52 protein-coding genes and 4 pseudogenes are annotated in these 55,737 nt (G+C 40.9%); all 56 read left to right on the forward strand.

Translation table 11 applies throughout. The features are described 5' to 3' along the window. The first annotated feature begins 216 nt into the window (after positions 1-216). The 56 genes and pseudogenes from PGW42_RS11865 to PGW42_RS12135 all read left to right on the forward strand — a co-directional run bounded on the left by PGW42_RS11865 (position 217) and on the right by PGW42_RS12135 (position 55,427). Positions 217-954: a peptidylprolyl isomerase gene (locus tag PGW42_RS11865; RefSeq protein WP_118198569.1), complete on the forward strand. Its 738-nt coding sequence runs from the start codon at positions 217-219 to the stop codon at positions 952-954. Positions 955-1,180: 226 nt separating this feature from the next. Then, on the forward strand, positions 1,181-2,020 hold the full coding sequence (locus PGW42_RS11870; RefSeq protein WP_270203660.1) for a C39 family peptidase: 840 nt from the start codon (positions 1,181-1,183) through the stop codon (positions 2,018-2,020). A gap of 232 nt (positions 2,021-2,252) precedes the next feature. Continuing rightward, positions 2,253-3,161 (forward strand): trans-4-hydroxy-L-proline dehydratase activase, encoded by a 909-nt coding sequence (locus tag PGW42_RS11875; protein ID WP_195250478.1) that lies wholly within the window; start codon positions 2,253-2,255, stop codon positions 3,159-3,161. Between the two features lie 4 nt (positions 3,162-3,165). After that, positions 3,166-5,538, forward strand: a complete 2,373-nt coding sequence (hypD, locus tag PGW42_RS11880; protein WP_117556981.1) for a trans-4-hydroxy-L-proline dehydratase — start codon at positions 3,166-3,168, stop codon at positions 5,536-5,538. A gap of 188 nt (positions 5,539-5,726) precedes the next feature. Continuing rightward, complete coding sequence (locus PGW42_RS11885) at positions 5,727-6,143, forward strand: Fur family transcriptional regulator (protein WP_117824300.1); 417 nt, start codon at positions 5,727-5,729, stop codon at positions 6,141-6,143. Positions 6,144-6,185: 42 nt separating this feature from the next. Next, positions 6,186-6,485, forward strand: coding sequence for a hypothetical protein (locus PGW42_RS11890; protein WP_117556986.1), 300 nt, complete (start codon positions 6,186-6,188; stop codon positions 6,483-6,485). A gap of 95 nt (positions 6,486-6,580) precedes the next feature. Continuing rightward, entirely contained in the window at positions 6,581-7,573 is a 993-nt protein-coding gene (locus PGW42_RS11895; protein ID WP_270203659.1) for a metal ABC transporter substrate-binding protein, read from the forward strand. Positions 7,574-7,581: 8 nt separating this feature from the next. After that, positions 7,582-8,292, forward strand: coding sequence for a metal ABC transporter ATP-binding protein (locus tag PGW42_RS11900; protein WP_270203658.1), 711 nt, complete (start codon positions 7,582-7,584; stop codon positions 8,290-8,292). Further along, a complete protein-coding gene (locus tag PGW42_RS11905) occupies positions 8,289-9,128 on the forward strand; it encodes a metal ABC transporter permease (RefSeq protein ID WP_117556992.1) in 840 nt (279 codons plus the stop codon). The genes PGW42_RS11900 and PGW42_RS11905 overlap by 4 nt, the downstream gene beginning before the upstream one ends. Before the next feature lies 1 nt (position 9,129). Then, entirely contained in the window at positions 9,130-9,705 is a 576-nt protein-coding gene (locus tag PGW42_RS11910) for a hypothetical protein (protein ID WP_117556994.1), read from the forward strand. A 54-nt stretch (positions 9,706-9,759) separates the two neighbouring features. Continuing rightward, positions 9,760-10,842 (forward strand): YibE/F family protein, encoded by a 1,083-nt coding sequence (locus tag PGW42_RS11915; protein ID WP_270203657.1) that lies wholly within the window; start codon positions 9,760-9,762, stop codon positions 10,840-10,842. After that, positions 10,836-11,606, forward strand: a complete 771-nt coding sequence (locus PGW42_RS11920; protein WP_270203655.1) for a YibE/F family protein — start codon at positions 10,836-10,838, stop codon at positions 11,604-11,606. Before PGW42_RS11915 ends, PGW42_RS11920 begins: the two co-directional genes overlap by 7 nt. 125 nt (positions 11,607-11,731) lie before the next feature. Then, on the forward strand, positions 11,732-12,199 hold the full coding sequence (locus PGW42_RS11925; protein ID WP_022220303.1) for a MarR family winged helix-turn-helix transcriptional regulator: 468 nt from the start codon (positions 11,732-11,734) through the stop codon (positions 12,197-12,199). Further along, complete coding sequence (locus PGW42_RS11930; RefSeq protein WP_008374548.1) at positions 12,196-13,947, forward strand: ABC transporter ATP-binding protein; 1,752 nt, start codon at positions 12,196-12,198, stop codon at positions 13,945-13,947. The genes PGW42_RS11925 and PGW42_RS11930 overlap by 4 nt, the downstream gene beginning before the upstream one ends. Next, positions 13,947-15,842 carry an ABC transporter ATP-binding protein gene (locus tag PGW42_RS11935; protein ID WP_173687632.1) on the forward strand — a complete coding sequence of 632 codons (1,896 nt, stop codon included), beginning with the start codon at positions 13,947-13,949 and terminating at the stop codon, positions 15,840-15,842. The genes PGW42_RS11930 and PGW42_RS11935 overlap by 1 nt, the downstream gene beginning before the upstream one ends. Before the next feature lie 310 nt (positions 15,843-16,152). Beyond that, complete coding sequence (locus PGW42_RS11940; RefSeq protein ID WP_270203654.1) at positions 16,153-17,028, forward strand: YitT family protein; 876 nt, start codon at positions 16,153-16,155, stop codon at positions 17,026-17,028. Positions 17,029-17,064: 36 nt separating this feature from the next. Next, complete coding sequence (locus tag PGW42_RS11945; RefSeq protein ID WP_270203664.1) at positions 17,065-17,283, forward strand: type II toxin-antitoxin system prevent-host-death family antitoxin; 219 nt, start codon at positions 17,065-17,067, stop codon at positions 17,281-17,283. A 13-nt stretch (positions 17,284-17,296) separates the two neighbouring features. Further along, on the forward strand, positions 17,297-17,578 hold the full coding sequence (locus PGW42_RS11950; protein WP_270203652.1) for a type II toxin-antitoxin system RelE/ParE family toxin: 282 nt from the start codon (positions 17,297-17,299) through the stop codon (positions 17,576-17,578). Between the two features lie 557 nt (positions 17,579-18,135). Further along, positions 18,136-18,423: a class B sortase gene (locus tag PGW42_RS11955; RefSeq protein WP_243014346.1), complete on the forward strand. Its 288-nt coding sequence runs from the start codon at positions 18,136-18,138 to the stop codon at positions 18,421-18,423. Positions 18,424-18,612: 189 nt separating this feature from the next. Further along, a complete protein-coding gene (locus tag PGW42_RS11960; protein WP_118198581.1) occupies positions 18,613-19,056 on the forward strand; it encodes a hypothetical protein in 444 nt (147 codons plus the stop codon). Positions 19,057-19,094: 38 nt separating this feature from the next. Beyond that, positions 19,095-19,913 (forward strand): metal-dependent transcriptional regulator, encoded by an 819-nt coding sequence (locus PGW42_RS11965; protein WP_270203650.1) that lies wholly within the window; start codon positions 19,095-19,097, stop codon positions 19,911-19,913. 19 nt (positions 19,914-19,932) lie between these two features. Next, the gene (locus tag PGW42_RS11970) at positions 19,933-20,769 is read left to right on the forward strand and encodes a hypothetical protein (RefSeq protein ID WP_270203648.1); all 837 of its coding nucleotides are present in this window, start codon (positions 19,933-19,935) and stop codon (positions 20,767-20,769) included. A gap of 328 nt (positions 20,770-21,097) precedes the next feature. Continuing rightward, positions 21,098-21,265, forward strand: a pseudogene (locus PGW42_RS16160) (NEAT domain-containing protein); the annotation flags it as partial. A 102-nt stretch (positions 21,266-21,367) separates the two neighbouring features. Next, positions 21,368-21,502: pseudogene (locus PGW42_RS16165) on the forward strand (iron chelate uptake ABC transporter family permease subunit); the annotation flags it as partial. After that, positions 21,492-21,983: pseudogene (locus PGW42_RS11985) on the forward strand (ABC transporter ATP-binding protein); the annotation flags it as partial. The pseudogenes PGW42_RS16165 and PGW42_RS11985, both read left to right, overlap by 11 nt. A gap of 38 nt (positions 21,984-22,021) precedes the next feature. Then, entirely contained in the window at positions 22,022-22,426 is a 405-nt protein-coding gene (locus PGW42_RS11990) for a YbaN family protein (RefSeq protein ID WP_118218183.1), read from the forward strand. A 1-nt stretch (position 22,427) separates the two neighbouring features. Then, entirely contained in the window at positions 22,428-22,766 is a 339-nt protein-coding gene (locus PGW42_RS11995) for a nitrous oxide-stimulated promoter family protein (RefSeq protein ID WP_117527746.1), read from the forward strand. A 10-nt stretch (positions 22,767-22,776) separates the two neighbouring features. Beyond that, complete coding sequence (locus PGW42_RS12000) at positions 22,777-24,516, forward strand: ABC transporter ATP-binding protein/permease (protein WP_270203645.1); 1,740 nt, start codon at positions 22,777-22,779, stop codon at positions 24,514-24,516. Continuing rightward, positions 24,516-26,342 carry an amino acid ABC transporter ATP-binding/permease protein gene (locus tag PGW42_RS12005; RefSeq protein ID WP_270203643.1) on the forward strand — a complete coding sequence of 609 codons (1,827 nt, stop codon included), beginning with the start codon at positions 24,516-24,518 and terminating at the stop codon, positions 26,340-26,342. The genes PGW42_RS12000 and PGW42_RS12005 overlap by 1 nt, the downstream gene beginning before the upstream one ends. Positions 26,343-26,350: 8 nt before the next feature. Then, complete coding sequence (locus PGW42_RS12010; RefSeq protein ID WP_270203642.1) at positions 26,351-26,698, forward strand: metal-dependent transcriptional regulator; 348 nt, start codon at positions 26,351-26,353, stop codon at positions 26,696-26,698. 136 nt (positions 26,699-26,834) lie between these two features. Then, positions 26,835-27,152: pseudogene (locus PGW42_RS12015) on the forward strand (LPXTG cell wall anchor domain-containing protein); the annotation flags it as partial. Next, the gene (locus tag PGW42_RS12020; RefSeq protein WP_270203640.1) at positions 27,124-27,705 is read left to right on the forward strand and encodes a JAB domain-containing protein; all 582 of its coding nucleotides are present in this window, start codon (positions 27,124-27,126) and stop codon (positions 27,703-27,705) included. The pseudogene PGW42_RS12015 and the gene PGW42_RS12020, both read left to right, overlap by 29 nt. Positions 27,706-27,937: 232 nt before the next feature. Beyond that, a complete protein-coding gene (locus PGW42_RS12025) occupies positions 27,938-29,374 on the forward strand; it encodes an AAA family ATPase (protein WP_270203639.1) in 1,437 nt (478 codons plus the stop codon). 2 nt (positions 29,375-29,376) lie between these two features. After that, positions 29,377-29,628 (forward strand): hypothetical protein, encoded by a 252-nt coding sequence (locus PGW42_RS12030; protein ID WP_270203638.1) that lies wholly within the window; start codon positions 29,377-29,379, stop codon positions 29,626-29,628. A 42-nt stretch (positions 29,629-29,670) separates the two neighbouring features. After that, positions 29,671-30,078 carry an RloB domain-containing protein gene (locus tag PGW42_RS12035; protein ID WP_442872434.1) on the forward strand — a complete coding sequence of 136 codons (408 nt, stop codon included), beginning with the start codon at positions 29,671-29,673 and terminating at the stop codon, positions 30,076-30,078. Between the two features lie 27 nt (positions 30,079-30,105). Next, positions 30,106-30,948 (forward strand): hypothetical protein, encoded by an 843-nt coding sequence (locus PGW42_RS12040; RefSeq protein WP_270203637.1) that lies wholly within the window; start codon positions 30,106-30,108, stop codon positions 30,946-30,948. Between the two features lie 168 nt (positions 30,949-31,116). Continuing rightward, positions 31,117-33,102, forward strand: coding sequence for an excinuclease ABC subunit UvrB (gene uvrB / locus PGW42_RS12045; RefSeq protein WP_270203636.1), 1,986 nt, complete (start codon positions 31,117-31,119; stop codon positions 33,100-33,102). 27 nt (positions 33,103-33,129) lie between these two features. Then, entirely contained in the window at positions 33,130-35,970 is a 2,841-nt protein-coding gene (gene uvrA, locus PGW42_RS12050) for an excinuclease ABC subunit UvrA (protein ID WP_270203635.1), read from the forward strand. Positions 35,971-36,066: 96 nt separating this feature from the next. After that, positions 36,067-37,056 (forward strand): rod shape-determining protein, encoded by a 990-nt coding sequence (locus PGW42_RS12055; protein WP_055157310.1) that lies wholly within the window; start codon positions 36,067-36,069, stop codon positions 37,054-37,056. 61 nt (positions 37,057-37,117) lie between these two features. Next, positions 37,118-39,340: an SF1B family DNA helicase RecD2 gene (recD2, locus tag PGW42_RS12060; protein WP_270203633.1), complete on the forward strand. Its 2,223-nt coding sequence runs from the start codon at positions 37,118-37,120 to the stop codon at positions 39,338-39,340. A 38-nt stretch (positions 39,341-39,378) separates the two neighbouring features. Further along, positions 39,379-40,119 carry a ComF family protein gene (locus PGW42_RS12065; protein WP_117556394.1) on the forward strand — a complete coding sequence of 247 codons (741 nt, stop codon included), beginning with the start codon at positions 39,379-39,381 and terminating at the stop codon, positions 40,117-40,119. A gap of 54 nt (positions 40,120-40,173) precedes the next feature. Continuing rightward, positions 40,174-40,569: a hypothetical protein gene (locus PGW42_RS12070; RefSeq protein ID WP_055157315.1), complete on the forward strand. Its 396-nt coding sequence runs from the start codon at positions 40,174-40,176 to the stop codon at positions 40,567-40,569. Continuing rightward, positions 40,569-41,735 carry a hypothetical protein gene (locus tag PGW42_RS12075; protein WP_270203631.1) on the forward strand — a complete coding sequence of 389 codons (1,167 nt, stop codon included), beginning with the start codon at positions 40,569-40,571 and terminating at the stop codon, positions 41,733-41,735. The genes PGW42_RS12070 and PGW42_RS12075 overlap by 1 nt, the downstream gene beginning before the upstream one ends. 56 nt (positions 41,736-41,791) lie before the next feature. Beyond that, on the forward strand, positions 41,792-42,679 hold the full coding sequence (cdaA, locus tag PGW42_RS12080) for a diadenylate cyclase CdaA (protein ID WP_270203629.1): 888 nt from the start codon (positions 41,792-41,794) through the stop codon (positions 42,677-42,679). 58 nt (positions 42,680-42,737) lie between these two features. After that, on the forward strand, positions 42,738-43,937 hold the full coding sequence (locus tag PGW42_RS12085) for a CdaR family protein (RefSeq protein ID WP_270203628.1): 1,200 nt from the start codon (positions 42,738-42,740) through the stop codon (positions 43,935-43,937). Beyond that, positions 43,927-44,190 carry an HPr family phosphocarrier protein gene (locus tag PGW42_RS12090; RefSeq protein ID WP_008374578.1) on the forward strand — a complete coding sequence of 88 codons (264 nt, stop codon included), beginning with the start codon at positions 43,927-43,929 and terminating at the stop codon, positions 44,188-44,190. The genes PGW42_RS12085 and PGW42_RS12090 overlap by 11 nt, the downstream gene beginning before the upstream one ends. Before the next feature lie 31 nt (positions 44,191-44,221). Then, complete coding sequence (locus tag PGW42_RS12095; RefSeq protein ID WP_270203626.1) at positions 44,222-45,133, forward strand: nucleotidyltransferase family protein; 912 nt, start codon at positions 44,222-44,224, stop codon at positions 45,131-45,133. Positions 45,134-45,358: 225 nt separating this feature from the next. Then, positions 45,359-45,964 carry a hypothetical protein gene (locus PGW42_RS12100; protein ID WP_118199102.1) on the forward strand — a complete coding sequence of 202 codons (606 nt, stop codon included), beginning with the start codon at positions 45,359-45,361 and terminating at the stop codon, positions 45,962-45,964. A 17-nt stretch (positions 45,965-45,981) separates the two neighbouring features. Beyond that, positions 45,982-49,803, forward strand: coding sequence for an N-acetylmuramoyl-L-alanine amidase (locus tag PGW42_RS12105; protein ID WP_270235148.1), 3,822 nt, complete (start codon positions 45,982-45,984; stop codon positions 49,801-49,803). Positions 49,804-50,000: 197 nt separating this feature from the next. After that, positions 50,001-50,963 (forward strand): glycosyltransferase family 2 protein, encoded by a 963-nt coding sequence (locus PGW42_RS12110; protein WP_270203661.1) that lies wholly within the window; start codon positions 50,001-50,003, stop codon positions 50,961-50,963. 79 nt (positions 50,964-51,042) lie between these two features. Continuing rightward, positions 51,043-51,300, forward strand: a complete 258-nt coding sequence (locus PGW42_RS12115) for a hypothetical protein (protein ID WP_270203624.1) — start codon at positions 51,043-51,045, stop codon at positions 51,298-51,300. Between the two features lie 826 nt (positions 51,301-52,126). Continuing rightward, the gene (locus tag PGW42_RS12120; protein WP_330677042.1) at positions 52,127-52,684 is read left to right on the forward strand and encodes a phage integrase N-terminal SAM-like domain-containing protein; all 558 of its coding nucleotides are present in this window, start codon (positions 52,127-52,129) and stop codon (positions 52,682-52,684) included. A 43-nt stretch (positions 52,685-52,727) separates the two neighbouring features. Then, positions 52,728-52,976, forward strand: coding sequence for a tyrosine-type recombinase/integrase (locus tag PGW42_RS16275; protein ID WP_330677044.1), 249 nt, complete (start codon positions 52,728-52,730; stop codon positions 52,974-52,976). Then, the gene (locus tag PGW42_RS12125; RefSeq protein WP_270235149.1) at positions 52,973-54,148 is read left to right on the forward strand and encodes an IS91 family transposase; all 1,176 of its coding nucleotides are present in this window, start codon (positions 52,973-52,975) and stop codon (positions 54,146-54,148) included. Before PGW42_RS16275 ends, PGW42_RS12125 begins: the two co-directional genes overlap by 4 nt. A 353-nt stretch (positions 54,149-54,501) precedes the next feature. Then, positions 54,502-54,999 carry a hypothetical protein gene (locus tag PGW42_RS12130; RefSeq protein ID WP_270203978.1) on the forward strand — a complete coding sequence of 166 codons (498 nt, stop codon included), beginning with the start codon at positions 54,502-54,504 and terminating at the stop codon, positions 54,997-54,999. Between the two features lie 26 nt (positions 55,000-55,025). Then, on the forward strand, positions 55,026-55,427 hold the full coding sequence (locus PGW42_RS12135; protein WP_270203977.1) for a hypothetical protein: 402 nt from the start codon (positions 55,026-55,028) through the stop codon (positions 55,425-55,427). The last annotated feature ends 310 nt before the right edge of the window (positions 55,428-55,737 follow it).

Raw genomic sequence — 55,737 nt, forward strand, 5'->3', positions numbered from 1 at the left:
CTTTATGGGAGCTAACTGCCAAGTTCTACTTTTGGATCAATGTGTTTTGCTCATCTCTAAAAACTAAAAAAACATACCTAAACGAAGTATAACATGAAGTTGGAAGAAAAGATATCAGATGAAGAGAAGTTTCATAGAAATAAAACCAACTTTGACTAACACCGTATGAAATGGTACAATTGAAACACTACGAGAAAAAAGGAGTACAAAGAAATTATGGAAAAAACAGTTGAAGCAGTAATCTGCGGACATGAAATTACATCAGCAGAGGTAGATGCATTTATCGCAAGCCTTCCGAGAGAACAGCAGGTATACGCATCCCATCCGGATTTCCGCAAACAGTGTGTTGATCAGCTGATCGCAGTTTATGCACTTGCAAAATATGGTGAAGAAGAAAAGTTAGACGAGACAGAAAAGTTTAAAGCAATTCTGGAAAATGCAAGAAAAGATATCCTTGCACAGATGGCGATCGGCAAGATCTTTGAGGGAATCACAATTTCAGATGAAGAGGTCAGAGAATATTTTGAAGCAAACAAAGCAAGATTTGCAAAAGGAGCATCTGTTCATGCAAAACATATTCTGGTTGATTCCGAAGACAAATGTAACGAACTACTTGAATCCATCGTAAGTGGTGGGAAAGCATTTGAGGATGTTGCAAAAGAATCTTCTACCTGCCCGTCAGGAGCAAACGGTGGAGATCTTGGCGAATTCGGAAAAGGACAGATGGTCAAAGAATTCGAAGATGCCGCATTTGCAGCAGAAATCGGACATGTGGTTGGACCGGTCAAGACACAGTTTGGATACCATCTGATCAAAGTGGAAGATAAGAAAAAAGCCGAAGATGCGAAGCTTGATGATGTAAAAGAGCAGATTAAGAGTGAGATCATGCAGAAAAAGCAGCAGGAGGCTTATACCGCGAAGGTGGAAGAACTGAAGAAGAAATATATGGCATAGTATTTGCCAGGATTTCATTCGATTGATAAAAAACAGCAGGACAGATTAATTTTTATCGGATCTGCACCCATTGCGCAGGCAATCCTTCTATTTGGAATCACTTGTGCTGCCAACTCTCATTTATGAAATATTTGTGAAAACTCCCCCGCAGATTTGACGAAACACGAAAAAAGTTGTAGTATATATGACGGAATTGTTACAGAAGTGTTAAGAAACGGAGATACGAATGCAGATTCGCAGTGCAGCAAAATGGATTGCAGCGGCAGCAGGGATACTGGTTGGCGCCGTTATCGTAGGATTTACATTAAAAGATACTACATATATAGAAGCAAAATTAGAACAGATCAAAGGAGCAAGACAGTCTGTTACAGCAGTGGAGAAAACGACAGCAAAGACGCAGAAGATAAAAAAAGCGGAAATGGTGAAAAAGACACCCCTTCCGGAGAGTAGCAGTATTTCTGATTTTGCATTTACAGGACAGATGCCGGAGCTTCCTACCGGATGTGAGATCACATCTCTTACAATGGCTTTGAATTATTATGGATATTCTGCAGATAAGATGGCAATGGCACTCAAATATTTACCGACAGTTGGATGGACCAACACTTATTACGGAGACAATGAAACTTTATATGGAAATGATATTTACAATTATTTTATAGGAAATCCACAGTCAGAGACGGATGGATTAAGCTGCGGAGCGGGAGCAATCGTGACGGCAGCAGATGGCTATCTTGCAGATAATGGAAATGCAATGAAAGCAGAGGACGAGACAGGATCAGAGCCGGAACAGCTGTATCGTTTTGTAAGTGAAGGAACCCCCGTGGTTGTATGGGGAACAATTGGTATGGAAGAACGTCAGATAATGGAAAGCTGGAATACGGAAGATGGAAGAGAAGCCAGCTGGGCGATGAACGATCATTGTGTTGTACTGATCGGATACAGTGCAGACAGTGTGACTGTTGCAGACCCGATCGAAGGGATTGTGAGCTATGACAGAGCACAGTTTGAATCGGCTTTTCGTTCCAGAGGTAATCAGTGTGTGATTTTGAAGAATGTACAATAGAGAAGTGAGAGGTACTTTGCAGATAAAAACAGTCTGTGAAGTATCTCTTCTTTTTTATATATGTGATGAGCTGAGTGCAGAGTTTCGTCTACTTAAGGAAAGAAGATCAGGATTGTAAAAATATTTGAGAAGAAGTTTGCCAAAGGATTGACAATTTTTTGTTTTTTTGGTATCTTTAGACTATGGTACAAACGTTAGTCTAAAAAGAAAAATGACAAGAAGGAGAGCTACCATGAATTTAGTAACGAATATTCAGAAGTATTCGATCCATGACGGAGATGGAATCCGTACTACTGTATTTTTTAAAGGATGTCCATTAAAGTGCGAGTGGTGTCACAACCCTGAGACACAGCGTTTTGAGAGAGAGCTTCAGTGTGATAAAGAAAAGTGCGTCGGATGTGGAACCTGTGCGAAGGTCTGTCCGAACGGTGCCATCACTATGGTAGATGGAAAGCCGGAGCTTGACAAAGAGAAATGCCAGCTTTGCGGAAAATGTGATAATTTCTGTCCGCAAGGCATTCGGGAGATTGTCGGGCAGGAGTATCCGGTAAAGGAACTGGTAAAAGAGCTGATGAAAGACCGGATGTTTTATGAACAGTCCGGCGGTGGAGTCACACTTTCCGGCGGGGAAGTGATGGTGATGTCAACGGATTATATTTTACAGATCGCGAAAGCGCTTAAAAAAGAAGAAATTTCGCTTACCATTGACACCTGCGGATATGTTTCGTATGATAAATTTGAAGCAATTTTACCGTATGTAGATACGTTTTTATATGACGTAAAAGTGATGGATCCGGAATTGCATAAAAAGTATATCGGAGTTGACAATAAGCTGATCCTGGATAACCTGGTGAAGCTTTCAGATGCAGGAGCAAGGATTTACATCCGAATCCCGACGATCAAAGAAGTGAACGGCAATGTGCAGAACATGGAAGATACCATTCATTTTCTGAAGAAACACGGCATTCACCCGGCACAGGTTAATCTGCTGCCTTACCATAATACAGGAAGCAGTAAATATCCGAAGCTGGGTATGGAATACAAGGGAACTGATTTACATGCACCGGAAAAAGAAGAGATGGAAAGTTTTGTAAAGCTTTTTCAGGATGCAGGGTATACCAACACAAAAATAGGAGGATAAGAAAATGGCAAGAGGCATGAATGAAAGAATTCAGAAGCTGAGAGAACTGAGTGTTACAACACCGGTTCACATTGATCTCGAAAGAGCAAGAATCGAGACAGATTTTTACAGAAAAAATGATGGAAAATATTCGATTCCGGTTATGAGAGCCATGGTATTAAAAGAATATTTTTCAAAGAAGACACTTTATCTGGGAGACGGTGAGCTGATCGTTGGTGAAAAAGGAAAAGATCCACAGGCTTCTCCTACATTCCCGGAACTTTGCTGCCACAGCAAAGAAGATATGGTAGTTATGAGTGAACGTGACCTCGTATCTTTCCATACAACAGAAGAAGATCGTGAGATCCAGGAGAAGGAAATCATTCCTTACTGGTCAGGACGAAGCATGAGAGAGAAGATCCTTGCAGCTATGACTCCGGAATGGAATGACTGCTATTCAGCAGGTATGTTCACAGAGTTTATGGAGCAGAGAGGACCTGGACATACATGCGGTGGTGAACAGAATTTTAAAGTTGGATATCTGGAATACAAAGAAAAGATCAAAAAGACTATGGATGCGCTGGATTTCATGAATGATCCGGAAGCTACCGATAAAATGGAAGAACTCAAAGCGATGGATATTGCATGTGATGCGGTTATCATTCTTGGAGAAAGATATCACAAGCTTGCCCTTGAAATGGCAGAAAAAGAAGCAGATCCTACACGTAAGAAAGAATTAGAGCAGATCGCAGCCAACCTGGAAGTTGTTCCGGCTCACAAACCGCAGACCTTCTGGCAGGCAATCCAGTTATACTGGTTTACACATCTTGCGGTTACAACAGAACTGAACCCATGGGATGCATTCAGTCCGGGACGTCTGGATCAGCATCTGATTTCTTATTATGAAGCAGATACAGAAGCAGGAATCCTTGATGACGAGAAAGCAAAAGAACTGCTTGAATGCTTATGGATCAAATTCTACAACCAGCCGGCACCGGTTAAGGTTGGTATTACCTTAAAAGAAAGTGCTACTTATGTAGACTTTGCGAATATCAATACAGGTGGAGTTACACCAGATGGTAAAGACGGTGTAAACGCAGTCAGCTACCTGATTCTTGACTGTATGGATGAGATGAAGCTTGTACAGCCGAACTCCAATGTAACCATCAGCAAGAAGACACCGGCACGTTTCCTCAAGAGAGCATGCGATATTTCAAGAAAAGGATGGGGACAGCCGGCATTCTACAATACAGAAGCACAGATCATGGAGCTTGTTAATGCAGGAAAGACTCTGGAAGATGCCCGTCGTGGTGGATCTTCAGGTTGTGTAGAGACAGGTGCATGGGGAAGTGAAGCATATATCCTGACCGGTTATATGAATATTCCGAAGATTTTCCAGCTGACTCTTTACAACGGTTATGATGCAATGTCAGGCAAACAGCTCGGACTGAAGCTTGGTTATGCAAAAGACTTTAAGACATTTGATGAACTGTGGGATGCATTCAAGAAACAGATGAAGCATTTTATCGATATTAAGATCCGTGGAAACAATGTAATCGAGAGATTATATGCAGAAAATATGCCGGCACCGTGTCTTTCCGTTGTAACAAACGACTGCATCAGTAATGCAAAAGATTACAATGCAGGTGGAGCAAGATACAACACGAACTACATTCAGGGTGTTGGTATTGGAACCGTTACAGACTGTATTGCAGCTGTTAAATACAATGTATTTGACAAGAAGAACTTCACAATGGAAGAACTGATCGAAGCAATGGATCACAACTTTGAAGGATACGATGCAATCTACCGTATGGTTCATGACAAGACACCAAAATATGGTAACGATGATGACTACGCAGATGATCTGATGCAGGACGTATTTTATCTGTATCATGACCTGATCACAGGACGTCCGACTATGAGAGGCGGAAAGTACGGAGTCGATATGCTTCCTACAACCTGCCATGTTTACTTCGGAGATGTGATCGGAGCAACAGCTAACGGACGTAAAGCACACATCCCGGTTTCAGAAGGTATTTCACCGGAAAAATCCGCAGATGTGAACGGACCGACAGCAGTTATCAAATCATGTGCTAAGATGGATCATCTTGCTACAGCAGGAACACTTCTGAATCAGAAGTTCACACCGGACGTCGTAGCAGGAGAGAAAGGTCTTGACAATATGGCAAGTCTGATCCGCAGCTACTTTGCAATGGATGGACATCATGTACAGTTCAATGTTATCGACAGAAAGACTCTGCAGGAAGCGCAGAAGCATCCGGAAGATTACAGAGATCTGATCGTGCGTGTTGCAGGATACAGTGATTTCTTCCGTAACTTAAGCAAACCGCTTCAGGATGAGATCATCAACCGTACAGAGCAGTCATTCGAATAGAAAATAACCAGAGAAATTGAAAAAGGTTAAATAAAGAAAGAGGCAGGAGCACCGCAATGCAGAGAGTAATCTGTGTGTGGTGCTTCTGTTATTTTTTGAACAATGAAAAACATTTTCAAATTTCATTGACATATAAAAATAATGTGATAAAATGAAAACGATTTCCAAATTGAAGGGAGGAGGTCAGTATGGCAAAAGCACCATATAAAACAAAACAAATGACTGAGATTCTTACCTTTCTGAAATCGGTACAGGGAAGACATGTTACTGTGAATGAAATCTGTGATTTTTTCAGGGAAAAAGGGATTTCCATCGGAACTACGACCATTTACCGCCAGCTTGAGAAGATGGTGAAAGAGGGACTGGTTGCAAAATATGTGATAGACGGTTCGAGCAGTGCCTGTTTTGAATATATCGGAGATCATGGGGAAGAACATGAAAACTGCTATCATTGTAAATGTGAGAAATGTGGAAAGCTGATCCATTTACAGTGCAATGAGGTAGAAATCTTAAAACAGCATATGCAGCAGCATCATGATTTTCAGATGGATCCGCATCGTACCGTGTTTTACGGAATCTGCGGTGAATGCAGTAAGAAAGAATAGATAAAATTTATTAACAGATGAAATCTGGGAAAGGAGAAGGAGATGGATACAGGAAAGAAAAAAAGTATGGCAGCGGTTATATGTATTTTTCTTATATTTGTAACCTTTGCTTCTCTTTTTTATGTTGCCAGAGAGGAAAATCATAACTGTACGGGAAAGGACTGCCCAATCTGTGCCTGCGTTCATCAGGCAAAGCAGGTCCTTCGGAATCTGGGAACAACACCTGCAGTAGGATTTTTCGCCAGTCCGGTGATCTTTATCGCAGAAACTGTTGCTTTACCGGGGCTCTGGATCATTTTGTCCATTTCGTTAGTTCATCAAAAGGTAAGATTAAATGATTGAATAAAACTTTTTATAAAGCAGAAAGGGTATGAAAAGTCATACCTTTCCTTTGGTGTACCATTTTTTAATAAGTGTAGATAATGGAGGTTTTATTCATGAAAAAGTATATAGCAATTCTACTGGTCGCTGTGATGGCGACTCTGGGCATTTCTGCCTGCCGGAAGGAAAATTCCAATAAAGAAACAAAAGTTCAGAAAGATTCCGATATTAAAGTTGTGACAACCATTTTCCCGGAATATGACTGGGTACGTCAGATTGCGGGAGAAGAAGCGGATCAGATGGATATCACCATGCTTCTTGACAATGGTGTGGATCTGCACAGTTATCAGCCGACTGCAGAGGACATCATGAAAGTATCGGATTGTGACCTGTTTGTATATGTTGGCGGCGAATCGGATGCATGGGTGGATGATGCGTTAAAACAGGCGAAGAATAAAGATATGCAGGTGGTCAATCTGCTCGATGTACTTGGAAACAGTGTGAAAGAGGAAGAAGTGATCGAAGGAATGGAGCCTGAAGAAGAGGAAGAAGGTGGAGAGGAAGAAGAACCGGAATATGATGAGCATGTATGGCTGTCTGTAAAAAATGCAGAAGTGCTGAGTAAGGCAATTGCAGACGCGCTGGAAAAAGCAGACCCGGATCATAAGGATATTTATCAGGAGAATGCATCTGCATACAGTGAAAAGCTGAAAGACCTGGATGCTAAGTATCAGGAAGTTGTTGATGGCGCGTCACAGAAAACACTGCTGTTTGGCGATCGTTTTCCATTCCGTTATCTGGTAGATGATTATGGATTAAGCTATTATGCTGCATTTGTCGGATGCTCGGCAGAAAGTGAAGCAAGCTTTGATACAATTTCATTCCTGGCGAATAAAGTAGATGAGTTGGGACTAAAGGATATCATGGCGATTGAAAATTCCAATCAGAAAATTGCAAAGACGATCATTGAGAACACCAAAGAGAAAAATCAGAAGATCCTGACACTGGATACTATGCAGTCTACAACATCGGATGATGTGAAGAATGGCACAACCTACCTGTCAGTGATGAAAAAGAATCTTGAAGTATTAAAAGAAGCTTTGCAGTAGGAGGGAATATGGCACAAATTATATGTCGGGATCTGGCAATCGGATATGAAGGAAAAACAGTCGTGCAGAATATAAACCTTTCGGTAAAGAAAGGGGACTATCTGTGTGTGATCGGGGAAAATGGGGCTGGGAAATCTACTTTTATGAAGACTTTACTGGGACTTTTATCACCGGTGAGCGGGAAAATAGAATTCCATGATGGACTGAAGAAGAATGAAATCGGATATTTGCCACAGCAGACAGAGGTGCAAAAAGATTTTCCGGCATCCGTGAGAGAAATTGTTCTCTCCGGATGTCAGAATCATCTTGGCTTCTGGCCGTTTTACCGTACAAAAGAAAAAAAATACGCAGAAGATATGATGAAAAAACTGCAGATCACTCATCTGTCAAAACGTTGCTACAGAGAATTGTCCGGAGGGCAGCAGCAGAGAGTTCTGCTTGCAAGAGCACTTTGTGCGACCAGGAAAATCCTGCTTCTGGATGAACCGGTTTCCGGGCTGGATCCACAAATGACAGAAGAAATGTATCGGTTAATTGAGAAAATCAACCGGGAAGACAAGATAACGATCATTATGATCTCGCATGATATCCGTGGGGCAATGGAATATGCAAGTCATATCCTGCAGATTGGTCAGGAAATTATTTTTGAATCGAAAGAAAATTATCTGCGGGCGCATACAAAGAGAAGAACTCTGGAAAATACAGGAGGGAAAAAATGATAGAAAAACTGATATTTTATATGGGATATCCTTTTGTGCGGTATGCACTGATCGTTGGCGTACTGATTGCACTTTGTTCCTCCTTGCTTGGAGTGACACTGGTATTGAAAAGATTTTCGTTTATCGGAGACGGCTTATCCCATGTTGCATTTGGAGCGATGGCGGTGGCATCGGTTTTAAATATTACAAACAATATGCTGTTTATCCTTCCGGTAACGGTCGTATGTGCGATTTTATTATTACGGACAGGACAAAATACAAAAATAAAAGGAGATGCGGCGATTGCAATGATCTCAGTTGGAGCACTTGCAATCGGTTATCTGCTTATGAATGTATTTGCGACAGGTCCTAATCTTTCAGGAGATGTATGTACTACATTATTTGGATCTACTTCTATTTTGACATTGAAGATTGAACAGGTGTGGCTGTGTGTGGTATTGTCGGTTGTGGTTGTTGTGTTATTTATCGTATTTTATCATAAAATTTTCTGCGTGACCTTTGATGAAACGTTCGCAAAGGCAACAGGTATCCGGGCAGACCGTTATAATTTGCTGATCGCCGTGATCACAGCGCTGATCATCGTACTTGCAATGAACCTGGTAGGCTCGTTACTGATCTCGGCACTGGTCATCTTTCCGGCACTATCCGCGATGCGTATCTTTAAAACATTTTTCAGTGTAACGGTATGTTCGGTTGTATTATCTGTGTGCTGTGCGATCAGTGGGATGCTTTTGTCAATCCTGGCAGGAACACCGGTTGGTTCAACGATCGTGGCAGCCGATATTGTGGCCTTTTTGATCTGCTGCATGATCGAAAAAATCGCGGGAGGGAAATAAAGTGAAAAAATTACAGAAATGGCTGATATTGTTTGTGGGAATTCTTTTGATAACCGGATGCAGAGATAATGCAAGCAGCAACAAGAAAGTGAATAACGGGAAATCTGTTAATGATGTATTAGAGAAACAGACAAAAGCGGAAGAACAGAAGGAACAGACAGAGGAAAAGGACAAGAAAAAAGAAAGTACAGACACTTCAGAAAATACGGAGACAGAAGATGTAGATTATGATCTTACAGAAATGAACAGTGATATGGTTTACGCGACAGTTTACCAGATGATGATGGAACCGGAGCAGTATGAAGGAAAAACAATCCGGATCGACGGGAATTATTATATAAGTAAGGATGAAGCGACAGGGAATACCTATCATTTTTGCGTGATCAAAGATGCGCTGGCGTGCTGCGCGCAGGGACTGGAATTTGTCCGGAAAAATGAGGAAGAATTGTCGGATGAAGATTATCCGGAACAGGAAACAGAAATTATCGTTCAGGGAACGTTCGAGACATATAAAGAACCAAATGATGAGACTTTGTATTGCAGGATCACAGATGCGGATATGCAGATAAAAAAATAAGAAGAGAAAAGATGGATCATGAAGGAATACGGGAAAAAGATTAGCAGATATTTGATGAAAAACAAAAAAGGAAGATTTTATTGTGTGGCAGGTGTGTTGTATCTGCTGGCAATTTTGTTTGTTATGAATGATGCCTGGCTGTATCAGACACCGATCGTGAAAGTGACAAAAGTAGTGACAATTGTAGAAGGGAAAAGCAAAAGTACACGTGGAACAGAAGAAATGAAATATAAGCAGAGTCTTTATGGTAAGATCCTAAACGGAAAAGACAAAGGAAAAGAAGTCCGGATTGCCAATGAATACACAACAACAGAAATGGCTGACCAAAAATACCATAAAGGTGACCGGGTGTTTTATAAGGGATCATCGATCATTGGAGTAAAGCGGGATACGATGCTGGTTGTTATGCTTGGCTTCCTTGCACTTCTGCTCCTTGGGATTGCCGGACGGCAGGGCGGTTTGACGATCATAACAGCAATGTTGAATATCCTGATTTTTGTGATCGGTTTCTGGACGGCGGATGACACATCGGAAATTCTGAGTGTATGTAGCAGACTGATCCTTTTTTTCGCAGTGGTAACGCTTGTTGGATTAAATGGAATCCACAGGAAAACTTTTGCCGCACTATTGACAACACTATGTGTCCTGCTTATGATCATGGGGATATTTGATCTTGTTATGCAGCATATGGAAGAACTGGATTATTCGACGATGGAATATCTGGGCAGTATTGATAATCCGGATGAAATTTTCCATGCAGAGATCCTGTTGTCAGGACTCGGTGCCATCATGGATGTGGCGGTTGCCATATCGGTGGCTTTAAGCGAAATTGTTGAGCAGAAACCGGAAGTAAAATTTGTGGAACTTTTCCGTTCGGGCAGAGAGATCGGATATGACATTATGGGAACAATGATCAATGTGCTGTTGTTTGTGTTTGGCTGCGGTCTGATTCCTACATGTTTGATCCGGATGAACAATGAGGTGCGTTTTGTTACCATTGTAAAATTGCATATTCCATGTGAATTATGCCGTTTCTTTGTAGAAAGTATCGGAATTGTACTGGCGATCCCAGTGTCTATTTTCATAACAGCAGTTATGATGAAACTATCTGTGAAAAAGAGGGAAAAAAGATGTTGATCATATTGGGACTGATTCTAATGATAGTAGTAGTGCTTGTCGGAGGGGACAGAGGCGCCATGTCTCTGATCGCTCTGGCGGGAAATATTTTGTGCCTGAGTCTTGCAATCTGGCTTTATGCCGTCGGAGCACCCGTGTTTCTGGTTACTGCCGGTGCAGGAATTTTAATTTCCTGTATCACTTTGTTTTATCAAAATGGGACGAATATTAAAACTTGGAGTGCATTTCTTGCGGTTGCAATTACAATGTGTGTGTTATTTGCATTTATTTATCTGGTCGTATGGAAAAGTGGGGCGGGAGGCTTGAATGAGATCCAGGCAGCCGGAGAAGATGTTTTCTATTATAATATGAACCTGGATATCAGTATGCCCAAGGTTGCAACAGCCGTAATTGTACTCAGCACGCTAGGAGCTGTGATCGATATGGCACTGACAGTAACAACTTCCGTATATGAGGTGAAATGTCATAAGCCGGATATCAAAATGAACAAACTGGTTCAAAGTGGAATGAAGATTGGAAAAGATGTGATTGGAACAACGGTTAATACGTTATTGTTTGCATATCTGGGAGAATCGCTGTTGTTATTCGCGTATTTGAGAATGCAGAATTACTCCATTGAGCTGTTGCTCAACTCCAAAATTCTTTTTCAGAACTGTATTTCCATGATTTTTGTAGCAATTTCCTGCACAATGATAATGCCGGTTTCAGCGGTTTTGATCGCAAAAAACTGTGAGCTTTTTGATTGGATGGAAAATAGTAAATAGCAGGTTGACAGCAGGGAAATATCTGTGATAAACTTGTTTAAGATTAAACTGTTTACGAATGAACAATTTATTCGTGAACAGTTTTCTTTTTTTGAAGAAGCAAAAAGTGGAAGGAGGAAAGTCATTTGTGTGAAGGATGTGAAGAGCGAATCCACGTAGGACATCAGGTGCACCGGATAGACCGTTCGATTTCAAAACTGCTGGAAATGCGTGTAAAAGAAGAAGGACTGGATGAGATTGCCCTGATGCATGGCTGGATCTTACGCTATCTATATGAACATCAGGATAAGGAAATTTATCAGAAAGATATAGAAAAGTATTTTGGTATCTGCCGTTCAGCGGTAACAAATATTATCCAGACTCTGGAGAAAAAAGGGTACATTTGCCGTGCATCGGTTGCAAATGATGCGCGTCTGAAAAAAGTAATGCTGACAGAAAAAGGACGGGAAAACCATGAAAAACTGGGAGAAATTTTTCAGAAAATGGATGCGCAGTTGGAAGAAGGCATTACAGAAGAAGAATTACATGCATTTATGCATGTGATCGATAAAGTTTATTACAATATGGAAAAAATGAAAGGAGAGAATTCATGATTCGGACTTTATTAAAAGAAGTAAAAGAATATAAAGCGGCATCGATCGCAACACCGTTTTTTATGATTCTGGAAGTATTGTTTGAGACATTGATTCCATTTCTGATGGCATCTATTATCGATAAGGGTGTCAATACCGGAGATATTCACCATATTTACAAAGTTGGTGGAATTATGATCGTGGCTGCATTTTGTGGCCTGCTTGCCGGAATGGCAGGAGGACGATACGGAGCAAAGGCTTCGACCGGGTTTGCGAAGAATTTGAGAAATAAGATGTTCGATCAGATCCAGACTTATTCGTTTGCAAATATTGATCATTTCAGTACAGCAGGTCTGGTTACACGTCTGACAACAGATGTGACCAATGTGCAGAATGCGTACCAGATGATGCTGCGTATGATGATGAGAGCACCGGCAAGTATGATCTGTGCAATGGTGATGGCATTTATGATCAATGCCAGACTGGCAAGTATTTACCTTGTGGCAGTTGTGATTCTGGGAGTGATCCTCTTCTTTATCATTCGTCATGCAACGGCTTATTTCCAGCAGGCATTTCCAAAATATGATGCTTTAAATGCATCCGTTCAGGAAAATGTATCTGCGATCCGTGTAGTAAAAGCATATGTAAGAGAAGAACAGGAAACAAGTAAATTTCAGTATGCAAGTAAGAATATTTACGATATTTTTGTAAGAGCAGAGAAAAATGTTATATGGAACTCACCGATCATGATGTTCACTGTTTATACCTGCATCATCCTGATCAGCTGGTTTGGTGCAAAGATGATCGTAGTGAAATCGTTGACAACAGGAGAGTTGATGAGTCTTCTTGCATATTGTATGAACATTCTGATGAGTCTGATGATGCTGTCTATGGTATTTGTCATGATTTCCATGAGTATGGCAAGTATGCGGCGTATAGCAGAAGTACTGGATGAAACCAGCGATATCCATAATCCGGAACATCCGCTTTATGAAGTGGCAGATGGAAGTATTTCATTTAAGAATGTAGATTTTGCTTACAAAAAAGGCAGTGCAGAGAAAGTCCTGAAGAATATCAATCTGGACATCCATTCCGGTGAGACGATTGGCATCATTGGAGGAACCGGAAGTGCGAAGACGAGTCTGGTGAATCTGATCAGTCGTCTGTATGACGTGACAGGCGGAGAAATCCTGGTTGGCGGAAAGAATGTCAAGGATTATGATTTGGAAGTACTGAGAAACCAGGTATCTGTTGTATTGCAGAAAAATGTACTGTTTACCGGAAGTATTCTGGATAACCTGCGCTGGGGAAACAAAGAGGCGACCGACGAAGAATGTATGGAAGCATGTCGGCTTGCATGTGCAGATGAATTCATTGAGCGTTTCCCGGATAAATATAATACCCACATTGAACAGGGAGGAAACAACGTATCCGGTGGTCAGAAGCAGAGACTGTGTATTGCAAGAGCACTGCTTAAGAAACCGAAGATCCTGATCCTGGATGACAGTACCAGTGCGGTAGATACTGCTACAGATGCGAAGATCCGCCGTGCATTCCGTGAAGAAATCCCGGATACAACAAAGCTGATCATTGCACAGCGTGTATCCAGTGTGCAGGATGCAGACCGTATCATCGTTATGGATGAAGGGCAGGTTCATGGATTTGGTACACACGAAGAATTGCTGAAGACCGATGAAATTTACCGCGAAGTATACGAATCGCAGACTCAGGGCGGAGGAGATTTTGATGAAAACGGAGGTGAAGCATAATGCCAAGACCGATGGGAAGACCACAGAATAAAGTGAAATATCCGGGGAAACTTTTGATGCGTCTGATAAACTACATTTTCCGTGATTATAAAGTTCATTGTATTGCAGTATTTATCCTTATATTTGTAGGAGTTATCGCAAATGTGCAGGGAACGATGTTTACAAGAGATCTGATCGACAAATATATTACACCGTTCTTGCTGTCTGACGGTACACCGAACTTTTCACCGCTTGCACATGCAATTGAAAGGGTTGCGGTATTTTACGGAATCGGAATCGTTGCGACTTACGCATATAACCGTATCATGATCAATGTGACACAGGGAATGATGATGAATATGCGTAATGAGCTGTTTGAACATATGGAAAAGCTGCCAATCAAATATTTTGATACCCATGCACATGGTGATATCATGTCAATTTACACGAACGATATCGATACCCTGCGGCAGATGGTCAGCCAGAGTATTCCGCAGATCATCAACAGCGGATTTACGATCATCAGTGTATTTGTCAGTATGTTGATCTTAAATATTCCACTTACGGTTGTGACGATGATCATGGTTGCAATTATGATATTTGGTACCAAGAAAGCCGCCGGACAGAGCGGAAAATATTTCCTGGAACAGCAGAAAAATCTTGGAAAAGTCAATGGTTATATTGAAGAAATGATGAATGGACAGAAGGTTGTCAAGGTCTTCTGCCATGAGGAAGAAAGTAAGGCAGAATTTAAAGAGCTGAATGAGGCACTTTTTGTAAGCGCAGACCGTGCGAATACCTATGCAAACTACCTCGGACCTTTGAATGCGCAGATCGGAAATATCAGTTATGTAGTCTGTGCGATTGTCGGAGGTGTCCTTGCGCTGAATGGTGTGGGAGGATTTACACTGGGTGCACTGGCAAGCTTTCTGACATTCAATAAAAGCTTCAGTATGCCGATCAATCAGGTCAGCCAGCAGATGAATGCTATTGTAATGGCACTTGCAGGAGCAGAGCGTATCTTTACCCTTCTGGATGAGAAAGTGGAAGTAGATGACGGGTATGTGACTCTGGTCAATGTGAAAAAAGAAAATGGAAAACTTATAGAATGTAAGGAACATACCCGATGCTGGGCATGGAAGCATACACATCAGGCAGATGGTTCGGTAGATTATATTGAGCTTAAGGGAAATGTAGTATTTGATGGTGTGGATTTCGGGTACAATAATGATAAGATCGTGCTTCATGATGTGAAATTGTATGCAGAGCCAGGACAGAAAATTGCCTTTGTAGGTTCGACAGGAGCAGGAAAAACAACCATTACAAATCTGATCAACCGGTTTTATGATATTCAGGATGGAAAAATCCGCTACGATGGAATTAATATAAACAAGATTCGGAAAGCGGATCTGCGACGTTCCCTTGGAATTGTACTGCAGGATACACATCTGTTCACAGGAACGGTAAAAGACAATATCCGTTTTGGAAAACTGGATGCAACAGATGAAGAAATCTTTGCAGCAGCAGAATTGGCAAATGCAGATGGATTTATCCGTAGACTTCCGGAAGGATATGATACGGTCATCACTGGGGATGGGGCAAACTTAAGCCAGGGACAGAGACAGCTTCTTGCAATTGCCAGAGCAGCAGTTGCAGATCCACCGGTACTGATCCTGGATGAGGCTACAAGCTCTATTGATACGCGTACTGAACGTATTATTCAGGAAAGCATGGACAGACTGATGCATGGACGTACTACGTTTGTGATCGCACACCGTCTGTCTACGGTTCGGAATTCCGACTGTATCATGGTTCTGGAACAGGGACGCATTATCGAAAGAGGTACCCATGACCAACTGATTTCAGAAAAGGGAAAATATTATCAGTTGTACACCGGGAATGCAATTGCTGAATAAGATTCAAAAGACAGGATGTTACTGTTCACAGTACCTGTGACCAGCAACGCATCTCGCCATTTTAAATCGCCTTTGGCGATGGGCGAGATGCCGTTCAAGATAAAACGTGCATCCTCCGTGCCAATCAGCGTAGTGATTGACACGGGAGTGAACAGTAACAACAGGATTCAACAAAATTTACATAAATTAAAAAATACTATCAATTTTTTTGTGCATACGCTATACTTGTATATATAGCACTGCAAGTCCTTCCGAGCAGAGAAGTAAAATAGCAGTTCTATAAAAATGTCATGATAGGGTAGGTTTGAGAATGAAAAAACAAATCAATTGCAAAGAAGTTGTATGGGAACTATTTACACTTACCGCTGCAGTGGCAATTATCGCTGCAGCGGTTTATTTCTTTCTGGTGCCGAGCCATGCATCGGTCAGCAGTATTTCCGGTCTTGGAATTATTCTTACGAATTTTATACCTTTACCGCTTTCAGTGATCACAATGGTCCTGAATGTTGTTCTTTTGATCATCGGATTCATAACATGTGGACGGGAATTTGGTACGAAAACCGTGTATACCAGTATCTTACTGCCGGTATTTATCGGTATTTTTGAACGGATTTTCCCGAATATCGGTTCCCTGACAAAAACCCAGGAACTGGATGTCCTCTGTTATGTTCTGGTAGTCAGTGTAGGACTCAGTATTCTCTTTAATATGAATGCTTCTTCCGGCGGACTTGATATTGTGGCTAAGATCATGAATAAATATCTGCACATCGAATTGGGGAAAGCCATGTCTTTAGCCGGTATGTGTGTGGCGCTTTCGGCAGCACTTGTATATGATAAGAAGACGGTGGTTTTAAGTGTTCTTGGTACTTATTTTAATGGGATGGTGGTAGACCATTTTATCTTCGGGCAGAATCTGAAACGAAGAGTATGTATTATTACAAAGTATGAAGAAGAACTTCGGAATTTTATTCTGCATGAGCTTCATAGTGGAGCAACCATTTATGATGCCATCGGAGCGTACAATTTAGATAAAAGACACGAGATCATTACGATCGTAGATAAAAATGAGTATCAGAAACTCATGGATTACATCAATAATCTTGATCCGAAGGCTTTCATCACAGTGTACACGGTGGCAGACATGAGATATCAGCAGAAGGTTTTGGAAAATGAAGAAAGAAGTTAGTGATCTACTCCATCAGGTTTAAGAAATACAAATGAAATATCTGAAATATGTCACAAACAACAGCAACCAGTATTTATTACAAAAAATGGTTATGGAGATTTAGTAGTTATGAGTATGGAAACTTATGAAGAATTACTCAGCACAAATCAGATTGATAAGGCAATTTTTGAAGCAGAACGGGAAGTCGCAGAAGGTGCAGAGTTATTAGATGCATGTGAGGCATTGGGAGAACTCAGGAGGAAACATTTGGGATAAATATACCGTAAAAATGTTTCCACAGGAATATGGAGATATTGATAAGATATACGAGCAGGCACTTCTTGTTAGTAATTATGCTGATAATGCAATTGCACTGGCAGAAAAACTTGAAAAAGCAATTTTAAGTTTGGAAGAACAGCCATATCGAGGGGCAGAAAGAAAATATGGATTTTATGCTTTTAAAGGATATAGGCAGTTGACTGTAGAAAACTATATTATCATTTATGAAGTGTTTGAAAATGAAAAAGTTGTTGCAGTGGTAACTGTAAAATATGGAAAAAGTGAGTTTTAGAATCAAGAAATCTCACTGAAATATAAAAGGTACTAAAAAACGTCACAATTTGTGGCGTTTTTTAGTGCAGGAAAAAGAAGACCAAGAGTGTCAGAAATCAGATTTTCATCAAAGGAAAGAAGCTGATATCTTATTTGAAAAAAGAGAAGAACCGTTTAATATTTATGAATATTGCAAAAAGTAGTAATTTTTTATACTAAAAAAGACATCATCACCAAATCCCGATACAGCGTCACAATCTTTAAAAACCCAAGAACCGCCGCACCGTATGCCATCTTTTACCAACCAGCCGAAAGAACAACTTTCATGGAAGTTTAGGCAGAGCCGGACATGATAGGCAACAGACAGTACGACAGAAGAAAAAAGACTGGTGGGCTACAGATGTAAAAGTAGAATTTGACAAACTGAAAGCTGAAAATTCAGATGTTATCGGATGGATACGATTTGATAATCAGGATGAACTTGGCATCAACTATCCAATTCTGTATTCAGGTGACAATCAGAAATATCTGAGAACCGACTTGCATGGCAACAGCCACATCGCAGAGTGTATCTTTTTGGAAGGCCTTAACAAATCTGATTTTTCGGATTATTACAACATTATCTACGGTCACAATATGAATGACGGAAGCATGTTCGGGAGCCTGAAAAATATAAGGATGACGGTTTCTGGAAAGAGAATCAATACTTCTGTTGATACAGGAGTAAAGCCGCAGACCAGTAACAAGATACTGACACTTTCTACCTGTACAGGGAACGGATACAGCAAGCGGCTTGCCATCCATGCAGTCTGCGTTGACGTACAGACTACGGATGAGTCAAAATTAAAGGAAACAGGAAATTAAGAGTGAAAATATCCAAAAGTATGTGAAAAAAGAAATAAAAACATATTTTTGGATATTTTTATATGGAATTATAATGTTGTAGCGGAAAATGCATTGACAAACCTGAAAAAAGGACAATATAATTAAAATTGCATAGTTTGAGCAAACTAACCAAAGCGTAATCGGTAAACAAAACAGAGGAAAAAAGTAATGGAAACAAAGAAAGTGGCAAAAGAATACCTGCAAAAGGATATTCTGCGGACGATTTTTCAGATGTGGTATTCCTTTTACACCACAGAGATCGGAAAAGAGAGAAAAGCAGCTATTGAAGATATGCGGTTTGAAAGGGATGGCTGGCTGCACATAGAACCTTGGGAAATTTGGTTGGAACTAACGGAGCATCCAGAAAATGAGGATGACAGAACGATCTGGTATCAGGATATGCATGGAATCTGGAAGAAGGCAGAAGTAAATGATCACAGCATCAAAATACCTGCCACAGCATTTCACATAGAGTACGAACAGCAGTGGTTGGGTGAAATACATTTCACCTGTAATCTGGGGTTTGTCGCAGAGAAAAAGGAAGGCTCCAAGAAAAAAACGATATGCTTACTGGATGGAAGGCTTTTGCAGAAAATACCGGATATCGTGTAACGGACAAATATATAAAAAAGACAGGTGGGAAAGGTAAAATGGTAAAGAAGATTGAAAACAGAAATATTGATGTAACAAAAGCCAGAGGCGAATTAGAAGAAGATCTTCTGGAATATGTCTACCGGACATGGAGGCAGGGCAGACAGATCACATCGAAAGAGTATGCCAGAGAAGTGAACATAACCGGATATGAAGCGGCAGGCCTGGTGCGGAGTCTGGTGAAAAAAGGATTTTTGTGTGAGCCGGAAAACGGACATCTGGAACTGACCGATAAGGGAAAACTGGAAGGGATGGAGTGCCTTGCACGCCATGAGAAACTGACACAGTTCTTCCAGATGGTAAGCGGAATGAATCAGCTGAGGGCGCAGGAAGATGCCTGTAGAGTGGAACATTATATCAGTCCGGAAGGATTAAAAGGAATTGAAAACTTTCTGCAGTACGGTGACGTATACGATAGAGTTTATGACGATATGGACTTGTATACCTTTTATGAGGATGGCGATTTCCCGATGGCATTTGGAGTGTATGAACCGGAGCGACGCAATCCGAGATTCCTTGCAACAGAGTATGAGAAACTGGAACACTCCGTCATATTGAGAGTGAAAAAGTCCCAGAACTGCTTCCTGCTCAAGACAAAAAAAGATGAATCTATCGGATGTGTATGGTACAGAAGAGACGAAGAATGGATACAGGCGAAAGAAGAAAAGGGTGTTTATCAGTTGCCGACAGACATCTTTACCTATACTGCGAATACAGGAATTCCGGTCACAGAAGCAGTGGCAATTATTGCGATTACCCGTTTTGAACAGAAGCCATTGCCAATCGATTATCGGGAATTGAATATTCATGTATGGTGACGAAGAGAGGAAAAAGAAAATGGAAAAAGGTGAACATCTAAAGAGACAGAACAGACCTACAATGCTGCAACTGCAATATTTACAAGGCCTGTCAAAAGTAGAAAAGAAACGTGGAGCTCAGGGAAGTATCGCAGAATATTATGGCGTGAACCGTTCAACGGTGAACCGCTATTTTAAAAACTGCATAGAAAGAGGAATTCTGACAGAATCACTGGAATTTACTCCTGCAGGAGAAGAATGGCTGGAACGATATTCCAACCTGTATGAGAATCTTGAAAAATATCTGGAAGAAATCGGTGCAAAACCGGAAGAAATCGAGGAATCACTGGATGTTATAGTGGAGAATATCGACATCCACATGCTGGAACTGATGATTAACGCCTATGCAGAGAAAAAATCAGTATACAAGAAAAAAGAGAATGAACTGGATCAGGAGATACAGCACAATCTGCAGAAATGTGAAAGGCATCCGGTAGTGTTCCGGCTTTACCGGATGAATAAAAAGCAGGGGCAGGGAAGAGACTCTATGGCGATGAGAGGATTTGAAGAAATAGCCGAAATCGTTCAGGAGAATGGAGAAAGCTATCTGGAATTAAAGCTGAAAGAGATGGCTGCACACTCCAGAGCGAACGGTGAAATGATGGCTGGAAAATTGAAAACACTAAAGTATGAGCATAATGAAGTTCTTGAAGAAGCAAAAATAGAGAATAATATTGTGAAAATCCCAATGGAAGCGTGCAGAATCCATCGATGGACGGGAATCGGCACAGTGGGAATTGTACCAGTTACCGTAACCTGTAGTGTAGGACCGGTTCACATGCCGGAAAGCACTGCATTATTATATTTCTGGGTATAAATGAGAAATGAGAAAAATTCTCATTTGCGCATATCATGTAACAAAATAAGAAAAAAATCAATAAGATGCCGTTGTTGATAAAATGCTATCAATAACGGCGTTTTCACGTCCATTGTTGCCTGAATAACAACAAAAACAAAGGAAATAACGGCTCATTTGTTGCAATTCAGGCAACAAACTTGTACGAAAATGGTGTTGACATCAGATGGCAAATTATGGTATCTTTCAGACAAGAAGTTAGGAATGAGTAACCGAAAATATTCTCGTAGAACTCTAAACATCATAACTAAAGATTTATTAGCAAAAAGCTAATGGAAATAATAGTGGATTGAATATCAGCAATCTTGCAGATGGTGTATATTCTATTACCGGAAATATGGTGAAAGTTGATAAAACAACAGCTTCTATGTCGGATGCAGCGATTGATCATACTATTAAATTGACTGTAAAGAATGGTAAATATTATATTACTTTGAACTTCAATGGTTTGACGGTGGGACAGAAACTTGGATATTTAAGTCAGCTGAAATATTTCACAACAGGTTATACACTTGATAAGTATGGAAATCCGCATGGAACACTTGCTGATGTTACAGTTACATTCCTGTTGGCAGATACCATCGGAAGAACGATAGCCGCTCCGTATGAGGTATCTGCATTCATCATTATGAGTGTGGTCGGAGGCCCATTCTTCATCATTCTGTTAAGGAGGTCTAAGAAGTATGGGAAGTAAAGAAAAGAATATGGATTTGACTTCTACAGAGAATGAAGCAGCAAAGAAAGCGAAAAAAGCGGACAAGTGGGCAGACAAGCCTGCGATGGAAGTCAGAGATTTGCATTTTTCCTATGGAAAAAATAAAGTCTTAAAGGACGTATCCCTGAAGATTGAAGAAGGAAAGATTACAACGATTATGGGAGCGAACGGATGCGGTAAGTCCACACTGTTTTCCCTGATGACAAAGAACCTTTATCCGAGAAAAGGAAATATTTTCCTCAAGGGTAAGAACATCCAGAACCTGAACTTAAAAGAATTCGCCAGAAAGGTTGCGATTGTTCAGCAGTATAACAGTGCATCAGACGATATCACTGTTGAGAATCTGGTGGCATTCGGAAGAACCCCTCATAAGAAAATGATGCAGGGAGACAGTGCCGAAGATGAGCGTATGATCCAGTGGGCATTGGAAGTAACCAATCTGACAGAATATCGTGACAAGGGTTGATGGCAGAAAATTTGTATTGGCGGTGTAAGAAGATGAAAAATCCTTTAAAAGTAGTATGGATCGTGCTTGGATTTCTTTGTCTGGGACTTGGTACGATAGGAATTGTACTTCCTATCCTGCCAACCGTTCCGTTTTATATGGCAACACTGTTTTGCTTTGCAAAGAGTTCTAAGAAACTGCACGACTGGTTCATAGGAACGAATCTTTATAAGAAACATCTGGACAGTTTTGTTCAGAAAAGAGCCATGACAATGGGAACAAAATGCAAGATTATCGGAATGGTAACGGTAGTCATGGCAATCGGCTTTATCTGTATGAAGAATGTACCAATCGGAAGAATCTGTATCGCAGTTGTGTGGGTATGCCACCTGTTATACTTCTTCTTAAGAGTTAAGACAGAAAAGCCTGAAGCTGAAATGGCAGAAAGCGTAGAGTAAGATGGACAAAGTAGAAAAGAAACGGCAGAAAGAACAGTATGTCGTGGAAGAGATGATCCGGCTGTATTGCCGAAAAAAACATCCGAAAGAAAAAAGACAGGAAGGGCAGATGTGTCCTGACTGTCAAAAACTTTCGGATTATGCAAAACAAAGAAGTCAAAAGTGTCCATTTATGGAAGAAAAGACGTTTTGTGCGAATTGTAAGGTACATTGTTATAAGCCGGAGATGAGAGAACAGATCAGGCAGGTTATGCGGTTTTCAGGACCAAGGATGCTGTTGTATCATCCGGTGCTTGCTATCTGGCATCTGGTGTGTAGCAACAAAGAGAAGAAAAAGTAAGGAGTTACTTATGATTAAAACAAGACTGGTGGAGCTGTTGTCCCACGCAAAAAAGTATATCGTGTATACGATTTTGTGGCAGTGGGCAGCCCTCCTGTCGCAGGTATTGGCAGTCTTTTCTATCGCAGATTTACTGGAACGGGTCGTGTACCGGGCAGTAACCGTACCGATCATTGAACGGACGATACTGATTTTAGTCCTGGTTGTGGTGATCCGGTTCGTATGTGAACGGATGGGAGCAAGGTCTTCCTATCTGGCATGTGTGGATGTAAAGCGGATTCTACGTGAAAAGATTTATGAGAAAATGTTAAAGCTGGGAGCTTCCTACAGTGAGCAGGTATCCTCTTCGGAGGTCGTACAGGTGTCAACTGAGGGTGTGGAGCAGTTGGAAACATACTTTGGAAAATATCTTCCACAATTATTTTATAGCCTGATCGCACCACTGACATTATTTATCATTCTTTGCAGAGTGAGCCTGAAAGCGAGTGTGATCCTGCTGATCTGTGTACCGCTGATCCCGATTTCAATTGTAGTGGTACAGAAAGTAGCGAAGAGATTATTAAATAATTATTGGAGCATCTATACCGGATTGGGTGATTCGTTCCTTGAGAATTTACAGGGACTTACTACGCTGAAGATTTATCAGGCAGACCAGCAGAAAGCAGACGAGATGGATGTGGAATCCCAGAATTTCCGCAGAATTACGATGAAGGTGCTGACCATGCAGCTCAATTCAACCAGTGTGATGGATATTGTGGCGTATGGCGGAGCTGCGATCGGTATGGCAGTTGCAGTATCTGAATTCTTAAAGGGAAATATCAGTGTAACAGGAACGTTATGTATCGTTCTGCTTGCCAGCGAGTTTTTCCTGCCGCTCAGACTGCTTGGTTCATTCTTCCATATCGCAATGAATGGTATGGCAGCGAGTGATAAGATTTTCAAGATTTTAGATTTACCGGAACCACAGGCTGGAGAAAAAATACTGCCGGAGGTCGCGTTAGATGTTACATTAAAAGATGTGCACTTTTCTTATGAAGAGGACAGAGAGATTTTAAAAGGAATCAATCTGAATCTTCCGGCAGGAAGTTTTGTATCTCTGGTTGGCGAATCCGGATGTGGTAAGAGTACGATTGCAGGAATCCTTGCAGCAAAGAACCGGGGATATAACGGAGAAATCATCATCGGTGGCGTACCGCTTAATGAAGTAAATGAAATAAATCTGATGCAGAGGGTTGTTCTGGTTCGCCATAACAGCTACCTGTTCAAAGGTACAGTAGAAGAAAATCTGAAGATGGCAAAACCGGACGCAACGAAAGAAGAGATGGAAGCTGTTCTTCAGAAAGTCAATCTCTTAGGGTTCTTACAGACACAGGATGGCTTACAGACACAATTGCTGGAAAAAGCAAGCAACCTGTCCGGCGGTCAGTGTCAGAGACTGGTGATTGCCAGAGCATTGCTTCGGACAGACAGTGCAGTTTATATTTTCGATGAAGCCGCATCTAATATTGATGTGGAAAGTGAAGAACTGATCATGAATGTGATTCACGAACTGGCAAAGACAAAGACGGTGCTTCTGATCTCCCACAGACTGGCAAATGTTGTGAAGTCTGACAAGATTTATTTCTTAAAAGACGGAGAAATCAAAGAAAGCGGAAAGCATGACGAACTGATGAGCCGGAATGGTGCGTACAGACATCTGTATGAAAGCCAGATGGCATTGGAAAACTATGGAAAAGGAGGAGTGGCATAATGAGTGAAAATACGAATACAACAAAACGCAGAAGTGCCATCCAAATCATGGGAAGTCTGATTGGTCTGGTCAAACCCCTGCTCCATATCATGCTGGCAGCAATCATCCTTGGAACATTGGGGTATTTGTGTGCAATCTTCCTGACAATACTGACAGGACAGGTCATCGTGCATGGACTTCTGACAGGAGTAGCCGGAATGATTGTTCCGGTAGATAATATGTGGCTGGTATTTACTCCAGTAAAAACGATTATTACAGTCATGATCGTAATTGCAGTGCTTCGTGGAATCCTGCATTATGTGGAACAGTATTGTAATCATTTTATTGCATTTAAGCTGTTGGCAATCATCCGTCACAAAGTATTTGCGGCACTGAGAAAGCTCTGCCCTGCAAAACTGGAAGGACGGGATAAGGGAAATCTGATTTCGATTATTACAACCGATATCGAATTACTGGAAGTGTTCTATGCACATACCATTTCCCCGATTGCGATTGCAACGCTGACCTCAATCATTATGGTGATTTTTATCGGAAGATATCACTGGTTAGCAGGAGTGCTTGCACTGGCAGCTTATCTGATTGTCGGTGTAGCCATCCCGATGTGGAATGGAAAACGTGGCAGCCAGAAGGGAATGGAATTTCGGACAAACTTCGGAGAACTGAACAGTTTTGTTCTGGATTCTTTACGTGGACTGGACGAGACCATCCAGTACGGACAGGGTGAAAAGAGAAAAGAGCAGATGTCTGAGCGTTCCAAAAATCTTGCAGGAATGCAGGAAGATTTAAGCAAAATGGAAGGCTTACAGCGTTCATTTACGAACATGGTTATCCTGCTTGCATCTTTTGGAATGCTGGCACTGACCATCTGGCTGTATGCAAAGGGCGAGATGGGATTCGAGGGAATCTTAACCTGCACCATCGCAATGATGGGTTCTTTCGGACCGGTAGTAGCATTATCAAGCCTTTCCAATAACCTGAATCAGACACTGGCAAGTGGTGAGCGTGTTCTTTCTCTTCTGGAAGAGACACCGCTTGTGGAAGAAATTCCGGGTGACGTGGAAACTTCCGGTGCAGAGAGCATGGAACATGAATTTACAGGAGCAGAGGCAGAGAACGTAACATTTGCTTATAAGGTAAATGGCTCCGAAGGAGACAGACAAGGGGAGCCCGCTAGGGCGGGAAGGTGCCCTGGGGCAGAGGACGGTCTGGGCCGCGATAATGAGGTTATTTTAGATAACTATTCACTGAAATTACAGCCTGGTAAGATCGCTGGGATTCATGGTGCGAGCGGTTCCGGAAAATCTACACTCTTAAAACTGTTGATGCGGTTCTGGGATGTGCAGGATGGAAGCGTATCGGTAGACGGTACAGATGTCCGCAAGATTCCGACCAAACATCTGAGAGATATGGAAAGTTACGTGACACAGGAAACACACCTGTTCCATGATTCGATTGCAAACAATATCGCCATCGCAAAGACGGGAGCATCCAGAGAAGAGATTATGGAAGCTGCAAAGAAAGCGTCTATCCACGATTTCATCATGACACTTCCGAAAGGATACGATACAGAAGTCGGAGAATTAGGTGATACGCTGTCCGGTGGTGAGAAACAGAGAATCGGAATTGCAAGAGCATTTCTCCATGAATGCCCCCTCATTCTACTCGATGAGCCTACATCGAACCTCGACTCTTTAAATGAGGGAATTATCTTAAAATCATTGAAAGAATCGACCAAGAAGAAAACAGTTGTCCTGGTATCCCACAGAGTATCCACAATGAACGTGGCAGATGTGGTGTATGAAATGGAGAACGGCAGAATTTCTTAACAGCAGGAATGCAGAAGAAATACTTTCCGAAAGGGGAGAAGGTAGTAGATGAAACTTGGAGAATCCAAAGAGGATTATCTGGAAGCGATGTATATCTTGAAACGTCAGAAGGATATGTAATAAAAGATGAACATGGCTATGTTGAACTGACAGCGGAAGGGAAAAAGATTGCTAAAAAGGTTTATGCAAGGCATTTGCTTTTGGAAGAATTCTTAGAACGGATAGGGGTATCTCCGGAAACTGCAAATCATGATACATGCCGGATGGAACACACAATCAGTGAAGAATCTTTTCGGAAGATTCAGGAGCTGGTGAAGAAGATAAAAAAGGAAAATGCATCGAATGAACAAATGTAATTAACGAATTAAATCAAAAACAGGAAAGGCGGTGGAGAGATTTCACTGCCTTTTCTGTTTAAAAAATGAAGTAACATAAGAAAAGGGATACAAATGAAAAAAGTATTGATTGCTGCGGATGAGGTAGATAAGTGAAAAGCAGCTTGTAACCTTTGAAGAACTGTATGATATGACAAATCCGGAAGAACCGAAAAAGGTAACAGAGCATAAGGACATCAACGATGAAGGTCAGACTGTAACCATCAAAGAAGTACCGGAAACACCAACCCCAGAGACACCGGGTACTACTACAAAGACCAGTAACCCTCCGAAAACAGGAGATACGGAAAATGCAGCTTTATGGATAGCCATTCTGGTATTATCAGCAGCCGGAATCACAGGAGTTCGTATCTGGAATAAAAAGAAACAGGTTAAGAAATTAGAAATTGAAGAAAAGAAAGAAGAGAAGGAGTAAAACAGAGGGCGGCGATAAGCTGCCCTTTGATGATGAAATGGGAAAAAATCAGAAAGCAATAAAAGTATTACAGCGTTTATTTGATGCCGGATACGGAACGGAAAAAGAGATTGTCAATATGGCGATGGATGAAATGCTTGCTTTGCCAGGAGTAAATGTAGCAGACCTGTGCATTATCAGTGAGTTACAGAAAAGCATTAAGGCAAACAAAGTGATAAGCTATTTGTCAGAGGAAACAGAAGTAAAGGAAGAAACGAAAGGAGCAGATTATGGTGGAACAATCAATGCCTCACTGGTAATTCCCAGAGAAGTTTTTAAGAGCAGTATTCTGGCAAATGCTTCTGCAATCATTGGACTTCATAATCATCCCAGTGGCAATGTGAAACTGTCAAAAGAGGATATGATTGTTACGAAAAAGCTGCAGAAGTGCGGACAGCTACTGGGGATAGAATTGCTGGATCATATCATTGTCGATGGAACTAATGGAAAGATGCTCAGCTTCCGAGAAGAAAAGATGTTGAATGTGACAGGAAGGATGGAATGGGAGAGATAGAAGAAAAAAGAATTAGAAGTTTTTATTTATTGTAATATTTCATGTAGCGGCATTAGTAAAATAGTGTCGCTACAAAAAGCTGACTTATACATTGATATTATATGCATAACTCAAAATAAAATTGTTAAAAATAGAAAAAGAAACAATATATAACGAAAAAATCTCTAAATAAGAGAATTTACATTGATTGAGAGAAGAGTAAAACATATAATAAAGGTGGAGGTGTATAAGAATGTTAGTAAAAGTAAGTGTTGAAAATTTTAAATCTTTTGATAAAGCAGCAGAGCTGACAATGATTTCCTCAAATAAAATACGAACAAATGCAAATCACAGGTTAAAGATAAAAAGTACCCAGTTATTAAAATATGCAGTAGTTTATGGAGCAAATGCATCTGGAAAGACCAATTTGACATTGTTTTTTAAATTTTTTAAAGATAGTGTCTGCAATGGTATTCCGATAGAAGCTACACAGATGTTTTGTAAGAATCGGCAGGAGAATAAGGAACGAGAAAGTAGTTTTGAAATTCAGATTACTGTAGGTGACAAATTTTATGCTTATGGTTTTTCGGCAGTTTTAAGCAGACGAAAAGTAACCGGAGAATGGTTATATGAATTATATCAGAATGGTTCAGCAAAATGTCTCTTTGAACGAGAAGGAAGTAAACGTCCGGTGGTAAATGATGGTATTACGCTGACAAACACAGAAAAAAATAAATTTGAAACCTATGCAGATGATTTTGAAGGAAATGAAACATCTTTGTTCCTGACAGAAATGAATCGCGGAAAAAAATATAGCACACGATCTAAATTATTGTTCTTTCGGGATGTATATGATTGGATTCAGAATCATATTTCGATTATCACACCGGATACGCCATTGATTGATTTGGAATATTATTATGATGATAATTCGCTGAAGCTGATTAACAAATTGATCAAAACATTTGATACGGGTATCAGCCAGGTAAAAATTGAAGAAATTACATTGGATGAGTTATCAAATGCATTGCCGAAATCAGTATTTGATAAGATGATGCAGCATGTAAAAAATAGAATGGAAGAGCAGGAAGAACCATCATTCAGAATGACGATGAGGTCGAAGGAAACTTTCTTTAATATCGAAGTTGAAGGACATTCTGAACCGAAGGTCACAACAATCCGATTGCATCATAATAAGTCATTTTATGAGTTCGGTTTTGATGAAGAGTCTGATGGAACAAGAAGATTATTCGATTTGATGGATATGCTGTTGAATAAACGAGAAGATGTTCTTTATGTTGTGGATGAATTGGAGAGAAGCTTACATCCGAAATTGACAGAACGATTTTTGCAATTGTTTATGCAGCTACATGATGAGCAGCGTATGCAGCTATTGTTCACTACACATGAATCATCTATTATGGATCAGGCTATTTTTAGAAGGGATGAAATCTGGTTTGTAGAACGTAACGCAGAAAATGCAAGCTCTATTTATTCCTTAGATCGTTTCAAGGAGAGATACGATAAAGTGTTGAGCAAGGCATATCTGGAAGGAAGATATGGTGCGATACCGGTATTTTCAACATTTGATTTTGCGCGAGCAACGAGTCAGACGGATGTGCTTGCACAGACACCTGACGACTGCTGCGACAGTGCAGAAAGTATTTCTGTACCGAGAGAGGAGAAGTAGCCTTGGCTCCAGTAAGAAGTTATACGAATTGGAATAGCAGAACTACAGATGAAGAAGAACAGATTGAGCCTTATTGTAAATATTTCTTCATATGTGAAGGTGCTAATACAGAAACATGGTATTTCAAAAAGTTAATTGATATACGAAAAGAATTAAATATTCATCCGTTGATTGATATCCGTTTGCTTGAAAAAACAGAGGGAGACAGAGATATTTCATTTCCAAGACGTTTGATTGAGTTCGCAGAAAATTAGAAAGAAAATCCGGAAATAGCATTTGATAAAGAACGGGATAAGATGATTGTTGTATTTGATGGGGATATTTTTGAAGAAAAAGTACTTGATTATGATGAATTGGTAGCAGAAGGTGAGAAGAATAATATATTAGCGGTTAGCAATCCGGCATTTGAATTGTTCCTGTTGTTACATTATAAAAATTCATACGAAGATGATATTGAACCAAATGCTGAACAGATTATCCAGAATGAAAAAGATGGACATCAGACATTTATCTATAAGTTGTTACTTGCAAGAACAGGAATCAATCCGAAGAAAAATTCTGCGATTGGAGAACTGGCGAAAAATATAGAGATTGCTATTGAGCAGGAAAAGAAAATTAATGAGGATATTCATCAGTGTAAAGGACAGATTACGTGTAATATAGGTCGGATTATTGATGAGATTCGGAAGGATGATGGAAAATGATAATTAATAAAGCTTGATGGAGAATTTATGGGAGAAGAAAAGCAAAAAACAGAAGATGAAGAATTGGAAACTGAAAATGGGGCGAGCCATTTTTTAGAAATCAATAAAATATGGTTTACAACAATAATACCACTATTAGTTTCAATAGCAGTTGCAGCGGCTGGAATTGCATCGTGTTGGGCAGATATTCAACAGGCAAAACTAACAAAAATGGAAATTGAAAACATAAATCAAGAAAAACAACCATTTTTTTCAATTGAACAAGAATATAATCAAGAAAGAGATCAATATATTTATACGATATATAACACGGGAGGAGAGGTCAGATATAGTGATTTGCAAATAATGCCAATTCTTTATGTTAAACAATATGGTACTGATGGAGAAATTAAAAATCAAGCTTTTAAAGGCTTGGCTGGCTTTTATGAATATGAAATTACAGATGATGGATTGATATCGTTTAGTGATACGTGGTTAGATATAGCTATGCTAGAAGAATATAGTTTGGAAAATAATGACTCGGATAAGATTTTAGGCAATGACTATTTAGGTTTATTTAGCAGGAAGAATTCGAATAAGAGAAAAGAATACATAACGAGTGAGTTGATATATTGGGTTCAAGTAAGTTATTATAATTATAGAAACGAGGAGACATATGAAAATATATGGCTAGGAAGAGCTAGCGATAGATCTAACCGGACAAGTGGAAATAATATCTTATTTTTGCAACCGTCATTGGAAGAAAGATATTATGATGGGAATAATACAAGAAGTGAAGCAGTAATAGATTCTTTGAATTTATCAGGAGAAGAGACTGCAAAACAATGTGAAGAATATGCAGAGGAACTTTTTGAAAAATGGGATTTTTAAGGTGTTATTAATTGAAGTGCAGATTGTTTGAAAAAGTACAGAACAAACATTCGATTTGTTCTGTACTTTTTTTATCCTGAATGATATACTAGACAAGTAACATACTAAGAACACAACTACTATTTCTAAAATATCACCGCCAGATTAGAGCGGCTCAGGAGAAATCATATGGATCATTTTGAATTAGTATCAGAATATAAACCAACAGGAGACCAGCCACAGGCAATCAAAGAACTAGTCGAAGGTTTTAAAGAAGGCAATCAGTGTCAGACATTGCTTGGCGTGACCGGATCTGGTAAGACATTTACCATGGCGAATGTCATCCAACAATTGAATAAACCAACGCTGATCATAGCACACAATAAGACACTGGCTGCGCAGCTTTATGGGGAATTTAAAGAGTTCTTTCCAAATAACGCAGTCGAATATTTTGTATCCTACTACGACTACTACCAGCCAGAAGCTTATGTTCCGTCATCCGACACTTACATTGCCAAGGACTCTGCCATCAACGATGAGATCGACAAGCTCCGCCACTCTGCGACAGCAGCGCTTTCTGAGCGGAATGATGTCATCATTGTGGCAAGTGTGTCCTGCATTTACGGACTGGGTTCGCCGATTGATTACAAGGAGATGGTGATTTCACTTAGACCGGGCATGATCAAAGACAGGGATGAAGTTCTGAAGAAGTTGGTTGAGATCCAGTATGACCGCAATGATATGGATTTCAAGCGTGGAACGTTCCGGGTACGAGGAGATGTGGTTGAGATTTTCCCGGCGTATTCGGAAAAAATTGCATACAGAGTTGAATTTTTCGATGATGAGATAGACAGAATAACAGAGATTGATACATTGACCGGTGAAGTGTTGAATGTGATCGGGCATGTGGCAATTTTCCCGGCATCTCATTATGTAGTGTCCAAGGAGAATATGGAGCGTGCCATCGGGGAGATTGAAGAAGAACTGGAGCAGCAGATCCGTTATTTTAAAGGGGAAGATAAGCTTCTGGAAGCACAGCGTATTTCTGAGAGAACGAATTTTGATATAGAAATGATGCGAGAGACAGGATTTTGTTCCGGAATTGAAAACTATTCGAGGCATCTGACCGGGCAGAAAGCAGGGGAGCCGCCATGTACATTGATTGACTATTTTCCGGATGATTTTCTGATCATGATCGACGAGTCGCATAAGACGATTCCACAGATTGGAGCCATGTATCACGGCGATCAGTCGAGAAAGACAACACTGGTAGATTATGGATTCCGTCTGCCGTCGGCAAAGGATAACAGACCGCTCAGCTTTGGGGAATTTGAAAGTAAGATTGACCAGGTACTGTTTGTATCGGCGACACCGGGAGAGTACGAGGAATCTCATGAACTGCTGCGGGCAGAGCAGGTAATCCGACCGACAGGTCTTCTGGATCCGGAAGTAGAAGTGCGTCCGATCGAAGGACAGATTGATGATCTGATCAGTGAGGTAAATAAAGAAACAGCGAAGAAGAATAAGGTACTGATCACAACGCTGACAAAGCGTATGGCGGAAGATCTGACCGATTATATGCGGGAGCTTGGCATTCGTGTGAAATATTTACATTCGGATATTGATACTCTGGAAAGGACAGAGATCATCCGGGATATGCGTTTGGATGTATTTGATGTACTGGTTGGAATTAACCTGCTTCGAGAAGGTCTGGATATTCCGGAGATCACACTGGTAGCGATTCTGGATGCGGACAAAGAAGGTTTCCTGCGTTCAGAAACTTCGCTGATCCAGACCATTGGCCGTGCGGCGAGAAATGCAGAGGGGCATGTTATCATGTATGCGGATAACATGACGGATTCGATGCGGATGGCGATTGATGAGACGATGCGCCGTCGTGAGATTCAGATGAAATACAATGAAGAACATGGGATCACGCCGCAGACGATCAAGAAGTCGGTGCGTGATCTGATCAGTATTTCAAAGAAGGTTGCAGCAGAAGAGATGAAGCTGGAAAAAGATCCGGAATCCATGAGTGCGGCAGAGCTGGAAAAGCTGGTCAAGAAGCTGGAAAAGCAGATGAAGAAAGCGGCAGCAGAGCTGAATTTCGAGGCGGCAGCAGAGCTGCGGGATAAGCTGATCGAGCTGAAAAAGCATTTGAATGAGATGGAGTAAAGCGAAGAGATAGAAGAGGAAGAACAGATGGCTGAAGAAAAGAAAGAACTGATAAAGATCAGAGGTGCGAACGAGCACAATCTGAAGAATCTTGATGTAGATATTCCGAGAAACAAACTGGTAGTACTGACCGGTCTCAGTGGTTCCGGCAAATCATCCCTTGCATTTGATACAATTTATGCAGAGGGACAAAGACGATATATGGAATCTCTGTCTTCTTACGCAAGACAGTTCCTTGGGCAGATGGAGAAACCGAATGTAGAAAGTATTGAAGGACTTTCACCGGCGATTTCCATTGACCAGAAGTCTACGAACCGCAACCCGAGATCCACAGTCGGAACTGTGACGGAGATTTACGATTATTTTCGATTGCTGTATGCGAGAATCGGGATTCCGCATTGTCCGAAGTGTGGAAGAGAGATCAAGAAGCAGACGGCGGATGAGATGACCGATCAGATCATGGCACTTCCGGAAGGGACAAAGATCCAGCTGATGGCACCGGTTGTGCGGGGGAGAAAAGGAACCCATGTCAAGCTTCTGGACAGAGCAAAGAAAAGCGGTTATGTCCGTGTAAGGATTGACGGAAATATGTATGAGCTTTCCGAGGAAATCTCATTGGACAAGAATATCAAACATAATATTGAGATTGTTGTAGACCGTCTGGTTGTCAGGCCAGGGATTGAAAAAAGACTTGCAGATTCCATAGAAAGTGTATTAAGTCTTGCGGAGGGACTTCTGGCTGTGGATGTGATCGGAGGGGAACCGCTGAATTTCAGCCAGAATTTTGCCTGCCCGGACTGCGGAATCAGTATTGATGAGATCGAGCCGAGAAGCTTTTCATTTAACAATCCATTTGGTGCCTGCCCGGTATGTTTCGGACTCGGATATAAAATGGAGTTTGATGAAGACCTGATGATTCCCGACAAATCACTCAGCATCAATAAAGGAGCAATCGTGGTGACAGGATGGCAGTCCTGTACCGATAAGAGCAGTTTTACTCACGCGATTCTGGAAGCGCTCTGCAAGGAATATCATTTTGACCTGGATACGCCGTTTGAACAGTATCCGAAGGAAATCCAGGATATTTTACTGCGTGGGACTAATGGAAAAGAAGTCAAGGTCTATTATAAAGGACAACGCGGGGAAGGGATCTATGACGTTGCATTTGATGGACTGATCCGAAATGTGGAGCGAAGATACCGTGAGACAGGATCGGAGACTATGAAAGCAGAATATGAGAGTTTCATGCAGATCACACCTTGCCGAGAATGTGGTGGACAGCGACTGAAAAAGGGTGCACTTGCGGTAACGGTCGGAGATAAAAATATTTCAGACGTAACAGCAATGTCGATTGAACGGCTTCAGCGGTTTATCAGCAGTCTGGAACTGTCAAAGACGCAGCAGATGATCGGCGGACAGATATTAAAAGAGATCAAAGCACGCCTGCAGTTCCTTCTGGATGTTGGTCTGGAATATCTGACACTTGCCCGTGCAACAGGAACTCTTTCCGGTGGAGAAGCACAGAGAATCCGGCTTGCGACGCAGATCGGTTCCGGTCTTGTGGGGGTGGCTTATATTCTGGATGAGCCAAGTATCGGCCTGCACCAGAGAGATAATGACAAACTTCTCGCAACACTCAAGCATCTCCGTGATCTCGGAAATACACTGATTGTAGTTGAGCATGATGAAGATACCATGCTTGCGGCAGATCAGGTAATCGACATCGGACCGGGAGCCGGAGAACACGGTGGAGAGCTGGTTGCCCAGGGAACGGCACAGGAGATCATGAAAGTAGAACGGTCGATCACAGGTGCATATTTAAGCGGAAAGATCAAGATTCCGGTTCCGGAAACCCGCGCAGTTCCGACCGGCTGGATCAAAGTTGTAGGTGCAGCGGAGAACAACCTGAAAAATATTGATGTGAAGTTCCCGCTTGGTGTGATGACCTGTGTAACCGGCGTATCAGGTTCCGGTAAGAGTTCACTGGTGAATGAAATCCTTTACAAGAGTATGGCGAAAAAGCTGAACCGTGCCCGTGTGATTCCTGGAAAGCATAAGCGGATTGAAGGACTGGAAATGCTGGATAAGGTGATCGACATTGACCAGTCTCCAATCGGAAGGACGCCAAGATCCAATCCGGCGACCTATACTGGAGTATTCGACCTGATCCGGGATCTGTTTGCGGCAACCGCGGATGCGAAGGCGAAAGGCTATAAAAAAGGAAGATTCAGCTTCAATGTCAAGGGCGGACGCTGTGAAGCATGTAGCGGAGATGGAATCATCAAGATCGAGATGCATTTCCTTCCGGATGTATATGTACCATGTGAGGTATGCGGCGGAAAACGCTACAACCGTGAGACACTGGAGGTAAAATATAAAGGAAAAAGCATTTATGATGTTCTGAATATGACGGTAGAAGAGGCTCTTCATTTCTTTGAAAATGTACCGAGTATCCGCAGAAAAATGGAGACTCTTTACGATGTGGGACTTTCTTATATTCGTCTTGGCCAGCCGTCTACAACCCTTTCCGGCGGTGAAGCACAGCGGATCAAGCTTGCAACTGAACTGAGCCGGAGAAGTACTGGGAAGACAGTGTACATTCTGGACGAACCGACGACCGGACTTCATTTTGCAGATGTGCACAAGTTGACGGAAATCCTGCGCAGACTCGCGGCAGATGGCAATACGGTTATCGTAATCGAACATAACCTGGATGTGATCAAGACAGCAGATTATATTATCGATATCGGACCGGAAGGCGGTGACAAGGGGGGCACAGTTGTTGCGTGCGGTACACCGGAAGAAGTGGCAGAAAACCCGAATTCATATACAGGAAAATACATCAAAATGATGCTGGACAGAAAATGATACAGAAATCTTAAAAAATCCTGAACTTGAAAAAAAGACTTCCTATTTACTAGAGATTTGATTATAATAAGGTGAGTATGTGAAAGGGGAATCGTGATGTCAATAGATTTAGGAATTGATTTAGGAACAGCAAGTATCCTCGTTTATGTGAAAGGAAAGGGAGTTGTACTGAAAGAACCTTCAGTCGTTGCCTTTGACAGAGATACCAATATGATAAAAGCAATCGGTGAAGAAGCAAGGCTGATGCTTGGAAGGACACCGGGGAACATTGTTGCGGTAAGACCTCTCAGACAGGGCGTTATTTCCGATTACATTGTCACAGAAAAAATGATCAAATATTTTGTTCAGAAAGCACTGGGAAAGCGTACATTTAAGAAGCCGAATATCAGTATCTGTGTGCCAAGTGGTGTTACAGAGGTTGAAAAAAAGGCGGTAGAAGAGGCTGCTTTTGCAGCCGGTGCGCGGGAAGTACATTTGATTGAGGAACCGGTTGCAGCGGCAATCGGAGCCGGAATAGATATTTCAAAACCATGCGGCAACATGATCGTGGATATCGGTGGTGGTACATCCGACATTGCGGTGATTTCCCTTGGAGGAACTGTTGTGAATACATCATTAAAAGTTGCAGGTGATGATTTTGATGAAGCAATCGTCCGTTATGTCCGGAAAAAGCACAATCTGCTGATCGGAGACAGGACAGCAGAAGATATCAAGATCAAGATCGGAACGACATATCCTCTTGTAGAAGATGAATCAATGGAAGTAAGGGGGCGGAACCTGGTAACAGGATTGCCAAAGACGGTCACGGTAACGGCTTCTGAGACCGAAGAAGCACTGCATGAGACTACGAGTCAGATCGTCGAAGCGGTCATTGGGGTTCTGGAGAGAACACCGCCGGAACTTTCCGCGGATATTCTGGATCGTGGAATTGTACTGACAGGCGGAGGTGCGCTGCTTCGCGGGCTGGAAGAACTGATCGAAGAAAGGACAGGCATCAATACGATGACAGCGGAAGACCCGATGAAGGTTGTTGCAATCGGTACCGGTCAGTATGTGGAGTTTATGAACGGAAAAAAAGATTTCTAGTGATAAGCACATGAGAAGGCTGTTTCTGTAGAGAGACAGCCTTTTTAAAAAGGAAAAAAGTATGGAAACAGTAAAAGGTTACGTAGAACACATTGTATTTCGCAATGAAGACAATGGATATACCGTATTTAATTTGAATAATGATGATGGCGATCTGACCTGTGTCGGAAACTTTAACTATTTATCAGAGGGAGAGCTGGTTGAGGTGAACGGAGAATATGTGGTTCACAGTGTATATGGAACACAGCTCCGAGTGCTCAATTATGAGATCAAAGCACCGGAAGATCTGCTTTCGATTGAACGCTATCTGGGATCAGGGGCGATCAAAGGGGTTGGTGCATCTCTTGCCGGCAGGATTGTGAAAAAATTCAGGGAAGACACCTTCCGGATCATCGAAGAAGAACCAGAAAGACTTGCGGAGGTGCGTGGGATCAGCGAACGTATGGCAAGAGAGATCGCTGTACAGGTAGAAGAGAAAAAAGATATGCGGAAGGCAATGATCTATCTTCAGAAATTTGGGATTTCGACGACACTTGCAGCAAAGATTTATCAGTTTTACGGTCCGAAGACCTATCAGGTACTGGAAGGAAATCCATACCAGCTTGCAGATCAGATTCAGGGGATCGGATTTAAGATCGCTGATGAAATCGCAACGAAGATCGGCATTCATTCAGACTCGGATTTCCGTATCCGGAGTGGTATTTTTTATACCTTACAGCAGAGTGTTGCCGAAGGGCATGTCTATCTGACAAAGGACGTGTTGCTTCGTCGGGCATCTGCACTTCTGGAAGTGGAGATTAAGGATATTGAGAAATACCTGATGGATCTGTCGATGGAAAAGAAGATCGTACTCAAAGAATCTGAAGAAGGTCTGCGGGTATACGTGTCCCACTTCTATTATCTGGAACTCAATACCGCGAAAATGCTGCATGATCTGAATCTGGAATATGAAGAAGCCAATGTAGTGATCGAAAAAAAGATCCATCAGATTGAAAAAGAAGCCGAAATGCAGCTTGATGAGAAGCAGGAAAATGCGGTCATGGCGGCTGTGCGGAATGGAATTATGATTCTCACAGGAGGTCCTGGAACCGGAAAAACGACGACGATTAATGCCATGATCGAATATTTTCACAGTGAGAATATGGAAATTATGCTGGCAGCACCAACCGGGCGTGCCGCAAAAAGAATGACAGAGGCAACCGGATGGGAAGCGCAGACGATCCACCGGCTTCTGGAGGTGAACGGTAATCCGGAGGAGGATGAGAACCCGAACCGGAACGGATTTGCAAGAAATGCAGACAATCCACTGGAAACCGACGTGATCATCATCGATGAGATGTCTATGGTAGACTTGCCTCTGATGAATGCACTTCTTACCGCAATTGTACCGGGGACAAGGCTGATCCTGGTAGGGGACTGTAACCAGCTCCCATCAGTAGGCCCGGGAAGTATTTTGAAGGATCTCATCGCATCGGAATGTTTTCCGGTTGTCATGCTGACCCGGATTTTCCGACAGGCACAGGAGAGTGATATTGTGGTAAATGCACATAAGATCAACCGGGGAGAACCGGTCCTTTTGGATAATAAGAGCCGGGATTTCTTCTTCTTGAAAAGACAGGATCCGAATGTGATCATCAGTGTTCTGCTGACACTGATCCAGAAGAAACTTCCCAAATATGTCAATGCAAAACCATATGATATCCAAGTACTCACACCGATGCGGAAAGGAATGCTGGGAGTGGAAAGGTTGAACAGTATTTTGCAGGAGTATTTGAATCCACCGGAGCCGGGAAAAGCGGAAAAAGAATATGGCGATCACAAATTCCGCGTGGGCGACAAGGTGATGCAGATCAAGAATAACTATCAGCTTGAATGGGAGATCACAACCAAGTATGGACTGACGGTGGATAAAGGAATGGGAATTTTCAATGGCGATATGGGAATTGTCACCGAGATCAATACATATACTGAAACACTGGAAGTCGAATACGATGAAAAAAGAAAGGTAAAGTATCCGTTTGAATTGCTGGAAGAACTGGAGCTCGCCTATGCGATCACCATTCACAAGTCGCAGGGAAGCGAATATCCGGCGGTTGTCATCCCGCTTCTGAGCGGACCGAGACAGCTGTTTCACAGAAATCTTCTTTATACGGCGATCACAAGAGCCAGAAAATGTGTGACAATTGTCGGGAGTGACCAGACCTTCCAGGAGATGATCCGGAATACCAATGAACACAACCGGAACACCAGTCTGGCAGAACGGATCCGGGAGTTCTGCGGATAGTTACACAGAAAAAGTAGAAAATCAAATCCGAAAAGCGGATGGAAAACTTAAAAAAGGTCAAAGAAACAATTCTGGAACTAATTTATCCCTCGAAATGTCCGTTTTGTGGAGAAATTGTAAGTGCAGGAAAGAAACATTCTACGGAACACAATGGAATCTGCAAGGCGTGCCGTGAAAAACTTCCTTATATTGGTGAAGTAAGATGCATGTGCTGTGGAAAGCCCTTGACAGATCCGGAAGAAGAATATTGTTATGACTGCACCAGGCAGAAGCATTTTTTTGTCGATGGAAGAAGCCTCTGGGTACATAAAGATGCAGTGGAAAATGCAGTTTATGCAATGAAATATCAGAACCGGAGGATTTACGGACAGACGTTCGGAAAAGAAATGGCAGAGCATTTTCTTTCTTATCTATGGGAAAGAAAGATCACATTGATTGTGCCGGTTCCGTTGCATTCCCGGCGAAAAAGAAAGCGGGGATTTAATCAGGCAGAAATTGTAGCAAAAGTATTATCAGAAAGCACCGGAATTGCCATGGATGCAGGCGCTGTTAAGAGGATTAAGGCGACCAGTCCTCAGAAAGAGCTGGGCGATAAAGGGAGAAAACGAAATATCAGGGGAGCATTTGCAGTGCAGAAAAATGTAAAAGGAGAAAATATTGTTCTGATCGATGACATTTATACGACAGGAAGTACCTTAGACGAGGCGGCGAGAGTGCTGAAAAAGGCAGGAGCCGAAAATGTATACTTTTTGACGGTAAGTATTGGACAAGGAATCTGATATTTGTTATACTGAAAGTAATGCATATACGAATAAAACGTATGAGGTGACAAAATGTTAAATGAAAGCAAAGTTAAGCTGATGACAAGGATGGCGATGTACGAAAGCAAACAGGGAGAGGAAGATTTTAAGATCAGTTCCTATTATAAGAAAGATTACCGGAGCTTTCACACCATTGCTACGATCATATGGGTCACGGTCGGCTACGCTGTTGCAGTGGGAATCGGAGTTATTGCTTTTCTGGATGAACTGATGGGAAATCTGAATATGCAGTTTCTTGTGATGCTTGCGGCAGCTGTAATAATTGGATATCTGGTACTTGTTATTTTTTATGGAATCGTTGCTTCCCATTTTTACGGAACCAAACATGAAAAAGCAAGAAAGCGTGTGAAACAATTCAATCACGATCTTACAAGACTGAACAGAATGTATGAAAGGGAGAAACGATAATGAATGATCTGATAGTATGGAGAGACAAATTACAGGAATTATACGCGACGAAATCAATCTATATTGATAAAGCTGTGCAGTTTGTTCTGGCACTGGTCACATTTCTTATGATCAACCAGAATATCGGACTGATGAAAGCGGTGGCGACACCGGTTGTAGCTGTGGCGCTGGCAGTGATCTGCACCTTTCTTCCACCGGTTGTAACGGCATATGTGGCGGCAGGACTTGTAATCGTGCATCTGTTCAAACTGTCTGTGGGAGTGGCAGCAGCAGCGGCACTGATCTTTGTGGTAATGTTTATCTTTTACTGCAGATTCACTCCGAAAAAGGCATTTCTTCTGCTGGTCACACCAGTAGCATTTATGCTTCATATTCCGTATGTAGTGCCGGTTGCCTGTGCGCTTGTACTTGGGCCGATTTCAGCAGTACCGGTTGTATTTGGAACGATCATTTACTATATGATCGAATGTGTGAGAACTTCGGCAACAGCGATCACCAGTGCAGATGGAATTACCAGGCAGATTTCGCTGTTTGTGAAAGTGGTATTCCAGGATAAGACTCTGTGGATCACTGCAATCGCATTTATTATCTCTATTTTTGTGGTATATACAGTGCGCCGGCTTTCGGTAGATCATGCGTGGAAGATCGCAGCAGCATCCGGTGCGGTTGTGAATATTGTTGTAATTGTGATCGGAGATATTGCATTCGATATACATACCTCTTACAACATGCTGATCATTGGAAATATTGCAGCAGTCGTGATTGGTTTTATCATGGAATTTTTCCTGTTTTCAGTGGATTATTCCAGAACAGAACGCCTTCAGTTTGAGGATGATGAATATTACTATTATGTAAAAGCCATCCCTAAGATTTCGGTGACAGCTCCGGAGAAGACTGTCAAACATATCAATGAGCGGAAAGAAACTGGCGAGATTGCAGGAGCAGAGCCGGAGAGAAGACCGAGACCGAAGAGTGGGCAGACGGAAAAACCGGCAGTACGCAAAAAAAAGACGGCTTCTAAGGTAAAACGTCCAAAGAGTCCGGCAGTTCAGCGGCCGACAAGAGTTGGGGGCAATACAGATGAAATCCTTCTGGCACAGAGCCTGAAGGAAGAACTGGATATTCAGAGCATTGTGGAAAATGAACTGAATAGCGATAACAAATAGGGAAATATTATAAAAAACAGGGGTATAAATAACGGATAGAAAAAGGGGGTACACTGTTGAACACAGTATTAACACAGGTTTTAAAAGAATTTGTATCAGAATCGTGGTACTTCCCGCAGATCCGGGTAGTAGATGCTGTTGAGATACTGATTATTACATTTTTATTCTATCAGATTATTCTCTGGATAAAGAATACAAAAGCCTGGATGTTGCTGAGGGGGATTCTGGTTGTTGCATTGTTTATCCTGGTGGCTGCAATTTTTAAAATGTATACGATTTTATGGATTGCACAGAATTCACTTCCGGTCATGGCAACCGCAGTTGTGATCATTTTTCAGCCTGAGCTCAGAAGAGCATTGGAAAAACTGGGGGAAAAACAGTTTGTTCCCAATATGGTAGCACTGGATAAAAGAGGAAAAGATAATGTACGTTTCAGTCAGAAAACAATCGATGGAATCGTAGAAGCATCCTTTGCGATGGGAGCAGTGAAGACAGGAGCGCTTATCGTCGTAGAGCAGGCAATCATGCTGACAGAATACGAGAGTACCGGAATCGCGCTGGACTGTATTGTATCACCGCAGGTATTGATCAATATTTTTGAACACAACACACCACTTCATGATGGCGCGATCATCGTCCGTGGAGACAGGATCGTATCAGCGACCTGCTATCTTCCACTGTCAGACAATATGGGAATCAGTAAGGAACTGGGGACAAGACATCGTGCGGCGGTCGGAATGAGTGAGGTAAGTGATGCTCTGATCATCACCGTATCAGAAGAGACCGGTTATGTATCTGTAGCGATGGGCGGACAGCTTGTGCGCAATGTTACACCAGAATATCTGAAAAAACGTCTGGAATCTATCAGTAAGAAGAGTGTGGAGATCGGACGTTTGAAAAAAATATGGAAAGGATGGAGATCGCATGAAAAAGGCGTTGACTAAAAACTGGGGTCTTAAGTTGTTGGCATTTGTATTCTCTGTCCTTTTATGGATAATTGTTATGAATATTGAAGACCCGGTGGACGAACGGACATTTTCCGGAATCCAGGTGACAGTGACCCATCCGGAAATCGTAACAAATCCGGGCAATACATATCAGATTCTGGATGACAGCAGGACGGTATCCGTAACAGTAAAGGCAAAACGTTCTATTTTAAATAAAATTAAAACCGATGATATCAGGGCAACAGCGGATATGAAGAACCTGGATGTCAGAACCAGATCCCTGATCCCGATTGATATATCGATTCCTTCTTATGCAGGAAGGTTTGAGGCGACTGCCAACCCGATCAATCTGCGAGTAAGCATTGAACTTGGAAAATCAGAGACTTTCCCGATCACTGCAACCAGCTCGGGAACACCGAGAGACGGATATCAGGTGGGTGAGCTGAAAGCAAATCCGGAGAAGATCAAGATCAGCGGACCAGAATCAGTAATCGATTCGATCGATAAGGTGGTAGCACTTGTAGATGTTTCCGGACAGTCTAAAGATGAGGAAAAAGAAGCAGAGCTGATCCTTTATGATAACAATGGAAAGATCGTAGATTCGACACAGATTGAAAATAACCTGGGAGATGAAGGACTGAAAGTTCAGATAACTATGCTTCAGACAAAGAGTATTCCGGTAGAATTTGATACTTCGATGATTGGCACTGCCAGCGGATATCATTTCAGTGGGATCACGATCCAGCCGGAAAGTATTCAGATCGTAGGTACAGAAGAGCAGCTTGCAATGGTGGATTCTATTGAGATTCCGGCAGAAGAGCTGGCAGAAGATGGTCTGGACCAGACAATAGAAAAGACAGTAGATATCGCCAATTATCTTCCGTACTGGGCAAAGACAGACCAGGACAGCGCAGGAGGCGTACCGATCGTTGTAAAGATCCAGGTAGAAAAATTCGGAACCAAGACAGTCGAATTCCCATACAATTCCATTGCGTTGCTGAATGCACCAAAGGATTACAAGGTGTCATATGCGGAACAGGGAAATCTGGAAATTGTTGTGCGTGGTTCTAAAGAGGATCTGGATGATTTCACTCTTGAAAAAGGAAGTGTGTCAATCAATCTGAACGATTGCAAGACAGCGGGAACCTATAATGTTCCGATCCAGGTTACACTTCCTGACGGAATTGAACTTGAAGATACGATCAATGTACAGATCACATTGACAAAGAGCAGTGGAGGAGAAAATGATCAGTAAAAAGGTAACGATCAAAAATCCGACGGGATTGCATTTGAGACCGGCAGGACTTTTCTGCAAGATGGCACTGGAATATGAAAGTAAGATCACTTTTCATTACCGGGATACGGAAGGAAACGCGAAAAGTGTTTTGAGCGTACTTGGTGCATGCATTAAGTCCGGAGATACGATTGAGATTGTGTGTGAAGGAAAAGATGAAGAGAAGGCACTTGAAGCGATGGTAGAGCTGGTGGAGAGTGGGATTGGAGAATAGTAGGAAAAGCGAATCAGGAGGTATAGAAAAGATGAGCAAAGCTACATTAGTTGTTATGGCAGCAGGAATTGGAAGCCGTTTCGGAGGAGGAATCAAGCAGCTGGAGCCAGTAGGACCAAATGGTGAAATTATCATGGACTATTCGATCTATGATGCAATGGAAGCCGGATTTGACAAAGTGGTATTTGTCATCCGAAAGGATCTGGAAAAGGACTTCCGTGAGATCATCGGCAACCGGATTGAAAAGAAGGTTGAAGTTGCATATGCATTCCAGGAAGTTGATGATATTCCGGAAGCATTTAAAGAAAAATTTGCAGAAAGAACGAAACCATGGGGAACCGGTCAGGCAATTCTCTGCTGCAAGGATGTGGTAAATGAGCCATTCCTGGTAATCAATGCGGATGATTATTATGGAAAAGAAGCTTATGTGGAAGCATTCAAAGAACTGACAACACCGGAAAAGCAGGCAGATAAAATGCAGATCAGCATGGTTGGATTCGTACTTAAAAACACACTTAGTGAAAATGGTGGAGTAACCCGTGGTGTGTGTAAGGTAGATGATAACCAGATGCTTACAGAGATTGTAGAGACATCCAATATCATCAAGACACAGGCAGGTGCAGCAGTTGCAACAGATGGAAAAGAGACACCGATCGATGCAGACACGCCGGTTTCCATGAATATGTGGGGACTCACACCAGAATTCTTTGAGATCCTCGAAAAAGGATTCGCAGAATTTGTGGCAGTACAGGAAGAAGGCAATCTGAAAGGAGAGTATCTGCTTCCAACGATTATCGGAGATCTTCTGAAAGAAGGAAAAGTCGAAGTAAAAGTGCTGAAATCACATGATAAGTGGTTCGGGGTAACTTATAAAGAAGACAAAGAATTGGTTGTTAATGAAGTGAAGGCACTGGTTGAGAAGGGATTGTATCCGGAAAAGTAAATATTGTGAGATTAAGAAGGCAAGCAACATGGGATGAGACTATGGAGCTTGCCTTGCTGATTTTGAAGGGAAATATGGCATAAAACAAAATGTTCGTTGAAAAAGGGTGGAGATAAATTCCTGCTTTTTAATAAATATCCATTTTCGGGAAATTATTTCGTGTCGAAAATAGACAAAAATTGAGAACTATTGTATAATAGACAAGATTAAGGAGGGAGGTGTGAGATGAGAAAAATATTGGTATTTGTAATGGTGTTGAGCCTCAGTGTTATGCTCTTGGGATGCAGTGGTACAGATACTTCAAAAGAAGCAAATGATACGACACAGAATACAAAGCAAGAGGAAAAGCAAGATACCAGTCAGGAAAAGACAGAACCAACGCAGGACAAAACAGAACAAAAGGATGAGCAGGCGGAAGAAAATGACAGCAAAGCGGAAGACAGCGGAGACCATGAAGCTCAGGATCAGATTCTGAAATTATATTATATATCCGACAGTGAAGAAATCGAATGCGCAGAGATCAGAACAAATCTGCTCCAGACAACCGATATCTGGAACGGCTTAATAGGGGAAGGCGTTCTTAGCAGTGAGTGTAAGATGAACAGCTGTAATGTTGATCAAGAACAGAAAACGATTGATCTCGATGTAGATTCCGGAACTGGTTCTTACATCAGAAGCATGGGGACGACAGGAGAAGAACAAATACTCACATGTATTAAAAAGTCTTTCCTGAAAACGTATGAATGTGAACGATTTAAGATTACGGAAAACGGGCAGCCTTTAGAGACCGGACATACCGTACTCAAAGGATACATGACAGCAGATGAGTAAGAGAAGAGGAGTATATAATGAAGAACTGGTTGAAAAAATGCAGTGTGGCATTGCTGGTCTTTTCAATGATTGGTACAACAATGCCGGTATATGCGGCGGATGCGCCAGCTGCAGAAGAACAAACGACAGAATCTCAGCAGACAGAAGGACAGGCTTCTGAGCCACAGGCAGATGAGTCACAACAACAAGAAGAACAGCCTGCAGAAAAAGAGCAGACGACAGAAGAACAGCAGTCAGTCAGTGAAAATAATCAAGGGGAAGTAGTTCAGGAACAGGAGGAAGCAGCAGAACAGGAAGATCAGACGGAACAGAGCAAAATGAATTATGCTTATGTTGAAAGTCCATATCTGGAAACTCCGGATACACAGAGAATCGTTGTATCCTGGGGCAAGGAAGATGAATACATAGACCAGATGGTACTTCATGTTCGGAAAGATGATGATACCTGGGAAGACTGGTACATCAGCAGATCCGAAGGTAATCTTTACCTGTTTGAAAAGTATTATGAAGATGAGTATCAGGGTGGAACATATGAAGTCGTTTCAATCAGTGTAACAGAAAATGGAGAAACGACAGATTATGCGCTTTCAGATCTTGGAGTGGAAGCGAGGTTCGGAGTAAATCAAGAATATGATGGTATTGATGAGCTTCAGCCGGTTGATGAAGAACAGGAAGAAGCGGTAGCTGAGGATGCAGCAAATGTATCCATTTCTACTATTAATGAAGATGGAACAATTGAAGAACAGAACAGTATCGAAGATGCACTTCAGGCTGCACAGACAGATATTCTTGCGTCAACACCAGCAACGTTATCGCTTGATGATGATACAGGAATCAGTACATATGCTGCAAAATCTGGAAAAATAGTTGTAGCATTGGATCCGGGACATGATAACAGAGATGCCGGAGCATCAGCAAATGGTTTGCGAGAGGAAGCACTTACACTGAAAATTGCAAATTATTGTAAAGCAGAACTGGAGCAGTATTATGGTGTAGAAGTATACATGACAAGAACTTCTTCAGCTTGCCCGTATCCAAATGAAACGCCGGCAGGAGGTTGTATTACCGCAAGAGCAAATGCAGCAGCCAAAGCAGGTGCAAAGATTTTTGTGAGTTTTCATTTGAATGCGGCAGCTACAACAGCGGCTTATGGGGCAGAAGTTATTATTCCAAACTATAACTGGAAATCAGATGTAGGTGCACAGGGAAGAGAGCTTGCGTCAAAGATTTTGAGTGAACTGACTTCACTTGGTTTGTATAACAGAGGACTGTATTATAAGACAGGAACAGAGCCGGAGTACAAGTATCCAGATGGTTCACTTGAAGATTGGTTTACAGTACAGGTCGCTAATAAGTACAATGGAATTCCTGGTATTATTGTTGAACATGCGTTTATCACGAATAGTGGTGATGTGAATAATGTCTTAAATACAGAGGCTGGACTAAAAAGATTAGGTGTTGCGGATGCGACTGGAATTGCAAATTATCTTGGATTATCGAAAGAAAAAGTAGAATGGAAAACCGTAAATGGAAAGAAATATTGCTATGTGAATAATCAGAGAGTGACAGGAGAAAGACAAATTGGTGGTCACTGGTATTATTTTGATGGAAATGGAGTAATGCAGACTGGATTTGTGAATCTGGGAAGTAAGACGGTTTATTATAATTCAGATGGACAGATGCTTTATGGAGAACAGAAGATAAATAATGCATGGTATTATTTCGATATAATTACGGGTGCAAGAATTACTGGGTTCTACAATTTACCGGGTAAGACGGTCTATTATGGATCAGATGGGCAAATGCGCTATGGAGAACAGAAGATAAATAATGCCTGGTATTGTTTTGATACAATTACGGGTGCGAGAGTAACTGGTTTTTATAATCTTTCGGGAAGAATTGTTTACTATGGGGCAGATGGAAAGATGCGCTATGGAGAACAGAAGATAAATAATGCCTGGTATTGTTTTGATACAATTACGGGTGCGAGAGTAACTGGTTTCTATAATCTTTCGGGAAAAATATACTACTACGGAACCGACGGAAAGAAACGTTTCGGAGAACAAAAGATAAATGATGCATGGTATTGTTTTGATACTTCTACTGGTAAAATGATTACAGGATTTTATGATTTACCAGGAAAAGTAGTTTACTATGGAGCAGATGGGAAGATGCTTTATGGAGAACAGAAAATAGGCAATTGTTACTATTATTTTGATCCTACATTTGGAAGTATGTATGTAGGATGGAAAACAGTTAATAAAAAATCAAGATATTACCAGGAAAATGGATGTTGTACAATAGGAGAGTACAAGATTGATGATAAATGGTATTATTTTGACAAGAATGGAATTATGCAGACCGGATTTGTTGATTTGCCAGAAAAGACTGTATACTATAATGAAAACGGAGTCATGGAGTATGGAGAACAGAAGATAAATGATGCATGGTACTATTTTGATATGATAACCGGAAAGATGGCAACTGGCTTTTGTGAGTTACCTGAAAAGTGGGTATATTACGGAAGCAACGGAAAAATGCTTTATGGAGAACAAAAAATAGGGAATTACTATTATTATTTTGATACAGTATTTGGAAGCATGTATTCTGGATGGAAGACGGTAAACGGAAAAACAAGATATTATCAAAGTAATGGTCAGGGAAAAACAGGTGAATACTGCGAAAATGGGAAATGGTATTACTTTGATAAAAATGGAATCATGCAAAAGGGATTCGTCCAGTTACCAGAAAAGACTGTATACTATAATGAAAACGGAGTTATGCAGTATGGAGAACAAAAAATAGGGAATTACTATTATTATTTTGATACAGTATTTGGAAGCATGTATTCTGGATGGAAGACAGTAAACGGAAAAACAAGGTATTATCAAAGTAATGGACAAAGTAAGATCGGCGAATATTGTGAAAACGGAAGATGGTATTATTTTGATAAGAATGGAGTCATGCAGAAGGGATTCGTCCAGTTACCAGGAAAGACTGTGTACTATAATGGAAGTGGTGTCATGGAGTATGGAGAACAGAAGATCAGTGATGCATGGTACTATTTTGATACGATAACTGGAAAGATGGCGACGGGATTCTATAATTTGCCGGGAAAAACTGTATATTATGGAACGGATGGAAAAATGCTCTATAAAGAACAGAAAATAGGAAATTACTATTATTATTTTGATGCTGTGACAGGTGCAATGGTAAAAAATACTACCATAAATGGACATTATTATGATAATACAGGTAAAAGAGTAGAAAAACAGCAAGAAGCAAGCCATCTGATTGTAAATACATCTACCACAAATGTGACGCAGATGGTACAGTTTTATAAAAATACAGGCGAAACGTATCCAACTGAAAAATTAAAAAAAGGTGGAGCGGAAAGTATAGAAAAATTTGCCAGTATTTATTATGAAGAAGCAACAGCGGAAGGTGTAGATCCAGCGGTTGCATGGTGCCAGAGTATGAAGGAAACAGGATGGTTACAATTTGGCGGACAGGTGAAAATAGAACAGTTCAATTTCGCTGGTTTAGGAGCTACTGATAACGGAGCTTCCGGAGCTGATTTTAGTAAATATGGAGAGAATGGTGTAAGAATGGGCGTCAGAGCTCAGATTCAGCATCTTAAAGCATATGCAGTTTCAGGTTTAACAGAGAAAGATTTAAAATATACATGTGTTGATCCTAGATTTCGTTTAGTAAACAAAGGCTCAGCAAAATACGTGGAATGGCTTGGCACCCATGAAAATCCGATAGGCGCTGGTTGGGCAACGGGAGTAGAGTATGGTCAGGGTATTATTAAATTAATGAACCAGCTTGAAAAGTAAGTACATATTGTAAAAGGCGAAAAATGAAGAAGCTTTTTGAAAGACTGATGAAAAATCGGTATTTCAAAGAGCTTTTTCTAGATAGTAGAACTAAAAACATAAAAATTTATTTTCAGAGTATCAGCAGAAGATTGTAAAATATACCCTAAAGTGTTAGAATGGTTGAGTAATTACAGTAAGAACGAAAGGAAAAAATGATGAGAAAAGTACCAATTTTATATATTGTTATTCCCTGTTACAATGAAGAAGAAGTGTTACCTATTACAGCGCCGCTTTTTTTGGAAAAAATTCATCAGTTAGTCAATGAAGGAAAGATTCTTGATGAAAGCCGTATTTTATTTGTTAATGATGGAAGCAAAGATGGTACATGGGAATTAATTAAAAAATTATCAAAGGAAGAATATCATTATAAAGGGATTGCACAGAGCAGAAATCGTGGACACCAAAATGCTGTTCTGGCTGGATTGATGACAGCTAAAGAAGCAGCGGATATTACAATTTCGATTGATTGCGATGGACAGGATGATATTAATGCAATGGATGCGATGGTAGATGCATATATGGCAGGGGCTGAAGTTGTTTACGGAGTACGAAGCAAGAGAGAAACAGACACATTTTTTAAGCGATTTACAGCAGAATCTTTTTATCATTTGTTAAATTGGATGGGAGCAGAAGTTGTATTTAATCATGCAGATTACAGACTGATTTCTTCAAAAGTATTAGATGCATTTTCTGATTTTAAAGAAGTAAATATCTTCTTACGTGGATTGATTCCGTTAGTTGGTTTTAACAGTACTTCAGTATATTATGAACGGCATGAACGAATTGCGGGTGAAAGTCATTATCCGTTGAAAAAAATGTTGGCACTTGCATTTGATGGTATTACCAGTTTGAGCATTAAACCTATCCGAATGATTACAGCAGCTGGAACAATTATTTCATGTCTTGGATTTTGTGCTATTATATGGGCAATTATTATGCAGGTTATGGGAAATACGGTTGCTGGCTGGGCAAGTATGGTTTGCATAGTAGCGTTTCTCGGAGGGATTCAGTTACTTTCGCTTGGTGTTATTGGGGAATATATTGGGAAAATATATTTGGAAACAAAGGCAAGACCAAGATATATTATTAGTGAAACTACAGATGATGTTCAAGAATAAGTATAAAACAGAAAAAAATATAGATAAACTTAAATTATTCACGATATTGCCGTGAATAATTTAGGATGAATTTTTGGAGGTGCTAAAAATAGAAAGGGCAAAATTCTTAGGTGATGTGGTAGGTACTTTAACATTTTCAATTGCAGTACCAACATTGAAGCGCTTTACCGCTAACAAGTTATATCCGTATTTTTCTGAAAAATGGGACATGTGGAGATACCGAAAAAATAGAGAAGTTTGTGTTGTGAAGATTTTAGAGAATTCGGATATCGAACAAGAAGAAAAAATAGCAAACGACAGGATTAACAATTTGAGAGAATATCGTAAAAGAGCATAATGCTGTGATTTTATTTAATACGGGGACTGTAATAGCAGTTTCTCGACATGGCAACAACTAAATTTTATTTTACTATAGATAAAAGAGGGAAAAGAATGTTATTATTTTCAACTATCCTTGAAATTGACAAAAAGTGATTTTATAAATTTAGTAATTGAGTGGAATTAGAAAGGTCATCCGGAAAGTATCATATCAGACATTGAATGGAATGGTGAAAGAAATGTTCGCTATGAAGATGAGAATAAATGTTTAGAGATTCAAGAATACCGAAATAAAAATATAATTGCGGTTCGATTTGAAAAGAGAGAGTCAGATGGAGCTGTATGGGATACGGATTATATTATGAATTTTTCAGAAATGAAAATGGCAGTGAGATTGGATCGTAGTTATATTGAAGAGGCATTAAATGTTGATACAAAATTTTTTACACCTTTTTTATTTCGATGTTAATTGATCGAGGTTATATTACGAAAGACGGTAATCTTGAAGTGTTGCGCACACCATTAGTTATTGATGAAGAAAATCTTGATTTGATTGTTAATGTTATTAATGGAAATGCAAAATACAAATTACCATTGAACAAAATCGCTGCGCGATGGCCTGCCAAGGCTGTGGCGCAGTTTTATTTTTATTAAAAAGCAGTGGAATTACTTTTCATAATCCGTTATTGTTAAGTTACCACACGAAACAACTGAACTAAGAAAGCTCCACTGCCTATGATAAGAATAACATTTTCCAGTCTCTTCCGCAATCGGAATTATGACGCTAATGCACCTCCGAATAGGTAGATGTAATTATTAACACTACTTATTCTGGAGGTTTTATTATGTATAAAGATATTTTTGAATCCATCCGTAATGAAGCGGAAAAACGTAACCTGCGTGAAAGAACGATTCAACTGTATTGCTCTGATGTCAGTTACTTCCTTCGTTGGATTGGAAAAAATGTTTCTGATCTTACACTTGAAGATGCGGAAAGTTTTCTTACTGCCAAACGTCTGGAAGGAAGGTCTCCTGAAACTCACAATCACTATCGGTCTGCAATCAAGTTCTTATATAAAAAGGTGCTGAAGACTGTCTGGGATGATGACACTGTTCCGGCTATGAAAAGAGAGCGAAATCTTCCTGCTGTTCTATCCCGCGATGAAATAAATGCAATCATTGACGCCACTCCGAATCTGAAGCATAAAGCGATTATTGCAACTATGTATTCTTCCGGATTACGTGTATCAGAGGTTGTTCATCTTCATTATGATGACATTTCACGTACCAACATGACAATTCATGTTCGTGAAACCAAAGGCAGAATTGACAGGTATACGATTCTGTCTCAAAAAAATTTAGACCTTCTCACTGAGTATTTGGTACAAATGTGGTCGCCCTAAAGATATCCTTTTCCCAAGTTCCTGGACCGGTGGATATCTTAATATAACCGGTGTTAACCAGTTCTTTAAGAAAAGTGCTAAACTCGCCGGCATTAACCGTCATGTTTCCTCTCATGCGTGCCGTCATAGTTTTGCCAGCCACTTATTCGAAAATGGCACAGATATAAAATATATCCAGTCACTTCTGGGACATGTTGATCCTCGCTCTACAGATGTTTACCTTCATGTGAGCAACAAGACACTTCTTGGAATCCGCAGCCCGTTCGACAACCCGGAAGGTGGTGAATCATGAGTAAGGATTGTACGATTCAGGATGTTTTTCATCGTTTTTATTCATCTTTTGAATCCACACATAGTATTTCTCCCGTTCAGCGAAAGGCCGCCTACCACATCATGAATTGCAAAACTGGTGCCTTTGGTGTGAATGTAAGCGTATGCGAGGACTGCGGCTGCATATCAGTCCACTATAACTCCTGCCGTGACAGGTGCTGTCCTATGTGTCAGGAATTTCCAAAAGAAAAATGGGTAGATGCACGGCGGGAGGATATCTTAGATGCTCCTTATTTCCATGTGGTTTTTACAGTTCCGGAAGAACTCAATCCCATTATCTACAGCAACCAGAAATTCTTATACGCTGCTCTTTATCATGCGGCTTCAGATACTCTCAGTGAACTTGCTGCTGACAGTAAATATCTTGGGACTGATATCGGCTATATTTGTATCCTCCATACATGGGGAAGTACCATAAACTTTCATCCTCATATTCATGCGATTGTTCTTGGTGGAGGGCTGGATGTGAAAAATCATTGGAAAGACAATGGGAAAGATTTTTTCCTTCCGATTAAGGTAATCTCAAAAACGTTTCGTGGAAAATACATGGCTGAACTTAAGCAGTTCTGGGAAAATGACAGGCTTGAATTTCATGGATCGGCTGCACCTTACAAAAACTACTATACTTTCAAGGAATTGTTAAATACCTGCTATGCAAAGGAATGGATTCCTTATTGCAAGAAACCATTTGACGGTGCCGAATCTATCATCAGATACCTTGGAAAATACACCCACCGGATTGCTATCAGCAACTACCGTATCAAAGACATGACAGAATCTACAGTTACATTTTCTGCTAAAGATTACAAAAACCAAGGGCTTTGGAAAGAGATCACCTTATCCGGCGAGGAATTTATCCGTCGATTTTTAATGCATGTTCCTCCAAAACGCTTTGTATGTATCAGGCACTATGGTCTTCTTTCATCCAGAAATAAGAAGATAAAGATTACCCTATGCAGAAACATCCTTGGTTGCAAAAAATATATTTCCAAGCTGAAAGATATGGGTGCACCTGCCATTATCCGTCTTCTTTATAATAAAGATATATGCAAGTGTTCTTCCTGTGGTGGTAAGATTATTCCTCTGCCTACAGAACAACATTTTATAAAACCAAAACCACATATGCTCTGTTAACGTATCATAACTGTATATTTTTTTTAGCTTCCTTAGGGAGGCTTATTTCTGGTGTCATAATACAGGACTGAATTATAAATTCTATGTGTTTCTATGTGTACACGCTATCCAATTATAAATAGAGTGTCAGAATTAAAAGTCCATATAGAGTTGACGCGCTTTGTTCAACCAGAAAAAATCGAAATTGATGCAAACGAAAGGGTAGTTAATGAAAAGTCTCAATACTGCTTTTTCGTTTGCACCACCTTCGATTCTTTCCTTAACGAGTTGTAATTATTACGAAAACCTTTTATGATGAGGATCCAGTAGATACTAATAAACTAGCTAAAGAATTAAAAGGGGTAGCACATGTTTTGGTACAAAAGACAAATTGTACAAATCGTAAATTGAAAGAATTATGTAACGGTAATAACGAATATTATGGTGCTATTGGAATATATCATCCAAATCCTGCAATTGGGCATAGGAGATACCTGTACAGAATGTCCGAAGGTATTGATCGTATTCTCGCTGAGAAAGTGACGAGAACGGTTATGCAGTATAGTAATTCGCAAATAGTAGGGACATTGTATACGTGGTTTGGAGTAAATAATGCTATATTGCAGGATCGGTTGGCCTGTAAACGTGAAGAGAATGTTGAAGCAGAGATTGGAAGAAGAAAGGCTCTTTACGAGTTAATTGCTCTTAAGTCGGATTTGGATCAAACGAAGGAGAGTATGCGTAAACAGGCTTTAAAAGAGGGAAAAGCAGAAGCAGATAGAATCCTTGATGAATTTGAAGGAGAGATGCAGAAGAAAGATTTTGAAATTGAAAGACTAACTTTCGAATTACAAAAAAAGAATATGAAATAGGCTGGTTAAGAGTTAAATTGAACTCTATGACAGATGTTCCTGTTTTAATTGCTGGGGATGAGGATGATTTTTATCCTGGAGAAGTAAAAGATTTCGTATTGTCTGCGGTGAAGAAAGAATTGTCTTCTACAGAGACAAGAACAAGAAGATACGATGTATTGTCGGATGTTTTAAATGCTAATGACTATGAGGCAATAGGGGAAAAAAGAGCAGAAGAGGCGAAGCGTTTGCTCAGCAACTATAGCGGAATGACGCCAAAATTAAAGAAAGGATTAGAAGATATTGGTTTCATTTTTGATAAGTCAGATCACCAGAAAGTAAAATATTACGGCGATAATCGATATACAATTGTTTATGCCAGTACCCCAAGTGATAAAGGTTACGGTGGAAAGAACAATGCAAACATCACCATGAAGAAAGCTTTTTAATGTTACAGTAAAAACAGATTAATAAAATTAGTCAATATTGAAAAAAAGAATAGTTCCGAAAAAAAGAAGGACTAAGGGTTTACTATAAAACCTAAAGTCCTTCTTTCTATTATTACACAGCGAGGTGGAATTTAACTTTACAAGTGAATAGCTAGAATAGCTAGAATAACAGGGAAATTATTGCAAGAAAAAGTTAAAAGTGTTATATTAAAAATATATGCCTTGAAAAGAATCATATGGGAGGAGCATTTATGATAAAAAATAGTGAAGGGAAAATATGGCATTTTAGAAAAGGGTTAATAGATTTTTC

This window comes from Coprococcus sp. TM115-187, from assembly GCF_027679115.1.
GTDB lineage: Bacteria > Bacillota > Clostridia > Lachnospirales > Lachnospiraceae > Allocoprococcus > Allocoprococcus comes.

What these genes read in the sequence shown, in the direction of transcription:
- PGW42_RS11865 (WP_118198569.1), top strand. Translation starts at nt 217, where the DNA reads ATGGAAAAAACAGTTGAAGCAGTAATCTGCGGACATGAAATTACATCA.
- PGW42_RS11870 (WP_270203660.1), top strand. Translation starts at nt 1,181, where the DNA reads ATGCAGATTCGCAGTGCAGCAAAATGGATTGCAGCGGCAGCAGGGATA.
- PGW42_RS11875 (WP_195250478.1), top strand. Translation starts at nt 2,253, where the DNA reads ATGAATTTAGTAACGAATATTCAGAAGTATTCGATCCATGACGGAGAT.
- hypD (WP_117556981.1), top strand. Translation starts at nt 3,166, where the DNA reads ATGGCAAGAGGCATGAATGAAAGAATTCAGAAGCTGAGAGAACTGAGT.
- PGW42_RS11885 (WP_117824300.1), top strand. Translation starts at nt 5,727, where the DNA reads ATGGCAAAAGCACCATATAAAACAAAACAAATGACTGAGATTCTTACC.
- PGW42_RS11890 (WP_117556986.1), top strand. Translation starts at nt 6,186, where the DNA reads ATGGATACAGGAAAGAAAAAAAGTATGGCAGCGGTTATATGTATTTTT.
- PGW42_RS11895 (WP_270203659.1), top strand. Translation starts at nt 6,581, where the DNA reads ATGAAAAAGTATATAGCAATTCTACTGGTCGCTGTGATGGCGACTCTG.
- PGW42_RS11900 (WP_270203658.1), top strand. Translation starts at nt 7,582, where the DNA reads ATGGCACAAATTATATGTCGGGATCTGGCAATCGGATATGAAGGAAAA.
- PGW42_RS11905 (WP_117556992.1), top strand. Translation starts at nt 8,289, where the DNA reads ATGATAGAAAAACTGATATTTTATATGGGATATCCTTTTGTGCGGTAT.
- PGW42_RS11915 (WP_270203657.1), top strand. Translation starts at nt 9,760, where the DNA reads ATGAAAAACAAAAAAGGAAGATTTTATTGTGTGGCAGGTGTGTTGTAT.
- PGW42_RS11920 (WP_270203655.1), top strand. Translation starts at nt 10,836, where the DNA reads ATGTTGATCATATTGGGACTGATTCTAATGATAGTAGTAGTGCTTGTC.
- PGW42_RS11930 (WP_008374548.1), top strand. Translation starts at nt 12,196, where the DNA reads ATGATTCGGACTTTATTAAAAGAAGTAAAAGAATATAAAGCGGCATCG.
- PGW42_RS11935 (WP_173687632.1), top strand. Translation starts at nt 13,947, where the DNA reads ATGCCAAGACCGATGGGAAGACCACAGAATAAAGTGAAATATCCGGGG.
- PGW42_RS11940 (WP_270203654.1), top strand. Translation starts at nt 16,153, where the DNA reads ATGAAAAAACAAATCAATTGCAAAGAAGTTGTATGGGAACTATTTACA.
- PGW42_RS11950 (WP_270203652.1), top strand. Translation starts at nt 17,297, where the DNA reads ATGTTTCCACAGGAATATGGAGATATTGATAAGATATACGAGCAGGCA.
- PGW42_RS11960 (WP_118198581.1), top strand. Translation starts at nt 18,613, where the DNA reads ATGGAAACAAAGAAAGTGGCAAAAGAATACCTGCAAAAGGATATTCTG.
- PGW42_RS11965 (WP_270203650.1), top strand. Translation starts at nt 19,095, where the DNA reads ATGGTAAAGAAGATTGAAAACAGAAATATTGATGTAACAAAAGCCAGA.
- PGW42_RS11970 (WP_270203648.1), top strand. Translation starts at nt 19,933, where the DNA reads ATGGAAAAAGGTGAACATCTAAAGAGACAGAACAGACCTACAATGCTG.
- PGW42_RS11990 (WP_118218183.1), top strand. Translation starts at nt 22,022, where the DNA reads ATGAAAAATCCTTTAAAAGTAGTATGGATCGTGCTTGGATTTCTTTGT.
- PGW42_RS11995 (WP_117527746.1), top strand. Translation starts at nt 22,428, where the DNA reads ATGGACAAAGTAGAAAAGAAACGGCAGAAAGAACAGTATGTCGTGGAA.
- PGW42_RS12000 (WP_270203645.1), top strand. Translation starts at nt 22,777, where the DNA reads ATGATTAAAACAAGACTGGTGGAGCTGTTGTCCCACGCAAAAAAGTAT.
- PGW42_RS12005 (WP_270203643.1), top strand. Translation starts at nt 24,516, where the DNA reads ATGAGTGAAAATACGAATACAACAAAACGCAGAAGTGCCATCCAAATC.
- PGW42_RS12010 (WP_270203642.1), top strand. Translation starts at nt 26,351, where the DNA reads ATGCAGAAGAAATACTTTCCGAAAGGGGAGAAGGTAGTAGATGAAACT.
- PGW42_RS12025 (WP_270203639.1), top strand. Translation starts at nt 27,938, where the DNA reads ATGTTAGTAAAAGTAAGTGTTGAAAATTTTAAATCTTTTGATAAAGCA.
- PGW42_RS12035 (WP_442872434.1), top strand. Translation starts at nt 29,671, where the DNA reads ATGATTGTTGTATTTGATGGGGATATTTTTGAAGAAAAAGTACTTGAT.
- PGW42_RS12040 (WP_270203637.1), top strand. Translation starts at nt 30,106, where the DNA reads ATGGGAGAAGAAAAGCAAAAAACAGAAGATGAAGAATTGGAAACTGAA.
- uvrB (WP_270203636.1), top strand. Translation starts at nt 31,117, where the DNA reads ATGGATCATTTTGAATTAGTATCAGAATATAAACCAACAGGAGACCAG.
- uvrA (WP_270203635.1), top strand. Translation starts at nt 33,130, where the DNA reads ATGGCTGAAGAAAAGAAAGAACTGATAAAGATCAGAGGTGCGAACGAG.
- PGW42_RS12055 (WP_055157310.1), top strand. Translation starts at nt 36,067, where the DNA reads ATGTCAATAGATTTAGGAATTGATTTAGGAACAGCAAGTATCCTCGTT.
- recD2 (WP_270203633.1), top strand. Translation starts at nt 37,118, where the DNA reads ATGGAAACAGTAAAAGGTTACGTAGAACACATTGTATTTCGCAATGAA.
- PGW42_RS12065 (WP_117556394.1), top strand. Translation starts at nt 39,379, where the DNA reads ATGGAAAACTTAAAAAAGGTCAAAGAAACAATTCTGGAACTAATTTAT.
- PGW42_RS12070 (WP_055157315.1), top strand. Translation starts at nt 40,174, where the DNA reads ATGTTAAATGAAAGCAAAGTTAAGCTGATGACAAGGATGGCGATGTAC.
- PGW42_RS12075 (WP_270203631.1), top strand. Translation starts at nt 40,569, where the DNA reads ATGAATGATCTGATAGTATGGAGAGACAAATTACAGGAATTATACGCG.
- PGW42_RS12085 (WP_270203628.1), top strand. Translation starts at nt 42,738, where the DNA reads ATGAATATTGAAGACCCGGTGGACGAACGGACATTTTCCGGAATCCAG.
- PGW42_RS12090 (WP_008374578.1), top strand. Translation starts at nt 43,927, where the DNA reads ATGATCAGTAAAAAGGTAACGATCAAAAATCCGACGGGATTGCATTTG.
- PGW42_RS12095 (WP_270203626.1), top strand. Translation starts at nt 44,222, where the DNA reads ATGAGCAAAGCTACATTAGTTGTTATGGCAGCAGGAATTGGAAGCCGT.
- PGW42_RS12100 (WP_118199102.1), top strand. Translation starts at nt 45,359, where the DNA reads ATGAGAAAAATATTGGTATTTGTAATGGTGTTGAGCCTCAGTGTTATG.
- PGW42_RS12105 (WP_270235148.1), top strand. Translation starts at nt 45,982, where the DNA reads ATGAAGAACTGGTTGAAAAAATGCAGTGTGGCATTGCTGGTCTTTTCA.
- PGW42_RS12110 (WP_270203661.1), top strand. Translation starts at nt 50,001, where the DNA reads ATGAGAAAAGTACCAATTTTATATATTGTTATTCCCTGTTACAATGAA.
- PGW42_RS12120 (WP_330677042.1), top strand. Translation starts at nt 52,127, where the DNA reads ATGTATAAAGATATTTTTGAATCCATCCGTAATGAAGCGGAAAAACGT.
- PGW42_RS12125 (WP_270235149.1), top strand. Translation starts at nt 52,973, where the DNA reads ATGAGTAAGGATTGTACGATTCAGGATGTTTTTCATCGTTTTTATTCA.
- PGW42_RS12135 (WP_270203977.1), top strand. Translation starts at nt 55,026, where the DNA reads ATGACAGATGTTCCTGTTTTAATTGCTGGGGATGAGGATGATTTTTAT.